Consider the following 50,918-nt stretch of genomic DNA (forward strand, 5'->3'; position numbering starts at 1 on the left):
TTTACGCTCGGAAATTTATACAGTGGATTTTTATCAATCGGCTATGCATCTTTAGGGTATTATAAACCAGCTGCTATTTTAGTACTAATCGGGATGATGTTAGATAGTCTTGATGGTCGGGTTGCTCGTTTATTGCGTGTTGATTCACAAATGGGAAAAGAACTTGATTCACTAGCAGATGTTGTAACATTCGGTGCTGCACCTGCGGTTTTAATGTACTACACTTCCTTTTCCAATTACGGAATTATCGGACTATACATAGCAGGCCTATTCCCTCTGTTCGGAGCATATCGCTTAGCAAGATTCAATGTAACGCCTTCCTCTACTTCTATGAAATATTTCACTGGCGTTCCTATTACTGCAGCAGGAGGACTTGTTGCCTTCTTAACATTGTTTTCGCATACCATTCCAAAAATTGTCCTCATTACAGTATTTGTAACGTTTGCATTTTTAATGGTAAGCCGTATTCGCATCCCAAGTTTAAAAGATGTGCCAATTCCACGATACAGTATCATTGTTACACTATTTTTAATCGGCAGTATTTATACAATGTATAAAACAAGTTTTGGCAACATTTCAGTATTTCTATTCATTGCTATTCCACTTTATATTTTGTTTATGTTATCTCAATTTATTAGACAAAGACCTTCTCATAAAAAACGAGCAAATAAAGAAAAGTAGAAAGAACCCTTCCAGTTGGAAGGGTTCTTTCTATTTTGTAACAAATTCCTTTTGGTTTACAGGTGTTAATGGTTCTTCTCCTTCTAATACAGCTAAAATGTTACGCACTGCCATTTCAGCCATAGCATCACGAGTTTCAAATGTTGCGTTTCCAACATGCGGAGTAAGGACAACATTTTTCAGTCCCTTTAATCTCTCTGTAATTTTCGGTTCAAACTCAAATACATCAAGAGCTGCCCCTTCAATTTCATTTGTCTCTAACGCATGAGCAAGCGCTAGTTCATTCATGATTGGACCACGTGCTGCATTTATAATATATGCTGTTTTCTTCATCATTTTAAATTGTTCTTCATTAATCATATGATGAAGACTTGGATTATACGCACAATTAATCGTAATAAAGTCTGCTGTTTGTAATAGTTCTTCTAATGTTACATATGTTGCTTCTAATTCACTTTCTGTCTCATACTTACGGTTTGGACCTGTATAAATCACATTCATTCCAAATGCTTTTGCACGTTTCGCAACTGCTTTTCCAATTTCACCAAGACCGATGATTCCAATTGTTTTCCCATATACTTCTCGACCGAGGAAAAAGAGTGGTGCCCAGCCATTAAATCCCACTGTACGACATAGTGTATCTCCTTCTGGAATTCGTCTTGCAGCCGCTAAAAGAATAGCAAATGTTAACTCTGCTGTTGCTTCTGTTGAAACTTTCGGTGTATTTGTAACTACAACTCCTTTTTCTGCTGCATACTTGTAAGCAATATTATCGTAACCTGCACCATAGTTGGCAATAATTTTCAAATCAGGTGCTGCATCAATCACTTCTTTTGTTACCTTTGTAGAAAGTAAACTTAACAGTGCATCTTTATCCTTAACTCGCTTTGCTAATTCTTCGGTACTGATTAACTCTTCTTTGTCATACATTTCTATTTCATGATTTTGTAATAACTGTAATCCGATTTCTGGAATATTTCCTGCTACTAATATTTTCGCCATTACTAAGCACCTCTTCTATTTAAAAATGAGAACTTCCTTACATTTTATTGTAAGAAATCTATGTCAAAAAAGCCAAGAAATTTGATTACAGTTTTGAAAATTGACACTTTTTCTCATAAGAAAAGGGGAGATGGATATCTCCCCTTTTACTCATTGTTCTTCACTAGATTGTTTTCCCAGCTTTGCATCAATCGTTCCCTCTGCTACCGTATCACTAATTTGTTCTTGTACTACAGAATCAACTTCTTCGTTCGTTTGGGAAGTATAACTTTGATTCGTCACTTTCATACTCTGTTTATTATTTTGTTTTACCATTTAAAACCCTCCTTTATCATTCTTTCTTATTTTGAGCAAAAAGAAAGGTTTTCATCACGAAATCATGTTTTACTTTGAAACAATTACCGATTCTTCTTCAAGCAGTTGCATCTTCCTCACCCGTTCTTCAAATGTAGCAACATGAGAAATACCATGATTACGTAATGTTTTCACGTTTTCTTGGACATAATTTCCTAAATCATTTGGGTAATGAGCATCTGATGAAAGAGTAATTGGTACTTTATATTTTGCCAACACTTGTAAATACAGTGGACTTGGACACATCTCTCGAACAGGATAACGATAATATAATCCGGCATTTACTTCCGTTGCTGTATTTGTTTCTATTAATGCCTTAGCAATTCTTTCGTAATATGGAATCTGTACATTTTCATCTAATCGATAATTAAATACTTTTATATTATCAAGATGCGCTACAATATCAAACATTCTCGAACGAACGSCCTTTTCAACTGTTGTGAAAAATACATCATACAATGTATTTAGCTGATGGTTTTCGAAATATTCTTTCGTATCTGGGTTATCAAATCCCCATCCATCAATAAAATGCACAGAACCAATTACGTAATCCCAATCTCCTAATGCCAATAATTTTTGTAATTCATCTTCCCCACCCATAAAATAATCAGCTTCAATCCCTAGACGCAGTACTACCCCTCTTTTTCTCCAGTGCTCCTTTGCCTCTTGGATTGCTTTTGTAAAATCAGAAATCGATGCTACTCGCACTTGATCTAGCCATTCTTTCTGCAGACGACCGAGCTTTGACTCACTAATGTCTACATATTTCTCATAATATTCCTTCGCCTCATAAAAACGATATAAGTGATCAACAATACCAACTTCTTTTATTCCTTTTCGCAGTGCTTCTTCTAAATAGAAATCAATCCAATCTATTGTAAATGGACCCTCTTGTACTCTTTTTTGCAAGCGTTCTTGTGTTTTCATAAGCCATTCAATCGAATGCCGCTCTTCTTCTAACGGTTGATAATATTCTATTGATTCATTTATTCTCGCCAACCACCCTAGCGAATACGGCCCCTCTTCTAAATGAAGGTGATAATCCACTTTCATAGTTTCTCCCCCTTATAACGTATCAATTTCTTTACGCTCTCCTGTTTTTGAGAGCTTTCCTTGTCTCTCTTTCACTTCTTCCAACACATCTTCTAATGGAATATTTTTTGCGGCTAGTAAAACAAAGCAGTGATAAATCACATCGACCATTTCTTTTATAAGTTCTTCTTTATCATCATTTTTTGCAGCGATTACCACTTCTGTACACTCTTCCCCTATTTTTTTTAAAATCTTATCTTCACCTTTTGTAAATAAATAATTTGTATATGATTCCGAAATTGGACTTTCTTTACGCCGCTCGATGGTTGCATATAAAGACTTCAGTACGTCTTCCATCCTCAGGTCCCCCTATATGATTTTATAATGAAAGCATGTTTTCTCTCCTGTATGACAAGCTGGTCCTACTTGCTTAACAATAATTACAATCGAATCTTGATCACAATCTAAATAAAGAGACTGAACATACTGCATGTGCCCAGACGTTTCTCCTTTGTTCCATAACGCTTGCCGCGAACGTGAATAAAACCATGTTTTCTTCGTTTCTAACGTTTTTTTATACGCTTCTTCATTCATATATGCTAGCATCAAAACTTCTTTTGTTTCTTCTTCTACCACAACAGCTGGCAACAATCCTTTGGAGAAATCAGGTGTCATATTCTCACCTCAATTTTCGCTTCTTGTAATTTCCGCTTCACCTCTTGCACTGTTGCCTCACCATAGTGAAAAATGGAGGCTGCTAATGCTGCATTTACCGATGTTTTTTGAAACACCTTTACAATATGCTCTGCGCTTCCACATCCTCCTGACGCAATAACTGGAATCGAAACAGCTTCTGAAATTGTTTCTGTTAAACGAATATCATAGCCATCCTTCGTCCCATCTGCATCCATACTCGTAAGTAAAATTTCGCCAGCTCCTAACTGTTCTATCTGTTTTGCCCATTGTACAGCATCGATTCCCGTATCAATCCGTCCACCGTTTACATATACATTCCATTTATTTTCTTTTACTTCCCTTGCATCAATTGCGACCACAATACATTGAGAACCGAAATGTCCGGCACCTTCCTCAATTAAATTTGGATTTCGTACTGCCGCTGAGTTAAGTGAAATTTTGTCCGCGCCTGCTCTTAGCAAGGCATACATATCTTGAACAGTTGCAATCCCGCCACCTACTGTAAGCGGAATAAACACTTTCGAAGCTGCTCTCTCTACAACATCTATAATTGTTTTTCTCCCCTCATGCGTCGCCGTAATATCTAAAAAAACAATTTCATCTGCACCTGCTTTATTATACAAAGCAGCTATTTCAACAGGATCACCAACATCTTGTAATCCTACAAAATTCACACCCTTTACAACGCGGCCGTCTTTCACATCTAAACATGGAATAATTCGCTTCGTTAACATATCTTTGTCACTTGCAATGCCTCTTCTAAATCAATTGTTTTTTCATATAGCGCTTTTCCAATAATAACGCCATATACATTCATATCGTTTAACTTCTGTACATCTTGCAATGAGCATACGCCGCCCGATGCAACTATACGGATTGCCACCGCCTTCTGTAGTAATTGTAATTGCTCAAAGTTCGGACCCTCTAACGTACCGTCTTTTGCAATATCTGTAAAAATGATTGTTTGTACGCCGACACTTTCCATTTTCTTCGCAAGGTCGATATAAGAAATTTCAGACACATCTAACCAACCTCTCGTTGCAACGTAACCGTTTTTCGCATCAATACCAACAATAATGTTTTCTCCATATGAACGAACTGCTTCTTCTAAAAAAGGACGATCATACAATGCTACCGTTCCTAAAATGACTTTTTCCACTCCTACTGACAGTAACATTTCAACCGTTTCGAGAGAACGTATTCCTCCGCCTACTTGAACGGGAATTCGAACTGCTTTACATATATCCTCAATTACGGAAAGATTCATTGATTGACCTGCAACCGCTCCATCTAGATCAACAATGTGCAATGTTCTTGCTCCTAATTTTTCAAACAATAATGCTTGAGCAACTGGATCTTCATTCATAACTGTTTCTTTATTAAATTCTCCTTGATAAAGCCTAACACATCGCCCTTGTTTTAAATCGATAGCTGGGAAGATTTCCATGATTCTACCACCCCTTTAAAATTTCTTAATATTTGTATTCCGATATCACCGCTTTTTTCAGGGTGAAACTGTGCCCCAAATATATTTCCTTTCGCAACAATCCCTGGAATATCAATCTTATAGTCACTACTGCCACATACAATCTCACTTGGACAATCTGCATAGTAGGAATGAACGTAATACACAAATGAACCATCTTCTACTTTATTCCACAACTTAATTTCTCGTTTCTTCTTTAATTGATTCCAGCCCATATGCGGGATTTTATAAGGAACTTTCAGCTTTCGAATTAGTCCTGGCAACAAACCTAACCCTTTTGTTCTCTCTATTTCTTCACTTTCTTCAAATAAAAGCTGCATCCCTAAACAAATACCAAGGAGTGGTTTTCCTTGCGCTCCAATTTCTTGAATCATTGAAACAAGATCTTTTTCCTGCAAAGCAATCATCGCTTTTGGAAAAGCTCCAACTCCTGGTAAGATCACACCGTCACTTTGTAATATCCTCTCTTTATCATCTGTTACAATATGCTCAGCCCCAATACGCGTTAACGCTTGTTCAACACTGCGAATATTCCCCATTCCATAATCTACAATTGCAATCAATTACAACAGTCCTTTCGTAGAGTTTACACCAACAATTTTGTCATTTTTGTCTACCGCTTCGCGCAGTGCACGCCCAAATGCTTTAAATAACGCTTCAATTTTGTGGTGGGTATTACTGCCATATAAAATGCGAGCATGTAGTGTTATATTCGCCGCATGAGCAACCGCTCTGAAAAACTCTTCTGTCAGTTCTGTATCAAAATCTCCTAACTTAGGGTTTTTCAATTCACCTTGAAAGACAAGATAAGATCGTCCACTTATATCAATCGCTACAAAACCTAATGCTTCATCCATTGGTACATATGCTGCTCCATAGCGGTTAATACCTTCTTTATTTTGCAATGCCTCTTTCAAACAGTTTCCAAGCACAATCCCAACATCTTCAACAGTATGATGAGCGTCAACAAACACATCACCTTCTGCTTCAATTTGCAAACCAAATCTACCATGCTTCGCAAACAAAGTTAGCATATGATCAAAGAATCCAACCCCTGTTTGAATTGAAACGTTTGTACTTTCATCTAGTTGTAAACTCAGTTTAATTTTTGTTTCTGTCGTTCCCCGTACTTGACTTGCCTCACGCATTATTTCTCCTCCTCAAATCGAATTTGAATCGCTCTCGCGTGCGCGTGTAATCCCTCTTTATCGGCGAGCGTTGTAATATGGTGTTGAACGTTTTGTAACGCTTCTTTTGTATATGATACAAAGCTCGATTTTTTCACAAAATCATCAACTGATAACGGCGAAAAGAAACGCGCTGTTCCGCTTGTTGGCAGTACATGATTCGGTCCTGCAAAATAGTCTCCAAGAGGCTCTGGGGCATAGGGTCCAATAAAAATCGAACCCGCATGCTGAATATATGCCAAGGCATTCATCGGCTCATTTATATGCAACTCTAAATGCTCCGGTGCTATTTCATTCGACAATTGAAACGCATGATTTAGCGAAGGAACAACGAGAATTGCTCCGTTTCTTTCTATCGATTCACGAGCTATTTCACTTCTTGGTAATACTCGAAGTTGTTGCTTTATTTCTCTTTCTATCTCTTTAGCAAGTTCTACACAAGTTGTAATACAAATCGCTGTTGCCCTCACATCATGCTCAGCTTGAGATAATAAGTCTGCTGCGATAAAAGACGCATTTCCAGTTTTGTCAGCAATTACAACGATTTCAGATGGCCCAGCAATCATATCGATATGAACAGCTCCAAATACCTCACGTTTTGCAAAAGCCACATATATATTCCCTGGACCGACAATTTTATCAACTTTCGGAATCGATTCCGTCCCATATGCTAATGCCGCTATAGCTTGTGCACCACCTACGGTATAAATTTCATCTACACCGGCAATTTCAGCAGCTGCTAAAATATGTGGATCTATTCCCTCTTTCCCTGGTGGTGTTACCATTACAACTTTCTGAACACCGGCAATTTTAGCAGGTAATACATTCATGAGTACAGATGACGGATAAGATGCAGTTCCTCCTGGTACATATACACCAACTGTTTGCAATGGTCTAATCAGTTGCCCACGAATCACACCTTCGTTTTCACAATCTAAAAAGGATTGCCTTTTTTGTTTTTCATGGTATGAGATGATATTTTTCTTTGCGCATTGCAATGCTTCTAGAAATGAAGATTCTACATATTCACTCGCTTTTTCAATTTCTTCTTTTGCAACACGTAACTTTTGTACTTCAATTCCATCAAAAGTTTTTGTATAAGAAAATAGTGCCTCATCTTTCCTTTCTCTCACCCGCTCAACAATTTCTCTTACGCGTATCTGTACAGTTTCTTCTATTATATTAGCCTGTTCTCTTAACTGTTTTATTCTCTTCAACGCTTCCGTGTAGTTTTCAGATATTACCTCCACCCAGAGTCCCTCCTTTATTTATCTGCAGTGATTACACACTCCATCTTATTGATAATATCGAATATTTCGTCTTTTTTTGTTTTTAAAGCAGCTTTATTTACAATCATGCGAGCTGATATTGAATACATTTCTTCAAATACAATCAATCCATTTTCTTGTAATGTTTTTCCCGTCTCTACAATATCAACAATCGCATCTGCTAATCCAAGAAGTGGAGCGATTTCTACCGAACCTTCTATTTTAATAATTTCTACATCTTCTCCCTTACCACGAAAATAAGTGGAAGTAATATGCGGATATTTTGTAGCAATTCTCTTTTTCCGATAGCCTTTCGGATTATATGTTGGGATAGAAGCGACACAAAACTTACAACATCCTACTTCTAAATCCACCATTTCATATATATCTTTCTCATATTCCATTAAAATATCTTTTCCAACAATACCAATGTCTGCAACACCATGTTCCACATAAGTTGCAACATCTACTGCTTTCACTAGAATGAATGAAACATTGCTACTAGCGCTTTGGAATACAAGCTTTCTTCCTTTATCCATCAGTTCCGAACAATCAATCCCAATCTTTTCAAACAGTGGAATGACATGTTTCTCAAGTCTCCCCTTTGTTAACGCAATTTGAATGTTACGCATGAAGTTTCCCCTTCTTTCTGTATCACCCATTTTTCTTTCCACACATATTCCACTAATGCTTTTCCAGTCGCTTCGATCACTTTTATAATCCCTTTCTTCTTCGCAAACTGAAATGTATCTTGCAAATTCTCAAACATAGATAATTCCACTTTCCACCCATCTTTCTGAAGTAAACCACATAGTCTTTCTGCTTCTGCTATCCTATCCAAAGAATAATGAATGATCATATCTAATTTTTTTCGTTTGAATTGTTTTTGCTGTTCTTGTAATGTCCGGACAATTTGATTTACTTGTACAGCCAAGCCGACTGCTGACATCGGTTCTCCAAAATTACCAAGCAATTCATCATATCTTCCGCCACGAACAATTTCTCCCCCAACATCATATATATAACCTCTAAAAATAACTCCCGTATAATAATGCAAATGTTGAATCATCCCAAGATCAATTGATATATACGAACCATATCCTAATTTTTCAATCGTTTTATAGATTTCTTTTACCCGCGCAATCGCTTGCTTCATCTCATAGTTTGAAGCAAGCTTTTCTGCTTCTTCAATTACTTCGAGTTTTCCGAATAATCTTGGTAATCTTTCAAGTAACTGTACAGTTTCATCACGTCGATCTAAATTCTTTTCTTGTAAAAAACGGGATAACTCTGCATAATTTTTACTTTCAATATACGTACGTAAGAGCGACTCCTCTTCTTCTCCAAATGACAGCTTTTTAACAATACATTTGTATAACTGAACTTGCCCTAATTCTATTGTAAAAGCCTGAATCCCTACAGCTTGAAGAGCATGAATTGCACTTACGATACATTCAATTTCAGCACGTATATTATCAATCCCGATTATTTCAATACCTGTTTGAATGATTTCATTGTATTTTCCAGATAGTGATTCATTCGCTCGAAACACATTCCCACTGTATGTTAATTTTACAGGCGCTTCCTCACCGTGGGTTCCTATTACTCTTGCAAGTGGAATTGTCATATCAGGCCTTAACACGATAATGCGTCCTTGTTGGTCAAAAAACTTATACATTTTCTCTTCATCTATCGGCCGATTCCGAAAAGAAAAGACATCATAAAATTCAATCGTAGGCGTTCGTATTTCCTCATAACCTCTTCCTAAAAAAGTACGTCGTAATTTTTGTTCAACTTCTTCTATTAATGTACACTCTTCAAATACATAATCTCTTGTTCCATCTGGATTTGCTCGTTTCCATTTTGTCATACCGCTTTACACTCCTTTCAATTCTGTTCACCAAACTTTCCCCTTCTAGTGTATGCACACTATAACAATCACGAACAAAATAAAAAGAGCCTTGTAGAAAAAATACCTACAAGGCCCTTTCATAGGGTGTAGGTACAACGGGAATAACCCTTGTACCTACACGTTGTTCACGCTAGGTTCAAGGGTTTATGTATGATGATGTAGTTGTGTAAGCATATTGATAGATTGTAATGTAAACATTATCCTTACTCCCTTTCTCCTCTTATTTTCACATAGTATATAACACGAAATTCAGAATGTAAACAAAATTCAAACGTTTTTGTATTTTTCATTACAGCTCGCTAAACAAATTAGCGAGCTGTTTCTCGTTCATATTCTTCAATTTTTTGTTCATATTGAAGCGTGATTCCGATTTCGTCTAAACCACTTAATAGCTTTTCTTTCCACATCTTTTCAATTGTAAAATGAAAACGATGTAGCGGAGTTGTAATTACTTCATTCTCTAAATCAACTTCTATCACATCTCGTGGATCCACAGCTGCTAGCTTTTCACGCATTTCCTTTTCCATCATGATAGGAAGCATACCATTTTTCGTACAATTCATATAAAAAATGTCTGCAAATCCCCCCGCGATAATAACACGGAATCCATAGTCAGCAAGTGCCCATGGCGCATGCTCTCTTGATGAACCACAGCCGAAATTTTCACCTGTAATTAGTATGCTTGCTCCTTTTCGTTCAGGTGCATTTAGTGGGAAATCTGGATTCTCTTTCCTGTCATCCTCATAACGCCATTCATCAAATAAAAATTCCCCAAAACCAGTTCGTTCAATCCTCTTTAAATATTGTTTTGGAATAATTTGATCTGTATCAATGTTATCGTTCAATAGTACAGCAACAGTACCTTTATGAATATGAAATGGCTCCATCATAACTCTCCTTTCTCACATCAACGAAATGACCATAAAGCGCTGCTGCGGCCGCCATCGCAGGGCTAACTAAATGTGTTCTCGCACCCTTCCCTTGTCGTCCTTCAAAATTCCGATTGGAAGTAGATGCACAATGCTCTCCCTCAGGCACTTGATCTGGATTCATTCCCAGGCACATAGAACACCCAGGCTCTCTCCATTCAAATCCAGCTTCTTCAAATATACGATGCAGTCCTTTTTCCATCGCTGCTTTTCGTACTCGTTTGGATCCTGGTACAACAAGTGCTCGCACTCCTTCTTTTACCTTCTTTCCTTTTACAACAGCTGCTGCAATTTCTAAATCTGATAAACGGGAATTTGTACAGGAACCAATAAATACATGCTGAACCGGAATTTCAAGTGCACTTTGTCCTGACTGAAGCCCCATATATGCAAAAGCTCGTTCATCATTTTTATCACGTGTTTCTGGTAACTGTTCATCAATACGCATACCCATACTCGGGTTTGTTCCCCATGTTACATATGGCGCTAGTTTAGCAACATCTACCAAAATATAAGTATCATATATTGCATCTGGCTCAGTATAGAATTCCCTCCAATTCGCCACTGCCAAGTCAAACTCTTCCGGCGCATACTCACGCCCTTTTACATAAGCAAATGTTTTCTCATCCGGCGCAATAATCCCTGCTTTTGCTCCACCTTCAATCGCCATATTACAAAGTGTCATGCGCTCTTCCATTTCCATATTTGTAATTGCTTCTCCGTAAAACTCCATCACATATCCAGTTCCAACTGCTACCCCATATGTAGCTAGAAGGTGTAAAATTATATCTTTTGCATATACTCCTTTAGGTAATTTCCCTTTTAATTCAATCCCCATCGCTTTCGGCTTGCTCTGCCACAATGTTTGAGTTGCTAATACATGCTCGACTTCACTTGTACCAATCCCAAACGCCAACGCTCCAAAGGCTCCATGTGTTGCCGTATGACTATCGCCACATACGATGGTCTTTCCTGGTTGTGTAAGTCCTAGCTCTGGACCAATAACATGAACAATCCCTTGATTTTCATCATCAATATCCGCCAACGGAATATTAAATTGCTTACAATTTTCACGAAGCGTATCTAATTGTTGCTTAGCAATACGATCTGTAATGTTCCAAACATCTTTTGTTGGAATATTATGATCCATCGTTGCAAATGTTAAATCCGGTCTCCGAACATTCCGATTTGCAAGCCGCAAGCCTTCAAAGGCTTGCGGTGATGTTACTTCATGCACGAGATGAAGGTCAATATATAATAGATCTAACCCATTTTCATTTGTTGTAACAACGTGTCTCTCCCACAGTTTATCTAGTAACCTTTTTGCCATTATCTCCCTCTCCCTACTAGCGCTTGTTCTTCCATTTCTTGTAGTACATATTTTGTAAAAGACGATGTTGTCTCATTTCCACCTATATCAGCTGTACATTTCCCCAATCGGAGAACCGCAGAAATTGCTTCTTCAATCGCTTCTCCTTCTCTTCTTAAATCAAAAGATTGCCCTAGCATCATTGCAACTGAACGCATCATTGCAATTGGATTCACTTTATTTTCCCCTGCAATATCTGGTGCTGATCCGTGAATTGGTTCATATAGCGAAGGTCCATTCTCTGCATGACTCGCCGATGGAAGCATCCCTAAAGACCCTGCTAATACAGAGGCTTCATCACTTAAAATATCACCAAATAAATTCTCTGTTACTATGACATCAAACCGGCCCGGATTACGAATCAACTCCATAGCAGCTGCGTCTACTAAAATATGTTCAAGTTCAATATTCGGATAGCGAAGTGCTACTTCTTCTGTTACTTCCCTCCAAAGTTTACTCGACTCTAAAACATTTGCTTTATCAATAGAAGTAACTTTTTTACGACGTTTACTTGCCAATTGAAAAGCGTAAGAAACAATGCGCTCAATTTCATGACGATGATAAGTAAGTGTATCTGTTGCTACCTCTTCTGTTTTTTCTTTTGGAAAGGAGAAATAAATCCCTCCCGTTAACTCACGAACGACAACAAAATCCACCTCATCAGCCGCCTTCAATGGGGATAAATGAGCAGTTGCTGCATCTACAGTGACAGGACGAACATTAGCAAATACACCAAGCCCTTTTCGAAGCGCCAGCAATCCTTTTTCCGGTCTTTCTTTCGCTTCGTCCCAGCGAGGTCCACCAACCGCGCCTAGTAATACAGCGTCACTCGCTAAACATGCTGCTAATGTTCTTGACGGCAATGGTTGCCCAAACGAATCAATCGCAGCGCCTCCAAATTGTTCATCTTGTAAATAAAAACGGTGACCATATAACCTTTCTACCATGTGTAAAACTTCCTTGGCACTCTCCATAATTTCTGGTCCAACACCATCACCCGCTAAACAAACAATACGTTTTTCCAATGATCAGCACCCCTTTTTTATAATTTAACTGATTATTCAGAATTCAATTGTGTGAAGTGGGGGCATCCCCCCACTTATCAAAACATTACTTTGCAAGGAATAACAAAGCCTTTAGTTTTCCCGCTGCATGTACATAAGCTCTAGCTGATGCTTCTAATACATCTTGCGCAACACCAAAACCTGCAACTTGATGTGTTCCTTCTTTCAATTCAACATGAACATGAGCAAGTGCATCCTGTCCCTGTGTAATGGATTGAATACGATAATCGGCTAACTCACACTCAAGTCCTAGAATTCTTTGAATTGCATTATAAATCGCTTCAATACTACCTGCTCCGGTTGCTGCATCTTCGTACACATTACCTGCCTCATCCTCCAGTGCAACTGTTGCACATTGTGTACTGTTGGATACAAAATGGACTTGTAATTGTTTAATGTTATACTGCTGTGTTGAAAATGCTGTTTCTCCTAGTACTAATGCACGTAAATCTTCTTCTGTAATCTCTTTTTTACGATCTGCTAATCTCTTAAATGCACTAAATGCTATATCTCGCTCTTCTTCCGTAAACTCATAACCGAGTTCTTTCATTTTTTCAGTAAAAGCGTGGCGACCAGAATGTTTTCCAAGTACAAATAAATTTTGTGATTCTCCAATTAGTTCTGGCTCAATAATTTCATATGTCGTTACTTCTTTTAATACACCATCTTGATGAATACCTGATTCATGCGCAAATGCATTCGCTCCAACAATCGCCTTATTTTTTGGAACTACCATACCCGTTAACCGACTTACTAATGTACTTGTTGCTTTAATCTCTTTTAGTGTTATAGAAGAATCGGCTTCATAATAGTCTTTTCTAATGTGCAAAGCAACTGCTACTTCTTCTAAAGCCGCATTACCTGCACGCTCTCCAATCCCATTTATAGTCCCTTCTATTTGCAGTGCACCACCTTCCATGGCCGCCAATGAATTTGCTACTGCCATACCAAGATCATCATGACAATGACAAGAGAAAATAGTTTTTTCATAAGAAGGAACATATTCTTGTAAATATTTAAAAAGAGAATAATATTCTTCTGGATTTGTATAACCTACTGTATCCGGAATATTAACAACATCCGCTCCAGCTCGAATCGCAACTTCCACAGCTTCTGCTAAAAAAGGGCGCGCCGTTCTCGTTGCATCTTCTGCCGAAAATTGCACTGTAGGAAATAAGGATTTCCCTAAAGTTACAGAGCGATGAATACTATCTAATACATCCTCCTTTGACATACAAAGCTTATATTTCATATGAATATCACTCGTTGCCAAAAAGACGTGTAACCGCGGAGATGCTGCACCTTTCAATGCTTCATACGCTCTCTGAATATCACTTTCCTTCGCCCTTGCTAGACTCATAACGGAAGCATTTCGAATCGTTTCCGCAATTCGTTTTACTGAGCGAAAATCACCTTCAGAAGCTGCTGCAAATCCTGCTTCCATCACATTAATCCCGAGTTTTTCTAACTGCCTGGCAATCTGTAACTTTTCTTGTTCATTTAAATTGACTCCGGGTGATTGTTCGCCATCACGAAGCGTCGTATCCATGAACAAAATCTGTTTCATATTATTTAACCCCCGCCTTTACTTTCGGTTGTACAAACGGCATCATTTCACGTAATTTACGCCCAACAACTTCAATTTGATGTTCATTTTCCTTAGCGTTCGTTGCATGGAAATGCGGTTTTCCTGCTTTATGCTCTGCAATCCACCCTCTTGCAAATGTGCCATCTTGAATTTCTTTTAACACTTCATCCATCGCTTTCTTCGTATGTTCTGTTACAACGCGTGGTCCTGATACAAAATCTCCCCACTGTGCTGTATCAGAAACGGAATATCTCATATTTTCAAGTCCGCCTTCATACATAAGATCAACAATGAGCTTTAGTTCATGTAAGCATTCAAAATAGGCAAGTTCCGGCTGATAACCAGCATCTACTAATGTTTCAAATCCCGCCTTTACAAGTGCAGTAACACCTCCGCAAAGTACAGCTTGTTCTCCAAATAGATCCGTTTCTGTTTCTTCTTTAAATGTAGTTTCTAATACTCCAGCCCTTGTTGCTCCAATTCCATCTGCATAGGATAATGCTTTTTCAATGGCTGTTCCTGTTGCGTCTTGATATACAGCAAATAACGCTGGAACCGCTCCGCCTTCAGCAAAAGTCCGACGTACTAAATGTCCAGGTCCTTTTGGCGCTACTAGAAATACGTCTACATCTTCTGGTGGTGTAACTTGATTAAAATGAACGTTAAATCCATGAGCAAACACAAGTGCATTTCCAGCTTGTAAATTCGGTTCAATTTCTGTTTCATACACTTCTGGCTGTAGTTCATCAGGCAAAAGAATCATTACTACATCCGCAGATTTTGCAGCTTCTGCCACTGAATATACAGAAAAACCATCCTCTTTCGCCTTTTCCCATGACTTTCCTTTCCGAAGTCCAACTACTACYTCAAAACCATTATCACGTAAGTTTTGTGCATGAGCGTGACCTTGTGATCCATATCCAACAATCGCTATTTTCTTCCCTTTTAATACATTTACCGCTACATCTTTCTCATAATAAACTTTTGTCATATTCTTTCTCCCCCTATATTAAAATGATTAATGAATTAACATAATTTGTTTATCTTGTTTTTTCATACTCCGCGTAAATGCAGTAACACCTGTTCTTGCAATTTCTTTTAAACCATATGGACGCATTAGCTCTATAAGAGCTTCTACTTTTTCTTGTGTACCCGTTACTTGTACGACGATGGAATCCTTTCCAACGTCTATTACAGCGGCTCGGAACGGTTCAATTAAACTATATAATTCTGCTCTCGATACACTTGTTGTCGCTACTTTAATAAGAGCCAACTCTCTTGCAATCATTGCTTCTTCTGTTATATCAGATACTTTTAACACATCAATTTGTTTATGAAGTTGCTTGATCAGTTGCTCCACTTGTTGCTCGTTTTCAACATGAACAACAAATGTCATCCGTGAAATATCAGACGACTCTGTATGTCCAACCGAAATACTTTCAATATTAAAATGCCTCCTGGTCATAACACCCGTAATCCGATTCAGGACCCCACTTTGATTTCGAACTGTCGCCGTAACAATCCTTTTCACTGTCCCTTCACCCCCTCCATTTGATGAACTCCTTTTCCAGGAGCAACCATCGGCATAACTTTTTCAGACTGTAGTACCCTGCAATCAATTACAACAGGCTCTTGCAAATCAATCGCTTCTTGCAACTGTCTCTTCGCAAGTAACGGATTTTCAATTCGCACCCCTTTTATGCCATATGCATGGGCAAGCGCTACGAAATCCGGTTGACAAGAGAGCAACGAGTGAGAATATCTTTGATTATAAAATTCGTCTTGCCACTGTCTTACCATCCCTAAAGCTTCATTATTTAAAATCAAAACTTTAACCGGTAAGGAATGTTCTTTCAATACACTAAGTTCTTGCAATGTCATTTGAAAACCCGCATCACCAACAATCGCTACAACTAATTCTTTTGGTCTAGCAATTTGTGCACCAATGGCAGCTGGAAATCCAAATCCCATTGTACCAAGCCCTCCTGATGTTACCCACTTATCTGGGTCTTCAAGTGGATAATATTGAGCAGCCCACATTTGATGCTGACCAACATCCGTCGTAACAATTGCTTTTCCTTTTGTAATTTCATATAACATATCAATTGCTGATTGTGGTTTAATCACTTCAGAATCTTGATCATAGAAAAATGGATATTGTTCTTTTCTGCTTTTTAAAAGCGATAGCCATGCACTATGATTTTCTTTTCCTCTTTTACAAGAGAGCAGTGCCTCCAAAGCATGTTTCGCGCTCGCCACAATCGGAATTTCTGTAGGAACGTTTTTTCCAATCTCTGCTGGATCAATATCGATATGTGCAACTGTAGCCTCTTTAGCAAAGTACTCTAAATTTCCTGTAAGACGATCGTCGAATCTTGCTCCGATATTTATGAGTAAATCGCACTCATACAAAGCCATATTCGCTGTATAAGAACCATGCATTCCTCCCATTCCAAGAAATAATTTATCATTTGGCGGAAATCCACCTAGTCCAAGAAGTGTATGAACAACAGGTATACGATACATTCGTGCAAAATCTGTTAATTCTTTTGCAGCTTTCGCATGAAGTACACCTGCTCCGGCTAAAATCAACGGTTTTTCAGCAGTATCAATCGCTTGTAATAATTTGTTGATTTGCAATGAATTCGCCTCATAATTTGGTTGATATCCTGGTAAATCCATTTGCACGTTACTACATCGCTCGCCTTTTTCTACTACCATATTTTTTGGAAGATCGATAACGACCGGTCCTGGTCGACCCGTTTTCGCAATATGAAATGCCTCTTTAATAATTCTTGGTAAATCTGATGCCTTGCGCACTTGATAATTATGTTTTGTTACCGGCATCGTAAGTCCCATAATGTCCGCTTCTTGAAAAGCGTCACTTCCAATCAACGTTGTAGCTACTTGACCTGTAAAAACAACAAGCGGTAAAGAATCAATCATTGCATCTGCAAGACCAGTAATCACATTTGTCGCACCTGGACCACTTGTTGCAATGACAACGCCAGGCTTTCCTGTAATTCGCGCGTACCCTTCTGCTGCATGAATCGCTCCTTGCTCATGTCTTGTTAAAATATGAGGAATTTCGCAATCATAAATTGCATCATAGAGCGGCAATACAGCACCACCTGGATAACCAAAAATAACTTCTACATCTTCCTTTTCTAACGCTTCTAACAACAGCTGTGCACCAGTTGCCATCTTTTCTTCCGTTTTTGAAGACATTGCTCTTACGAACCTCCTTTAAAATTGTTTTTTTACAATAAAAAAATCCTACGTCCACACTCCAGCTATGTGCTGAAGGGACGAAAGATTTCGCGGTACCACCCTTCTTCGCAAGAATACTTCTTGCCTCAGTGACTCGGGGATGAGTCTAGCTAATAACGGAGCTACCGTCTAAACCTAGGCAAATGCTTCAGTTTAGCACTCAAGGGCGATGTTCGTCGATGTGAACCATCGGTTTCCAGCAACCACCGACTCTCTGTGAGGCTTCACAATCAACTACTCCTCCCTATCAACGCTTTACAACTTTATAATGAGTTATCATCCAACTTTATTTTCTTCGTAAATTTTCTCTCCATCTTCTACAACTAATTTACGAAACTCTTCTAATAAACGATTTGTATGTGGACCCGTTTTCCCAAGCCCAATCGTTCTTCCATCAACTGTCGTAACTGCAATAACTTCAGCTGCAGTTCCTGTTAAAAACACCTCATCAGCTACATATACATCGTGTCTTGTAAATAATTCTTCTCTTACGTCATATCCAAGCTTTCCTCCAATTTCCAAAATAGCGTTTCTTGTAATGCCTTCTAATGCCCCTGCAGAACTTGGTGGTGTAATTAATTTATTTCCTTTTACAATGAACACATTATCGCCAGACCCTTCTGCAACATAACCTTGTTCATTTAACATAAGTGCTTCTTGCACACCAGCAAGCTTCGCTTCAATTCGAACTAAAATATTATTTAAATAGTTTAAAGACTTTACTTGTGGTGTTAGTACGTCTGGGCGATTACGACGTGTGGCAACTGTCACAACCGGTATGCCTTTTTCGTAATATTCCGACGGAAATAAAGATAACTGTTCCGCAATTACAACTACATTCGGTTTCGAACAAGAATCAGGATCTAGCCCAAGATTCCCAGCACCTCGTGATACCACTAAACGAATGTATCCGTTAGATAGCTTATTTTGACGAATCGTCTCAACAACAATATCTGTCACTTCTTCTAACGTATATGGAATTTCCAACATAATGGATTTTGCTGACTCGTATAAACGAATAAGATGTTCTTTGAGCCTGAAGACATTGCCACTGTAGATACGAATCCCTTCAAACACTCCATCGCCATATAAATAACCATGATCATATACCGAAACTTTTGCTTCGTCTTTTGGAACAAATTCTCCATTTAAGAAAATCCATTGCTCATTCACTTAAAAGCGCCCCCTATGTTCTGTGAATTTTTTATTGTTTCCTAGTTTACTCTCCTTTTTAAATAAATCAAGATAATTTTTAGAAAATTTATAATTTTTAATTTATATACATCCTTGTTTATATTGATTTATCAACATTGTTAACGTTTACAAAATGTCAAAAAATTTTTTTCGCCATTTTTCATCCTAAAAAACATTTGCTTAAAAGAAGGATTTTTGTCAAATGATGCGAATCTATTGTATTCAATAAACGAACGTCCGATTTCATATATTCGGGAATAAAAACGACTTTTGATTGAAAAGGAGGAAAATAAGCAAAATAACATTGTATAAAAATAACAATCATATTTTTCATGCAGCTTTCATAATCCTATTTTAAAAAACAAATTGTCAAATGAAGGAGGAAAATAATATGGCATGTGTACAAATTAAAGGAACGAGACAAGAGGTAGTAGAAATGTTACAACTATTTGATTTAATGGATACGAAAGGTTTGTGCAAATTTAACAATTACGTAGAGGTATCTCCAAATGAAGAACAGAATAACAACTTCACTGCCTCAATTGACATTCAATCAAATGATGAATCTGCTCAAGATCAATTAAATGATCAGTTTGTAAGTCAAATGCTCACAGGTGTATATAACGACTAATACATTACGTATTTTTTCTCCCCCTCTCTAATCGGGCTTTTCTGAGCAGCTATCCCCCACCTCTTTGTTTTAGGAGGGGGATTTCCCTGTTCGTAAATAGTAAATACATCAACATTTCTACCATATTTTCCTTAAAAACATAAATATTTCCTAAGAAATGGAGCATATTACTAGATGGTAGGAGGTGAAGAGTATGGCGAAAATTGGTGTTGAAAATTCTTTAACAGATGTTCAACAAGCTTTAGAACAACAAGGACATGAAGTAATTTCACTACGTTCTGAAAATGACGTGCAAGGGTGCGATTGTTGCGTCGTAACCGGACAAGATTCTAATGTAATGGGAATTAGTAATGCAGTAATAAAAGGGCCCGTTATTGAGGCAAGTGGCTTAACAACCGATGAAATTTGTCAACGAATTGAAAGTAGTTTATAAAAAAAGAAGCCTCCTTATAACAAGGAGACTTCTTTTTTTATATTCACCTAAACGGGAAAGTAACATATACTGGATGAAAGCCCTACCTCTCTCTCATCAACACGGTTCCTCTGACCGCTCCTGATACACTAGCATGTGTATAAGCTTACAAATACAACTTTTTGGGTCTATTCACAAAAGTTGTTGGTAAAATTACCCGATCTTTCGCAAATTTTTCATATTGCATTTACAAGAAATATCCAATATATACTAGCTGTAACCGAGACACGAAATATCATCATAACACTTAAAAATAAATCCGTCAATATTTATTTTAACAAATTAAAAACAGACATCACAATCTGTCTGTTTTAGAATGGAGCCTTTTCTTTTACTACATACACAACAAATCCGCTTACTAACATACATAAGCCGACAGCAAAATTCTTGATGTTAATCATAACTACCTCTCCCTTATTTCATAAATCATATATATTTACATTCCAATTATATTTGTCGTTTCTGAACACACTTTTTCTAATATATCATAATTCCTAAAAAATGCAAGTTTACTTTTTAAAGACCGTTTACAAACTTATCTATAGTACTTGGAACTGTACTCAAAGCCTTTTCAATCAAGTGTGTGCCACTATGTAAATGTAACACTTGTACACCGCCAGATCCTACTACTAGAAACGCAACAGGATCAATTGAAACTCCTGCACCACTTCCACCTCCAAACGGATGCCCTTGTTTCGCCTCTTTTTGTTGTCCTTGTCCTGCCAAACTTTTCCCTACAGACGTTTCCCCTTTAAAATCACTTCCTCCTACGCCAAAACCAAAGGCAACTTTTGAAACAGTTAAAACAACCTTTCCGTCCGCTGTTGAAACAGGGCTTCCGACAATTGTATTTACATCGACCATCTCTTTTAAATTTGTCATTGCCGTTTTCATTAAGTTTTCAATTGGATGTTCCATCATTTAAACCACCTTTTTCCTCTTAATTCTTTTTTATACTTTCCAAAATAGAGGAACTCATACCAAGTTTTACAATTCATGAAAAAACACTGTTCCATTATCAACTTTCTTCAGCTTAGAATCTAAAAACAATATACATATCCTTCACTTCAGTCTGATAAAGTGAAAATTTAATCAGCCCTCACTAATCAGACTTTTACGGGCAGTTTATCTCTCACCTAACTCCTGTGCTTTCACTGAATTTTGAGGTGGGAGTATTACCGCCTGCAAATAGCGAAATAAAGTAATGATATGACTGTCTATTTCCTGCCGGATAAAAAAGAAAAAGATATACATACTACTAATGAACCTTGTTATGAAAGGAGACATTACGTTGACTAATAAAATTAATGAACAACCTAGAACTGAAGAAGAGTACTATAAAGAAGAGTACGCAGCAGAGGTTGCTCCTCAGCGTATCAACTATAACGATAAAGACGATGTAAAATCAAAAACAGCGGGATCCACAGCAGGGTTTATCGCTCTTGCTCTTGCTGTATTATCACTCTTTACATTTCCCACACTCTTCGGACTTGTTTCTGTTTTACTAGGTATTTATGCCTATAATCGTGGAGCTACTGTAACCGGTGGCATCGCTGCTATTGTGGGCGGCATTGCTGCAATTGTTGCTCTGTTATTCCGCGCTGCAATCATCGGTTTATTGTTCTCACTTTTTTAAAGAAAAAAGGTATCTCGCGCTTTGCGAGATACCTTATCCTGTGAAAACATCTTCTGATGGGTATCGAATTTTTTGTTTAGCTGGTCGCGCTAGAGAGAATACAAGCGTTAACGGACCAATTAACCCACAAAACATAACAAACATAATGATACATTTTCCAATTACAGATAACTTAGCCGTAATTCCCATTGATAACCCCACTGTACCAAACGCTGAAATTGTTTCGAATAAAAGTTGAATAAAACTAAAGTTTTCTGTAAGCATTAATAAAAATACTGCTGTAAAAATAAGAATTTGACTGGCAACTACAATCGCTAACGCTCTCGTTACTGTTGACATTTTGATTGTACGATGAAATAAAACAAAGTCTTCCTTCTTTCTAAAAAAGGAAATAACCGATGTAATTAAAATAACAAATGTTGTTAACTTAATTCCGCCACCTGTCGACACACTTCCTGCACCGATAAACATTAAAATCATCGTAAACAATATTGATGATTCTTCCATTCCTCCATAATCAACCGTATTAAATCCTGCTGTACGCGGTGTAATCCCCTGGAAAAATGAAGCCCATATCTTTTCACCTAAAGATAGTGATCCTAATGTTTTCACATTATTATACTCCAATATAAAAATCACAATCATCGCAATAACATTAAGCGCTACTGTTCCAACAATCATAATTTTCGAATGAAGTGATAGTTTCTGAAAACTACGGCTATACCATATATCAATTAACACCGTAAAACCTAAACCACCTATAACAATTAAAGAACAAATTCCAATATTAATAATAGGATCTCCTACAAATCTGGTTAAATTATCTGGCCATAGTGCAAATCCCGCATTATTATAAGAGGCGATAACATGAAAAATACTATAATATAAACCTTTGCCGAAACCAAATTCCGGGATAAATCGAATGGATAAAAAAACAACTCCTACTAACTCAATACAAATAGAAAAAATAAAGACACGCTTCACTAATTTTACAAGACCACCAATATTCGTTTGGTTAAACGCTTCTCCAATTAATAATCGATGACGTAAACCAATTTTTTTTCCTAACACCCATACAATTAAAATTGCGATTGTCATTAATCCAAGACCACCTGTCTGAATTAACAACATAATGATAATTTGACCAAACATTGTAAACGTACTAGCAGTATCTACAACTCCTAAACCGGTTACTGTCGCTGCCGAGGTTGCTGTAAAAAACGCATCTACCCAACTAATTGATTCTTTTGTCGCGAATGGTAGTTTCAATAACATTCCCCCGACAACAATTAAACAAAAAAAGCCCATTGCTAAAATTTGCGGCGGACTTAATCGTATAAAACGATTATAAAATCCTTGTTTTTTTGTTGCTTCCATATCACTAACTCCCTTAATAAAGTAAAACCTCTTTCCATACACTAATCGTTCGTTTTGACCGGACCAAATCTTACGGAAAGTAATTTTCCACCTAACTTTTTTCAATTCCTCATACTTTTAGAGCAAACTCATTATTTTGGATAAATCTTTATAATCTCATAATATAGTTGAGCATAATCCTTTTTCCCATAGATTTCAACTGAAAAATCCCCATACCTTTCACTTCGAATTCACATTGAAGTCACACCTATCTTTTATATTATATCTATCGAAGCTGTTCCTCCCTAATAATGAGACATTCCCCAGTGTCTCGAACAGCTTTCCATCCCTAATTAAAATTGACATAAATTGTCCCCTTCCATGGCCATCTTGTATTAACGAGATGGTCTATTTTTTATCCACTATTCATTAGACTATGGGACCTCTAACTATGTTCTACCCTCCCTCTATTATTTAAAAAGAGGGAAATTTTTAAAATTCCCATACCTTTCACTTCAAGTTCACATTGAGGTCACATCTATCTTTTATATTATATCTATCGAAGCTGTTCCTCCCTAATAATGAGACATTCCCCAGTGTCTCGAACAGCTTTCCATCCCTAATTAAAATTGACATAAATTGTCCCCTTTCATGGCCATCTTGTATTAACAAGATGGTCTATTTTCTTATCTTAAAATACAATTCAAATTTCCTAACAAAAAAGGAGTGAATCTATTCACTCCTTTTTTGACTTACTTCCTTTGTTCGAACGATATTCTTTTCCCTTATTATCATTACCAGTTATAAACTCCGAACTAAACTCTTGTTGAAACTGCCCTGTTTTTGGTGAACCTTGATTTCCACTTCCTTGACTCCCGTTGCGATTCGTCATCTTTCTTCCTCCTTTCATCTTCCATCATTGTTAGTATGTCTTTCCTATCCCAATCATACACATCGCATTCTTCTATGTAACAAATTTCAATTTTTCATTTTAGTATGAATAAAAAAACCTTCCTAAAACAAGGAAGGATTCTCGATTAGCCATAGTTCATCTGGCTTTTTTTCTATATAAGTTTTTTCGAAATAGATATCATTAGATGCATTTCTTCTTCAGATAGGGCCGAAAACCTTTCTTTTAAATACTGTTTTTTTGCCAATTCCATTTTTGCAACTAACTCTTTTCCTTGTTCCGTAATTTCCAAATATACAACACGACGATCAGATGTAGAACGTGAACGCGTTACAAAACCTTTATTAATTAGCTTTTCTGTAACAGCTGTAATATGACTGTTTGATACATGTAGTTCATTTGCTACGCGAGAAACCATCTCTTTTTCATTACGATTTAATATACGGAGCACGAGAAATTCATTCCATGGTATGTAATCTCCAAAAATTTTTCCCATATCATTCCGCAATGAACGAAACATAGCAAAAACATTTGCAGATAGATCCTCCATTAATTGTTCGCGATTATGAGACACCGTTTACATCTCCCTTTTATTTCATATAGTTAAATAAAAACATTATGAATTATATTACCTTATATTTTACATTTTGTCATCTTTTTTTCCCATACAATCACTCATAATGTATTCACTTATTTGATAGATACACTCCCAAAACAAAACCCAATAGTAAAAAATCTCCGTTATTCACTAGAGCACGTATCATTTATTATCTATTTGGAAATAAATGATACAGGTTGCTTTTCTAACATGCTGAAACTCACATCAGCCACAAAAAAGGTGCGATTCGTCGCACCTTTTTTGTTTTCACTTCCCATCAAGTATTCATGATATAATAAAATATGAATTTTTTCCTTTTATCCCGTATTAACGGGCAGTCAGACCCCCACCTCCAAATTCAGCGAGAGCAAAGAAGTTAGGTGGGGTGGACTGCCCATAAAAGCTCGATTAATGAGGGCTAATAATCAGCGGGGGATAAAGCCCCCTACTGATTAAAGTTTCACTTTATAAGATGAACTTTTTGGGGGGATATCATGAATCCAGACGAAGAAAAGTTTTCAGATCTAAGTGGAAAAGATAAAGCGATTGTTATTAGTAGTATTACCCTTCTTATAATTATTGCTTTTGCACTCATTTTCTTTATGTATGTCGGAGTTTTTCGTCTCATTGGTGTAGAATATACATCACGAACTGCACTACTTCTCTTTTTTTTATTAGCCCTTATACTAGATGGAATTAGTAGTTTCTTGATTTTATTTTTCAAAGTACTTTTAACCCCTCTGCTCACGCACATGTCAAAATGGCTATCCTTTTTACTGCTTTCCCTCATAGAAATCTCGCTTGATTGGCTCGTTATTCATACTGCAGATGATTGGATAGAAAGTGTAACGATCTCCAATAAAGCTGAACTACTTATTGTCCTTTTCTTTTTTATCTTGGATAAGGTATGGCCTACTGATAACAAAAAGAAAGAGTAAGATTACAAGCATTTCACGATAAAAATTGATACAATAAAAACAAAAATATACCAAAGAGGTGTTACATATGACATTACAACAATGGGCCGATAAGGGTATGTCCTTTGATACATACGTAAATAACATGACTGTGAACCAGTATGAATTACTACATATTTATAATAACTTTTTAATTCCGAACGAATTGCTTCCTGTTTTAGAAGAACGTCAAAACGACGGATGGCGTGTTATTGTACTATCCGCTGATTGGTGCGGAGACGCTCTTCTTTGCGTACCTGTTATGAAACGTATTTGCGAAGTTTCCAATATTGAAATGAGATTACTCATCCGTGATGAAAATTTGGAGTTAATGGATCAATATTTAACAAATGGAACAGCCCGTGCCATTCCAATCTTTATTTTTATTGATAAGGATGGAAAAGAACAAGCGGTTTGGGGACCACGTGCTCCAAAAGTGCAAGAATTAGTAACTTCTATGCGTGCTACATTACCTGAAAAAGATGATCCACAATTTGAAGAAAAACAGAAAGACATGTATGCTAATTTCCGTGCTACATTAGCTGACGACACTTCACTTTGGGAACATGTGATGGAAAATATGATTGAAAAAATAGTAAAATAAAAAAACTGCCAAATGGCAGTTTTTTTATTACATAATGAAGAAATAATAGAACACCGCAGCTAAAATAAAACGATAATAAGCAAATGGTGTTAACTTTACACGAGCTAATAATTTTAAGAATGAAACAATCGCAAGCATTGCTACAAGGAAAGCCGTAATAAAACCAGTTGCAAATAATGTGATATCTGCTGAACTTAATACGTCCCAGCTTTTAATTAAATCTAACCCTGATGCTGCAACCATCATTGGTACCGCTAAAATAAATGTATATTCAGCAGCTGCTGTATGAGATACACGAGCTAATAATCCACCACTGATTGTAGATCCAGAACGTGAAAATCCTGGCCACAATGCTAAACATTGGAACATTCCAATTGTGAATGCTTGTTTATACGTAATCTCGTCCAATGTTTTCGCTGTACTTGGTCTTGAAAATTTCTCAGCAACAATCATTAAAATACCACCAACGATTAAACTGATAACAACGGGTCCTGGTCCAAATAAAACTTCTTTAATTTTACTATGGAATAAAACACCAAGTACTCCTGCTGGAATCATACCAATAATGATATGTAATAAATTTAAAGATGGTCCTTGTGTTACCTTGCCAATCCCAACTAATGACCATAAACGTTTCCAAAATACAACGACAACCGCTAAAATCGATCCCAATTGGATGACAACTTCAAATACTTTCGCTCTATCATCATCAAATCCAATTAAATGTCCTGTTAAAATCATATGTCCTGTTGATGAAACCGGTAAAAATTCCGTTAATCCTTCAACAGCTCCCATGATTAAACCAATTAACCAATCAGCCACGAGTAGTGCCTCCTTACCTTAATACCTTATATATACTTTTTTCACACCTTATCATAATACCTTATCCAATTTCAAAGTGCATCTCTTTTTTCATTCTTTCAAAATATAACAATACATTCACATATGTGTATTTCTTTTCTATTTTCTTATTAAATTGTATGATAGAAAGAGTTTGGTCCTACATAGAAAGGAGCTTTTATGARAGAAACCAATTCATTTTCACAAAAAATAAAACAATTTGTATTACTATTTTTCCCGATTTTTGTAACGCAAATGTCTTTATTTGCAATGAGTTTTTTTGATACAACAATGTCAGGGCATGCAAGTGCTACTGACTTAGCAGGGGTCGCAATTGGAACAAGTATATGGATTCCGATTAGTACGGGATTAACAGGAATCTTAATGGCTACCACGCCTATTATCGCTCAACTTGTTGGCTCAAAACAAAAAGAGGATGTTCCTCATATCGTGATACAAGCCGTGTATTTGGCAATCGGAGTTAGTTTACTTGTTATTCTCATTGGTTTCTTTGCCGTTTCACCAATTCTAAAAGGCATGCATTTAGAAGAGCAGGTCGAACACATTGCTTCTCAATTTTTAAGCATTATTGCAATTGGTATCATTCCTTTATTTGTCTATACTGTATTACGTGGGTTTATTGATGCATTAGGAAAAACACGTACAACAATGATTATTACATTACTTTCCTTACCTATTAACATCATTTTAAACTATGTATTTATTTTCGGTCATTTCGGCTTTCCGAAACTAGGAGGCGTTGGTGCAGCAATTGCTTCTACCGCAACATATTGGTGCATTTTATTTATTACGATTATTATTATCCGTACGAAAGAACCGTTTACATCTTTTGGTATCTTCAGGCGCTTATACCGACTTTCTATTTCAAGCTGGAAAGAATTATTAAAACTTGGGGTACCTATCGGATTCGCCATCTTTTTTGAAACGAGTATTTTCGCTGCCGTAACACTCATGATGAGTAATTTTAGCACAACAACAATCGCTGCACATCAAGCAGCAATGAACTTTGCTTCCCTTTTATATATGACACCTTTAAGTTTAGCAATGGCCATGACAATTGCAGTGGGTTTTGAAGTTGGAGCAAATCGCTGTGAAAACGCAAAACAATACAGTTTTATTGGAATTGGTTTGGCACTTGCTTTTGCCTTGTTATATTCTATCTTACTCTTTTTCTTTGACGATCCAATTGCATCTATTTATACAACAGATATTGCTGTTCATGATTTAGCAAAAGAGTTTCTCATTTTTGCGATTTTATTTCAAATTTCCGATGCAATTGCTACTCCAGTGCAAGGTGCACTCCGTGGTTATAAAGATGTGAATGTTACCTTGATTATGACACTTATTGCCTACTGGATCATTGGTCTACCTCTAGGTTATATATTAGCAACCTATACTTCTTGGGCAGCTAAAGGTTATTGGATTGGTCTTATTATAGGGCTAGCATTTGGAGCTACCTTTCTGCTCGTTCGTCTCTTGCAAGTACAACGTAAATATACATCACAAAAGAGTCGCTAATCATAGCGGCTTTTTTCATCATGCATAGTTCCTCTTTAAACGTGTAACATAATAAAAAAGAAAGGTGTAAATCTATGGATGAAAAGAAAAAACAGCAGCCCTACGATGAAGAGTTTGCTCCTGAAATCTCACCTGGATACAGGCAAGATATTCATAAACCGCCTCAATATAAAAATACTTCCTTTTTAGTTGGGATTGGTATTTTCGGGACAATATTACTTGTACTCATCATTTTCGTCTACTTTTAATGGGAAGGGAACTATATTATGACCAAACAATCCTCACTCTTTTCTAAAAGAGTTGTAAAAACACAAAAAGGTTATGCTGGTGATTCTATAAATGTGCATAAACAAGTCGAACAAGGCAATCTAGAAATTGCAAAAAAAGAAATTGGGCAACAAAACGAGAACCTGTGAATACAAAAGATGTCCCCACTTTTCGGGGACATTTTTATTCTACACGTTACCGTTGCTCAGCAATTTTAAACGTATTATCTTCTTTTATAATCTTCATTCTATAACTTAACTGCATTTCATTTAAACATTATGTCCCTCTCTTTTTTCGATATATTTATTCCATCTTATCACAGAGTTTAAAAATTCTGATAATATTAATGCATATATCCACAAAAAAGGAGAAAATCATATGACATCTTATATGCGAGATATCCAGCAATCACTACCCAATATTCCTATACACTCTTATGAACAAAACGATAATGGCTGGGATAATGTAGCCATTATTATTAACAATGAATGGCTCTTCCGTTTTCCACGTAAATCCCAGTATGCAAAACGAATACCTCGCGAAAAAGAACTATGCGAGATACTTTCTCATTCTTTACAAGGGATAGAAGTTCCCAAATATCACATCTTATATAAAAATGAATCCGATTTAATTCCATATTGTAGTTATTATAAACTCATTCATGGGGAGCCATTAACAGTACAAATAATAGAAAGATTAACTGTAAAAGAACGTGAAACAGTTATCTCGCAGCTTGCTATCTTTCTCGCTTCTTTACATACCGTCCCAATAGAACATGCTGTAAAATGGGGGTTTGATACTGAGAAACCTATCTCATATTGGCGACAGATTCAAACGAAATTACACGTTCATCTTACTTGCACACTTACATTGTTAGAAAAAAAAGCTTTTGATTGTTTATTCGAGGATTTTTTTGAACATATGTATGCATCTAATTTCCAAAAAACAATGATCCACGCTGACTTTACACATCATCACATTTTATTTGATGGGGAGAAAAGAAGCATTGCTGGTATTATCGATTTTGGTGATGCTCAAATTGGAGATCCTGCCTTTGACTTCGCTGGATTATATAACCATTTTGGTAGTGAATTTACAAATGCCATATATAAACGGTACTGTACTCTCACTTCCCATCATGATTTATCTTTCTTTAAGCGTGTCATTCAATTTTATCAGTATAGTCCATTACTCCATAACCTTGTTTATAACTTTGAAACAAATAACGACCAGGAGATACAGAAGAATCGAAAACATTTACAAACTATACTTCAGGGAAGGAATTAACTTCTTTCCCTATTCTTCTTTTCCTCATATATCATTAATTTTTTATCCATTTCTACAATTAATTTATACATTTGAAACGCCTGCAAAATTTGCAATTGGACCCAAAAAGGAGCCTGTTGTTCTTTTAACCATTGAAATACTTTCACTCCATTTCCCATTAAGTATTCCTCCCATCATAAGTTCCCCTACGTATATACCGTAAATGATGAAAAGCTTTTCATGTCAATACCAAAAAGAGATGCAAATTTGCACCCCTTAATGTAGTATAGTATTCTTCGCTATCAATGCATCTTGCATCTCGTCTACTTTGCATTCATTACGAAAAGCACATCCAATACATTCAGAACAAAATGTACGTTCTGTGTAATGTTCTAGTTGCTGTAACATTTCTTTCATTCTATATAAATCGTTCATTCCAGCCATAATATCTTGCTCTTTTGGAACAGATTCATACCTAGTTCCTTCCATTAAATTAACAACTTCAATTCTTTCGGGAAGAATCCCAAAAACTTTGTAGCTAAACACTGCCGTAAGCTTTTGAAAAAGAGCAAGCATTTCTTCATTTGCATCAACAACATACTTTTTAATTACAAACGATTGTGTAGACCATTCACCCACTTCAAACGTTAATGAAATGTGCACACCTAACTCGTCCATATATGTTTGTAACTTCTCATATAAAAATAAAGGTGGTGTTTTACTCGCATCATTTTTCACAAACTGTATTAGATGGTCCGTTAACTTTGCAAGAACAATATAATATTCTGCTTTAGAAGCGAACATTCCAATACGCACTTTATCCCAATGCTTCTCTAATCGTTTTAACAACAGCATTGTTGTTTGTTTTTCTACAGGTGATGTGTAATAGTCAATAATAATTTGATTTACAATCGATTGAACCATTTGTTGCCATTCAAACGAAGAAGGTTCTCTTCTTTTTATATAGCGAAAATAAAACTTATGTGGACAACGCATAAAATCATATAAATGATAATCTGTCATCGTTTTAATTGATATTTTCCCCTGCACCCATCTTCATCTCCCTCTCACCATTAAGAAAGGTGTTTTACAAATTCAGCACCAAACTGAAGACATTTCTCTACATCTTCATCTTCTGGCGTTAGTTCTACTTTTAGCCCTTCCATTACAACTTCAGCACCGCGCTCTTGTAACTTTTCTATTAAGATATCAACAGCTGCCCCGTATTTCGGATAAGCAGAATCACAAGATCCAAATACTGCTGCTTTTTTACCTGCTAAATGAATTTCTTCCATTTCGTCATAAAAATCTAAGAAATCATCAGGAAGCTCACCATCTCCCCACGTATACGCTCCTAAAATAATCCCATCATATTCTTCTAATATAGAAGCTTCTGGCGTCGTCATAATGTCAATCACTTCAATATCATTGCCTGTTTCACGAATCGCTCCAGCTATATGATCAGCCATCTCCTCTGTATTTCCACTCATACTTGCAAAAATCATTACAAATTTATTCAACTGAATCTCTCCCTTGATTATGTATCGCTTCTTCTTCCTTGTTTCCTTTCTTCTCATCTACATATTCAGCACGAATTACACGCCGTTGCTATTCTATATCTTTATTTTTAATTTCCCTTTGCCCAAGGCGAAATATCTTTTTCATCTCTCCCTCATCCATTCTGCACTTGTGAACACATTGATAATAATTATCAATTCCGACTATACTTTTAGATTAAATGAAAATGATTATCAAAGTCAATCACTATTTTCAAAAAAATAATGAAAAGGTACAAGCTTGTCCGCCAGTTATTCATATACTATAAATGAGCATAGTTCTTTCTCAGCCCTCTCTAACGGAAAGAAATAGAAGCAACTGCGATAAGCGCAGTTGCCTTTTTTTGTACTCTCTTAAGCTTTTAGTAAATTCATTGTCGCCTGTAAAAATAACTCTGCCCCATTAATTAAAGCTGATTCATCCACATCAAACTTTGGATGATGATGAGGATAACAAGTTTTGATTTTCTCATTTCCAGTTCCTAATTTAATAAAACAGCCTGGCGCTTTTTTTAAATATGCCGAGAAATCTTCCCCTCCCATCGAAGGAGCTAGCTTTACAATTCTCTCCTCTCCAAACAACTCTACCGCACTTTCTTCTACTATTTTTGTAATAAACGTATCATTGATAACCGGGTCATATCCATAGCGATATGTATACGTATACGCTGCACCATGTGCCTCTGCAATCCCCTTAGCAATTTGTTCAATCATCTCTTCCGATTCTTTCCTTAGTTTTTGATCAAAGGACCGGACTGTTCCCATTAAATATGCTGTATCAGGAATAATATTATCTGCTGTTCCCCCGTGAAATTGTGTTATGGAAACAACTCTTTGCATAAAAGCGCCTGTATTTCTAGATACAATATGTTGTAAGTTCGTAATGATTTGCGCACCAACTGCTATCGGATCTACTGTTTCTTCCGGCCTAGCAGCATGGCCACCTCTTCCTTTTACTTCAATCGTAAATACATCGGGAGCAGCCATCATAGGCCCATATACAACTCCAATCTTCCCAGTTCCTAATCCAGACATTACATGTAGGCCGATAATATAATCCACACCATCCATCACACCAGCTCTCACCATTTCCTGTCCACCACCAGGATACACTTCTTCAGCATGTTGAAATAAAAGGCGAATTTCTCCTTCCCAATCCTCATTCTTATTTGCTATCGCTTCTGCTGTACCTAATAAAATAGCGGTATGTGCATCATGCCCACATGCATGCATAACCCCTGAAATAACTGATGCATATGGTTTAGACGTTTCTTCCTGAATTGGCAGGGCATCCATATCTGCACGAATTGCTATTACTTTGCCTGCCTTCTTTCCTTTTTTCTTTGCCATCACACTATACCGCGTCGGTCTTGTCACCTCGAAAGCTGAAAATGAACATAATGTATCATATATAAATTGTGAAGTTTTTTCCTCGTGGAATGATAGTTCAGGAAATTGGTGAAAATGTCTCCGCCACTTTATAATATTTTCCTCTGACACATATGTCTGCCATACCTTTTTCAAACGCTCCATTCCTGACAACCTCCTTTTCATTCTTCACATTTCTTATTTCACTGTGATTATTTAATTTCCTTGTAAGATTTTCATTTTCAAAAAATCGATTTATACACTCACAACTCATTAAAAAAAGACAAACCCATTACAAATTCATATAGAATGTAATATAATTGCTAAGTTAGGGATTTTCTTTTTTAGTATTTAGTGCTACTATCAAAAAAGAGCCTTTTTGTCTTAATTTTACCTAAAATGTGGAATTTCGTTTTTTTCACAATGATGTAGGACATGATACCTACATATAGTTACTATTTCATAAGAGAGGGAAAGACATGGAAAGATTAAAAGAGATATGGTCTCGACCACTCACACAATGGTTTGCAAAAACTTTTTATTACCTTGCAATTTTATTTGCTTTGCTTTGGTTGTATGGTTTCCATGATACAAACACAAGCACATTTATTTACAATGAATTTTAGGGTGGGAACGTTATGAAGTTATTAGAACAAATCGAAAAGTGGGCGACAGAAACTCCTGATCAAACCGCTTTCGTTTGGCGAGATGCGAAAATTACGTACAAACAATTAAAGGAAGATTCTGATGCATTGGCGCACTGGATTTCTTCTGAGTATCCCGATGATCGTTCACCAATTATGGTTTATGGCCATATGCAACCTGAAATGATCATCAACTTTTTAGGGTGTGTGAAAGCTGGACATGCTTACATTCCTGTAGATTTATCTATTCCAGCTGATCGTGTACTACGTATTGCTGAAAGTTCTGGTGCGAAGTTACTTCTATCTCCGGTAGAAGTTGCTGTAACYGACTTACCAGTTCGCATCGTATGTGAAGACAACTTAAAAGACATTTTCTTTACTCATAAAGGGCAAACGCCAAACCCTGAGCATGCGGTAAAAGATGATGAGAACTTCTACATTATTTACACATCAGGGAGCACAGGTAACCCGAAAGGTGTGCAGATTACTTATAATTGCCTTGTTAGCTTTACAAAATGGGCGGTTGAAGATTTCAACTTACAAACAGGACAAGTATTCTTAAACCAAGCACCGTTCTCATTCGATTTATCTGTAATGGACATTTACCCATCGTTAGTAACAGGTGGTACACTTTGGGCAATCGATAAAGATATGATTGCACGTCCAAAAGACTTGTTTGCTTCTTTAGAGCAATCGGATATTCAAGTATGGACTTCCACACCATCTTTCGCAGAAATGTGTTTAATGGAAGCTTCTTTCTCTGAAAGTATGCTACCAAACATGAAAACATTCTTATTCTGCGGTGAAGTATTACCAAATGAAGTAGCTAGAAAATTAATTGAGCGCTTCCCGAAAGCAGCAATTATGAATACGTACGGTCCTACAGAAGCTACTGTTGCTGTAACAGGCATTCACGTTACACAAGAAGTTGTTGATAAATATAAATCTCTTCCTGTTGGCTACTGTAAATCAGACTGTCGCCTTCTTATTATGAAAGAAGATGGCACGATTGCACCAGATGGTGAAAAAGGTGAAATCGTAATTGTTGGTCCAAGCGTAAGCGTTGGTTATTTAGGAAGCCCTGAATTAACAGAAAAAGTATTCACAATGATTGATGGTGAGCGCGCCTACAAAACAGGTGATGCTGGCTATGTAGAAAATGGTCTTCTATTCTATAATGGTCGTCTTGATTTCCAAATTAAGCTTCACGGTTATCGAATGGAATTAGAAGAAATCGAACATCACCTTCGCGCGTGTGCTTACGTAGAAGGAGCAGTTGTTGTTCCAATTAAAAAAGGTGAAAAATACGATTATTTATTAGCGGTTGTTGTTCCTGGAGAGCATTCATTTGAAAAAGAATTCAAATTGACATCTGCAATCAAAAAAGAACTCAATGAGCGATTACCAAACTACATGATTCCACGTAAATTCATGTATCAATCTTCTATTCCAATGACACCAAATGGAAAGGTAGATCGCAAAAAATTATTGAGTGAGGTTACAGCATGACCGCATATGGATCATTTTATTTTTTCGCTATAGTGGGCATTTTATTAATACCTACTATCATAGCTGGATTAAAAGGTAAAATGTTGCGTAAATATAATGCCGTTCTAACGTTAGTAATGCTTGCACTTATTTTCTCTGACAAACCGAAGCAAGCAATGATGTTAGCAGTATTTATCATTTGGCAATACATCCTTATTAAAGGCTATTTATTATTAAGAAAACAAAATAATAATACGTCCATGTTTTACATGGCTGTTATTTTATCGATTTTGCCACTAATTCTGGCAAAAATCGCACCATTTGTACATGAATTAAAATTCATTGTATTTGCTGGTATGTCTTATGTAACATTCAGAGCAGTACAAATGGTATTTGAGATTCGTGACGGTTTAATTAAAGAATTCTCATTCTTTAATTTCTGGGAATTTGTTCTGTTCTTCCCAGCTATCTCGACTGGACCTATTGATCGTTATCGTAGGTTCCAAAAAGATATTCAAAAGCCACCAAGTGCTGAAGAATATCAAAAGTTACTCTATACAGGTATTAATCGTATTTTCCAAGGTTTCCTGTATAAGTTTATTATCGCTTATTTATTGCAGAAGCATTTTGTTGATGCAGTATTTGCGAATCAAGATACCATTTTCTCTAATGCGATTTATATGTATAGTTACAGTTTATACCTATTCTTCGACTTCGCAGGTTATAGTGCATTCGTAATTGGTGTCAGTTATATGATGGGTATTAAAACACCAGAAAACTTTAATAAACCATTTATTAGTCGTAACATTAAAGATTTCTGGAACCGTTGGCACATGACCTTATCATTCTGGTTCCGTGATTTTATTTATATGCGCTTTGTCTTTTTCGCAACAAAGAAAAAGCTACTTAAAAATCGCTACACGATTTCATATATCGGTGCATTTTTAAACTTTTTCATTATGGGCGTTTGGCATATTCTAGGTGAACATGTTTACCAGTACATTATTTACGGCCTTTACCATACTGTTTTGTTTATTTCGTTTGATATTTTCGAACGAAAAAACAAGAAACATAAATTTTGGCCAAACAATAAATTCATGCATGTTCTTGCAGTAGTAATTACGTTCCATTTCGTATGTTTCGGTTTCCTAATCTTCTCTGGTCACCTTAACAGATACTTTTAATGAATAGCTTCTTTTCTTACAGCTAAGAAGTTACACATAATATATTTCGGATATAAAGGAGATTTTAAAAATGGCAGAATTTAAAGATCAAGTATTAGATATTTTAGAAGAAGTTTGTGAAAATGATATTGTAAAAGAAAATCCAGATGTACAATTATTTGAAGAAGGTATCCTTGATTCTTTCGGTACAGTATCTTTATTAGTAGAATTCCAAGAACGTCTAGATATCGAAGTATCTATTTCTGATTTTGACCGCGATGAGTGGGCAACACCAAACATGATTATTAAGAAGTTGGAAGATATCCGATGAAAAAAGCAACTTTTGGTCCGATGCTCTTAGCATTGGCCCTTTTTGCTGTATTCTTACTTATCCCAACACGCTTCCTACTTCCACTTGTAAGTGACAAGAAAGTAGAACAAGCTGCAACTTCTCTAAAAGAAGAAAAAATACAAAGTATGATTTTACAGCAAAAAATGTTAGAAGATCCGAAATACCTTCCGATGTATGGTTCATCGGAATTTGCGAGAATGGATGCTTTTCATCCATCCAATTACTTTAAAGTAAAACCTGAAGGATTCACACCATTTCTTCTTGGTCGTGGTGGAACGCAAGACCTTATCCATGTGCTAAACTTTGCATCTACAATGGATCAATTAAAAGATAAAAAAATGGTCTTTGTTCTTTCACCACAATGGTTTGTACCACAAGGCATTGATGAAACACACTTTGCACCTAACTTTTCAAAACAACAAGGCTACCATTTCATTTTTAACAATGATTTAAAGCCTGAAATGAAAAAACAAATTGCAAAACGTTTATTGAACTTTGAAATTGTAAAAAAAGAGACGTTATTAAAAACATCTTTAGAAGGCATTGTCTATGATGATACTAAACATAAGATAAAAGCAATTGCAGCGAAACCATTTGCTTATCTTTACCGTAATATTTTAGATCGCAAAGACATATTTACAGTAATGTTCAATATTAAACCGCATAAAGAACAACTTGATCCAGCATTGAAACAAATGAACTGGAATGAAGCACGTAAACACGCGGATCAAACTGGTGAATTAGAATCAAAATCAAATCAGTATGGTATCGAAGATGATTACTTCAATAGCAAAATTAAAAAGAAATTGAAGCAACGCAAAGATTACTTAAAAAATGACGCTTATGATCACTCTCCAGAATATGAAGATTTACAAATTGCGCTCGATTTATTAAAACAATCTGGTGCAAAACCACTCTTCATTTCTGTTCCTGTAAAAGGTCCTTGGTATGATTATGCTGGATTCCCGAAAGAACGACGCGAATTATACTATAAGAAAGTTCATGAGCAAATTAAACAAGCTGGCTATCCAATTGCTGACTTTTCAAACCATGAGTATGACAAATACTTCTTAAAAGATCATATGCACTTAGGATGGAAAGGCTGGGTATACATCGACGAAGCCATCCAGCAATTTTATAAAGCAAACTAATAAAAAGACCACTTGAATTATTCAAGTGGTCTTTTTGTATATGCTTTGTAAATTTTCTACGGTTACCTTTACTTCTCCCAACACTCGTTCAACAATTTGCTGAGCTGATTCTTTTCTTGCTAATGAAGAAGCTTGTCCAGCCCAGAGTGACATATATTCCCCTTTGTTTTGTTTTGCAGCTTCTTGACGTATTTTAGCGGTTAATACATTTTGAACTGGATACATTGGGAGCATTTCTTCTTTTTCTTCATGTTGTTCTATAAATGTATTTCGAATCCCCCTTGCATATTTTCCAGAAAATGATCTCGTTACAGTTGTACTCGTATCTGTACTGTGCAGTACCGCTTTTTTATGTACATTATGTGTAATACTTTCTTCACTTGTTAAAAATGCTGTTCCCATTTGAATGCCTTCTGCACCTAGTGCCATTGCTGCAACAAGACCTTGTCCATTCATAATGCCTCCTGCCGCTACAATTGGGATATTTGATACTGCGGCTACCATTTGTGGAATTAATGCAAATGTACCGATCATAGAATCTTGTTCTTTCCCAATAAAAGTCCCGCGGTGTCCTCCAGCCTCGCTACCTTGTCCAACAATTACATCTACCTCTAATTCAGCAAGCACCTTCGCTTCTGCCACATTTGTAGCTGTTCCAATTATCTTTATGCCCTCTTTCTTCAACGATACAATTTCCTCTTGTTCTAACGTGTGAAATGCAAAGCTTATAACCGGAACTTTTTCTTCCTTTAACACGTGCAATTGTTCTTTATAACTTTTCGGAAGTTGTAATGATTGATTATACTCATCTATACTTAATTCTTTTCGTAGCGGCTCTAATAAATTTCTTGCTACTTGTACTTTTTCTTCCTCAATTTGTATTTCTTTCGTAAGTAACAAATTTACTGCAAACGGCTTATCTGTTAACTCTCTTATTTTATAAATAGATTGACGAATTTGTTCCGGACTCATATAACCAGCCCCGAGCGTCCCTAGGCCGCCGCTATTACACACAGCCGCAACAAGCTCTGGTGTCGTAATTGCACCTGCCATACCGGCCTGAATAATTGGATACTTTATTTGTAATACATCATTTACTCTGCTTGTAAACATCCTTCTTTCCCTCCCTATTCCCTCTTATATCTTCTCGACTCAACAAACTTTTCCCTTCTTTTAAAAGGATTGAACTGCTTATAAACGAATATATTGAAAACGAAGGAGGAGATTTAAATGATTCAGCCAAATGTCTTACAACAAGGCGATACGGTAATGATTATTGCTCCAGCAGGCCCTCCATTAATAGAACACGTCCTTGCAGGAAAAAAAGTATTAGAAACAATGGGCCTATCCGTAATAATTGGTCAAAGTGTTTACGAGAAATACGGCTATCTAGCTGGAAATGATGCAATCCGCCTTCAGGATTTACATGAATCTTTTTCCAATCCTGAAGTGCAAGCCGTTTTTTGCGCAAGAGGTGGATACGGAAGTGGTCGTCTCCTTCCTCATATTCAATATGAACTCATTCGAAACAACCCGAAGATTTTTTGGGGATATAGTGATATTACTGCTTTACATATTGCCTTTTCACAATATGCAGGACTCATTACATTCCATGGACCTATGATTGAAGAATTAGGAAAAGGAGTGAATTCTCTTTCTTTATCTTCTTTCAATCAACTATTCTATCCGTATTCAACTATTTTACCAGCAGCAGAATGCATTACCACTACATCTACTTGTACAGTTTCCGCACCATTAGTTGGAGGCAATTTAACCGTTTTAGTAAGTACACTGGGTACCCCCTATGAAATCTATACAGCGAATAAAATTGTATTACTTGAAGATATTGGAGAAGAACCGTATCGTATTGATCGCATGTTCAATCAATTACATTTAGCAGGAAAATTGAATGAATGTGCAGGAGTTGTCTTCACAAGCTGCCATGATTGTATAGCCTCAAAGCAGTCTCTATCATTACAAACCATATTGTATAACTATCTCGCTCCATACAATATTCCTGTATTACTCGGCCTTCCTATCGGGCATATACAGCCAAATGTCGGAATCCCACTCGGTGTTACTGTCACAATGGACACGGAAAGGAATACACTTTCTATTCCTTCCGGTGTGAATTTCATATCGAATTAAAAAGCAGTTTCCTATATACTTTTTCATTTACACAAAAAAGGAAAAGCATATATCGCTTTTCCTTTCTTTATGTTCCCTTATGCCGAGTTGACTATAAAGGGCTGACAACAATTTTTTACTGATAATAATTAAATATACGTCCAGAAGCTATATCTGCAATTTCTTCCGGAATAAATGTTTTGCTAAGCTCTGTGCCAACATTCAATACCGCTGTTGCTTCTTTATCTAGGTTTTCAAATAATTCTTTTCCACGTATCGTAATAAGGGGCGTTTCTTCCGGCAACACGTCTTTCACAAATTCTAATTGCGTAAAGAACGGTACGATCCATCTGCCTTCTCCTTGGAAATAACGTAACCGAAGTGTTCCTTCTGATGCAGAATCATCCGCCTCGATAGATCCAGCAACATAAAAATGAGTTGTTAATAGCAATTCATAAAATTCCTTTTGTTTTTGTTTATCCTCTTCTGCTAAAACGAGTACTGTTTCTATCTTCTTTACTGGAATTTGCTCCATATGCTGCCACCCCTGTTTTCAAAATGATTGTACTTTGATTATACAAAATATTCTTATTTTTTTCTACATAATTATTCAAATATTTTATTGAAATAGTATCAATCATTCATCGTTACAACTGAACAAATCTTACCTTCTCCAATATTCCCGATGTTGTAACGATGGTAGCGAATTCCTCATGAAGATTTACGAGGGTCATATTATGAATTTCTTCTGCACAGTATTGTACACCGTCTGGTCCCTTTCGATTAAATGTAGCCGTTGCATCACTTACTAAATACGTTGAAAACCCTAGATTTCCAGCCATCCGTGTCGTTGTTTCTACACAGTGGTTCGTCGTTAATCCAACGATAATAACTGAGTTACAGTTCTTCTCTTTTAGTAGCTTTTCTAAATCAGTTCCAATAAATGCACTGTTAACACACTTTTGAATGACTATTTCTCCCTGTAATGGTTGCACTTCTTCTTTGAATTTAACTGTTTCTGTATTTGGGTGAAACATTGACTCTACGTTTTCTTTATTCACATGTTGAATATGAATAATAGTTAATGCTCTTTTTCTCCACTCTTCTAATAAACTTTTCATATTCTCTTCTGCAAAAGGATTATTTCGCTCGCCCCAATAAGGTAGATTAAACGCTTTTTGTACATCAATAATAACAAGTGCTGCCTGTTTCAACATTATTCCTTCTCCTCTCCTGGCTGTAATTGAAATAAAAATCCAAGCTGTTGTGAAGCAGTAATAAAGCAAATATATACACAGAGCTCTACAATCTCTGCCTCACTCCAATACTGTTTCAACACATCAAACATCTTATCATCTATCGCTGAACGATTATGTACAAATACATGTGCAAAGGTTACAGCAGTACTAATCTCTTCTACCTTTTGCACATCATCTGGCTTTCCTTTTGCCATGCAATACAAACACTCATTTCCAAAAGCAAGTGTTCTACGTACTTGTTCTTTTAATTCTGCAGAAAGTGCCCCTTTTTCATATAATGTGTTTTCTAATACACTCCAAGCATGTAGTATATCTGGACAATGCCCTAATAATTTTTGAAACTTTGTTTCTCCTACATCTGATAATGAAATTCTCTCCATCATTTCTCCTCCTATTCCTTTCTGTTTTATTGTAAAATAAAGTATAGCCTTTTCACATTTCATATGAATCTTTATTTATATATTTTCTTTACAAAAATGATTAGTTTACTGGAGGTATATTTACATATGCAATTAGATCGTGTAGATCGTAAAATTTTAAATGAATTATATAATGATAGTCGCCTCTCTATGCGAGAATTATCAAAACGCGTAAACTTATCCGCGCCTTCTACTGCAGAACGTGTTCGTAAGTTAGAAAATGAAGGAGTCATTCAAAAATATACAATTGATATTGATTATAAAAAAGCTGGGCTCGTCTTAGATTGTATTTTAGAAATCACCTTAAAAAATGGTGATACAACGCGCATGCAACAATTTATTCAATCGTATCCATCGGCAAGCTTTTGCTATCGCGTAACTGGAAGTCTTTGTTATATCGTTAAAATTTCTGTTCCTTCATTAGTTGAACTTGAAGAGTTTATTAATGATGTTTCTTCATATGCAACAACTGTTTCTCATATCGTATTATCGGAAGTATCCCTTACTCCTGATATCGAACATATTTTTCCAGAAGAACAAAATTAATTTTTATTCAAAATATAATAAAAAACCCCTTACAAAAAGAATAAAAATGTTTTATTATGTATTAAAATACATAAAATTCGAGAAAGGGGCATTACATTGAAAATTTGGTTTTACGAAAAAACGATACAAGAAGATGATTTACTTGGCATTTGGGATAATGTTCCCACCATCCCTCGAATTGGGGAAAAGGTGGAAATTTTAAAAATGGTTCGTACAGTCACAGATATTAAATATGTAAAAAACGGAAACAACTTCCACGTTGAAATTGTTATCCATTAAAATAGCAGCTCTCCTCATTTATATTGGAGAGCTGCTATTTTTCGTTTCCTATACTCTTATCAATGTTCTGCTTTTGTTATAATAATTTTTTCATTCTCTACTACAACCTTTACATAATCATTCTGTTCTAATCTCAACTGATTCACAGCCTCATCTGGCAACTCTACAGCCATAAGTTGATCCGTTAAAATGACTTGACTATACATTTTATTTTGTTGTAATGGTACAACTGCCTTATCTTCATTGATAAAACGAAGAGGTGGTACCCCCACTTCTTTTACAGTTCGCCAATTTTTACGAATAAAAGGTGCCAACCATAATAAACTGATCAGAATTACAACGAGTCCAATCCATAAATTACTTTGTCCTTGTAATTCAGCAATCGAAATGACATCATCTGTTCCTTCACCACTCGTTAATTGGATGGTAGTTGCTATACAATTATTCAACGCATGAACAGCAATATTCGTCCATATATTTTTCGTTTTTATGTAAAGAAGACACATGACAACACCAAATACAAAAGCACCGACTACATCAAAATGTCCTAAACCAAAAATAAGAGAGGACACAATTACAGCACGTTTTATCCCCCACTTAAACGTCATACGCTGTAAAAAGAAACCTCGAAAGATAACTTCCTCCATAATAGGTGCAAAAACACATGCTGAAATAAAGCTAAAGATTTTTGTATATGTGCTACTCATATCAATTACACTATCATCACTTAATACACCCATTAAGAAATCTGGAACAAGATGTGCTAATATGTACAATTGAATAAAAGATACACCGAATGCAAAAATCATTCCCATTGCGGTTGCAACTATGATTATCTTCCAGTTTAACCGTGATGGTTTATCAAAGAAGCTAGTAAATATAACATTATTTTTTCGTGTTTTTAAATATAACCATAGTAGTGGAAATACAAAAAACACCGAAATTTGCACTGCAACATCCATGACATTTTCTGAAGCGCCTGCAAAGGATAGCGGTAGCACCATTACTACTATACCCAAAATCATCCATGCAAAAAAATTTCGAAGTCGTATACGTGAAAATGCGTACTGAATAAAAAACACCCCCAAGATGATATATTTATATTTTAATATGAATATCATTAAAATTCTTCCTATTTTTCTCAGTTCGCTTTTAAATACTATACCTATTAAAATATATAATAAGAAATCTATTTTGTAATTTCCTCTTTGCAAGACTTTCTGTTATAATGTTAAACGTCGCTTTTTATACCTATTTTTCCAAAACACATTATCATGATAAGAATAAGGAGGATTACGTACATGGATTTTTTTGAAAATGTCATTACTCCGATTCATAAGTTTATTACAACAACAAACGAATATTTATGGGGTTATATTTTAATTACATTGTTAATCACTGTAGGTTGTTATTTTACAATAAGAGCTGGATTTGTTCAGTTCCGTCACATTCGTGAAATGATCCGTTTGCTAGGCGATGGCGCAAGCCCTTCTACACGTAAAGCACAAAAAGAAAAGCATGGTGTTTCTTCATTCCAAGCGTTTTGCATGAGTACAGCATCACGTGTTGGAACAGGTAACTTAGCTGGTGTAGCAATTGCTATTTCTACGGGTGGACCAGGTGCTGTCTTTTGGATGTGGCTTATCGCTATGATTGGCGGCGCATCTGCTTTCGTTGAAAGTACACTTGCACAAATTTATAAAATTCAAGACGGTAAAACATTCCGTGGTGGACCAGCATACTACATGGAAAAAGGTTTAAACAAACGCTGGATGGGTATGATTTTCTCCGTTTTAATCACAGTTAGTTTCGGTTTAGTCTTTAACGCTGTACAAGCAAATACCGTAACATCTGCATTCGATGGTGCTTTTCATATCGATCCAAAAATAGTTGGAGTTTCATTAGCTGCCCTATTATCTGTTATTATTTTTGGTGGCGTAAAGCGAATCGCACGTGTTGTAGAAATGATTGTACCAGTTATGGCAATCATTTATGTTGCAGTTGCACTATTTGTTGTCGTGACAAATATTACATTGATTCCAGAAATGATAAAAGAAATTTTAGCACACGCATTTGGCATAAAAGAAATCGCGGGCGGTAGCTTTGGTGCAGCTGTTTTACTTGGTGTCAAACGTGGTTTATTCTCCAATGAAGCTGGTATGGGTAGTGCACCAAACGCAGCTGCGACTGCTAACGTAACACACCCTGTTAAACAAGGTTTTATTCAAACACTTGGTGTCTTTACAGATACATTATTAATATGCAGTTGTACTGCTTTTATTATCCTTTTATCGGACGTTCATACTGGAACAGATTTAAATGGTATTCAGTTAACACAAGAAGCGTTAAAAGCGCATATTGGTCCTTGGGCTCCAATCTTTGTCGCTGTAGCAATCTTCTTGTTTGCTTTCAGTTCTCTAATCGGAAATTACTATTATGGTGAGACAAATATCGAGTTCTTAAAAGGAAGCAAAACAACACTTATGATTTACCGCATCGCTGTAATTGGTATGGTATTCCTGGGTTCTGTTGCAACCATTCAAGTTGTATGGGATTTAGCTGACCTATTCATGGGCGTTATGGCAATTTTCAACTTAGTTACAATTATTTTCTTAAGCAAATATGCATTTGCAGCATTGAAAGACTATATGAAGCAAAAAGAGGCTGGACAAGACCCAGTCTTCTACGCTGACAGCATTCCTGGTTTAGAAAATACAGAATGCTGGGATCGTGAAAAAACAGAAGAAAAAGTTGGTTAAGGAAAATCCCCGCTTGCCGGGGATCTTTTTTATTTCATATATACATGTAAAGTCATATTACTAAAAATACAAATCGATTTGATTTAATAACACCTTTCTTTTTATACTCATTTAGTTCTTCATATATATTATTGTTTATATAAATATTTTATAATACATCACGCTTTTGGAATAATGCACTCGATGCAACAAGTAACACTACAAAATACACAATTACAAGTAATAGCGATGTTGTGAAATTAAATTCTGTAAATGGTGGTTCAACACCGCCACTAATTAATTTGTTGCTGTCGTACATACTTAAGTTCAAATGGAAAAACACAACAAATTTAGCAATACCTTTTGCAAACATCATAAGAGCTATATTAATTGCCCCTTGCAAGAAGAATAAGAACAATGTAATGATTAATGGTAATACTGATTTTCTAAAAACATTTGCCAAGAAAAAGGCAAGTGTTGYAAAGAAGAACGGTGCAAGAAGTTGATATAAGATTGACTTAAGCAATATGCTTAACGTTAAATCTGTTTTCCCTCCGTCCATTGCAATTGCACCGATAATCATTGCAATTAACATACCTGCAAAGACAACAAATAACATTGTTAGTAATACAGAAATGTATTTAGAAAATAAAATCATAATTCTTTTTCTCGGACGAATTAATAATTGCTTAATCGTTCCTTTTTGAAACTCCTCTGTAATCGTACGAGAAGCAATCGTAATACCGAAAATTGTTGCAAATAAAATAACTAAACTAATATCTGACTTCGTAAAATCTAAATATGTTCCATTAAAATCTTTAGCTTCACCCCATTTCAATATTGCGAGGACACCTAAAACTTCCAATGCAGCAATTACGCCTATCAATATATACATACCTTTTTTCGCATGTAGCTTTAGTAATTCATTTTGAATTAATTTAAACATTACGCTTTCACTCCCCCAGTAATCGCTAAGAACTCATCCTCTAACGTTTTATTTTGCACTGTCACACCATATACAAGTACATCAGCATGCACAAGTTGTTTTACAATTTGCGGAATCTTTTCTTTCGCTACAGATGTCTCAACTACGCTTCCTTGTGCCTTACCTTTAATAATTTCATTCGCTTTCTGAATTTGATCTACCTCAAATGCCACTACAACCGTTTCACCATGCTTTGCTTGCTCATGTAAGTTATACTCTTGCACAAACTGACCTTGCTTAATAATAACTACACGATCACACATAAGTTCAATTTCGCTTAATAAATGACTTGATACGATAACCGCAATGTTTTCTTCTTTCGCTAATCGTTGTAAATAATCACGAATTTGGCGAATACCCGCTGGATCTAATCCGTTTGTCGGTTCATCTAATATTAAAATTTTCGGATTATGTAAAAGTGCTTGCGCAATACCAAGACGTTGTTTCATTCCAAGTGAATATGTTTTCACTTTTTTATGAATGGCATGCTCTAATTCAACAAGCTTTACAATTTCAACGATACGCTCTTTACTAATTGGTGTAATTGCCATATTTGCAAAATGCCTTAAATTTTGCATTCCTGTCATATAGTCATAGAGTTCAGGATTCTCGACAATCGCTCCAATTTGTTCTAACGCCTTCTCACGTTCTGTACGAATGCTATGACCACAAATTGTGATATCGCCTTTTGTCATTGAAATCAGACCAGTCATCATCCGAATTGTCGTCGTTTTCCCGCTTCCATTCGGTCCAAGAAATCCATATACCTCCCCTTCACGAACTTCAAATGAAAGACCACGAATAATTTCATTTTTTCCTATTTTTTTATGGACGTTTTCTAATTTCACTACTACGTTTCCCAATGATTGTTCCTCCTTTAGACTTCTAGTTTTTTATCGATGATGCGACCTGTTATTAATACCAATAGAAAGATTAACAATAAACTAAAACTTAAATAAGAAATATTTGAACCATCATTAAAATAAAAAGATGTTTCGAAAAAACCATTTTTATCTATAAATCCAACATTCTTTACAGAAAATACATATCTATCTATTTTTGCTAACATATTAGTTATAAAAAACTGGATTCCACCGAAAACGACAAAGAAAAATATAAATAGCACCTTATTTAATGAGGATTTCACATTAAATAGTTTTATAACTACGATTATGAAATACACAGAAATTAATGTACTTATTAAATCTACAAGCCATAAAAAGATAGAGAACAGATGGTGTAATAAACCATAATTGTACAAACTATTAATGCCCTGTTGAACCTCTCCACTTGCCTTGTTCTCATATATATTTAAAGAAAGAAGATGTAAAAAAACAATGCCYATTAAAGACAACAGAGTAAACATTATTATAAAAAACAATAAATTCGCATATATATATTTCTTTGATGGAATTGCAGCATACCGAATCATAGATCCTCTCACTATTTTTCTGAAAGAAGAGATCGCCAGTAAGAAGATAGAAAATGCAGTCATACAAAATAATAATATAAATATAATTAATATTATATCTTGTCTATTTGAAACCCTTACCCCCGAAGATCCCTTCATATTAAATAATAGAATTAATGAAGTGGTAATAAATCCGAAATAAATTACCCATACCTTCTTTTTATTACAATTATATAAATATCTAAGGAGTTGACTCATTTCCCAAACACCTCCTTAAACAATTCAGTCACCGCTTTCCCTCTTTGAAAACGCAGTTCTTCTACATTTTCATGCAGTACAATCTCTCCATCCTTCAAAAAGGTGACTTCATCAAATATATTTTCAATCTCTCCAATTAAATGAGTCGAAATTAAAATCGTACTGTCTTCACGATAAAACTGTAAAATGAGTTCTAGCACATGTTCACGTGAAACGGGATCAATTCCGCCAAGCGGTTCATCTAATATGTAGAGTTTTGCTTTTCTTGAAAATGTTAAAATCAACTGTAATTTTTCAATCATTCCCTTTGACAATACTTTAATTTTTTCTTCTAATGGTATTTTAAATTCAGTGATTGCATCTACTGCCTTTTGGATCTCAAAGTCTTGATAAAAATCACGATAGAAAAATATAGCATCTTTTACAGTCATCCACTCATCAAATACAGGTCGATCCGGCATAAATGAAACAATCTTTTTTGTTTCTAAACCCACCTTCTTACCTGCAATTGTGACATTTCCTTCCGAAGGGTGCTGCAAACCTGCAATCATTTTCAATAATGTTGTTTTTCCACTACCGTTATCTCCAACAAGGCCAATAATCTTTCCTTCTGTAATCTCTAGGTTTAGCTCACGAATCACTGCCTTTAAACCATATCGCTTCCATAAGTTCTCTATTTTTAATAGCCCTGTCATCAGCTCTCCTCCCTTTTCTCTTCCAATGAGGAACGGAGGATTGAGAGAATTTCCTCTTCTGTAAAACCTAAATTGTCCATTCCGTTTATAAAAGAATGAAGCAACTCTTTTGCCATATCTTTGCGCAGCTCCATAATTTTCTCTCCCTCGCTTGTTACATATCTTCCCATCCCTCTACGTGTTACAACAATACCATCTCGCTCTAGCTCTTGAAATGTACGCTGGATCGTATTTGGATTTACTTGTAACTCGCTTGCTAATTCACGTACAGAGGGAATTTTGTCGCCAGGTGATAGATGACCTGTTACAATTTCTTTTTTTATGTATTCCATCACCTGAATATAAATCGGTGTGTTAGGAGAAAATTCTATTTTCATTTCTTCCCTCCTTTTGTCTTAGTGTACTAGTTAAATAGTACACTAAGACAAAAGGGATGTAAATACTTGTAAATTAAAAATATAAAAAAAAGGTAGTGCAACCTTCGTTGCACTACCTTCCTATTTTATTTCGTTACCATTTCTGCCTCACTTTCTTCAAAAGGCCACTTCGGTAACATATTACGGAGTTCCTTATCAGAACGATAGCCAAGTGCATATTCTGCCTGCATAATGGTATGAATCTCACGTGTTCCTTCGTAAATAACTGGAGCTTTTGCATTTCGCAAATATCGTTCTACTGGAAATTCATTTGAATATCCATATGCCCCGTGCACCTGCACTGCATCATTTGCCGCTTCAAATGCAGCGTCACAAGCGATCCATTTCGCTAAAGACGTTTCACGTGTATTACGTTTCCCTTCATTTTTTAGCCATCCTGCTTTATAAACCAATAAACGTGATATTTCAAGATTCGCAGACATTTTCGCAATCATTTGCTGTACAAGCTGATGTTTTCCAATTTCTTTACCAAATGTCTTTCTCTCTTCACAATACTTTACACTCGCTTCTAAGCTTGCTTGAATGAGTCCGCATGCGCCTGCTGCTACTGTGAAACGTCCATTATCTAATGAAGCCATTGCAATTTTAAACCCTTCACCTTCTTCTCCAAGAAGGTTTTCCACTGGTACTTTTACATCATCTAAAAATACTTCACCTGTATTTCCAGCTCGAATACCAAGCTTTCCTTTTATCGCTTTTGTCGATACTCCTGGAAATGTTCGTTCTACGATAAAACAAGAAATACCTCGGTGCTTTAATTCTGGATTTGTTTTCGCAAATATTAAGAAGTGATCTGCAACATCACATAACGAAATCCATGTTTTAGATCCATTTAATACATAGTGATCACCTTGTTTCACTGCTGTTGTTTGCATAGCAACAACATCTGACCCTGCATTTGGTTCTGTTAAACCGAAAGCCCCAATTTTTTCACCTTTCGCTTGTGAAACAAGGTACTTTTGTTTTTGTTCTTCTGTTCCCCATTGCAGAAGTGTCATACTATTTAACCCTGTATGTACAGATACAGCTGTACGGAAAGCTGTGTCACCGCGTTCCAATTCCTCGCAAATGATAGCCAGCGTATTATAATCCATACCCACGCCGCCATATTGCTCTGGAATACAAACGCCCATAAATTGCAATTCTGCTAAACGCTTCAAGATTTTTTCTTCAAAATGCCCTTTTTCATCCCATTCTTTAATGTATGGGATAATTTCATTATCTACGAATGATCTCACTACTTTTCTAACACTTTGTTGTTCTTCTGATAAAGAAAAATTCATTTGTACTGCCTCCTTATATCCATTGGTTTTTTTTCATTTCCCTAATACTTTCCTGAGAATACCCCAAATTTTTCAAAATCTGTTCTGTATGTTCTCCATGGAGTGGCGGATGTTTCTGCATTCGCACCGGTGTCTTTGCAAGTTTTAATGGTGAACCTACAAGTTTAAGATTCTCAATTGTTGGATGCTCCATATGAACTGTCATCTCTCGCGCCCCTGCTTGCTCTGTTTCTAGCGCTTCTTTCACATTGAGAATTGGTCCATTTGGAATACCTGCTTCATCCAACAATTGTTTCCATTCCTCTTTCTTTTTCTTCTTCATTTCTTTTGCAATTATGTCTATGAGCTCTTCCTTATACAAAAGGCGATTTGCATTTGTTGTATAACGATCTAAACGAGATAAATCTTGTCTACCAAGCAATACACAAAACCTATGGAACTGTTCATCGTTTCCGACCGCAACAACAAGGTCTCCATCCTTCGCCTTAAACACTTGATACGGAACAATATTCGGATGCTGATTCCCAAGTCTCTCTGGCAATTCTCCTGTACACAAATAATTACTCGCTACATTTACTAATGCTGCTAATTGGGAATCAAATAAAGAAATATCAATTTCTTGCCCTTCTCCCGTTCTATTCCGGTGCTGCAG

The 50,918-nt window shown here is 36.2% G+C and carries 61 protein-coding genes and 1 other annotated feature (1 of these 62 only partly in view); of the genes, 19 read left to right on the top strand and 42 right to left on the bottom strand.

Translation table 11 applies throughout. The features are described from left to right. Positions 1 to 681 carry the 3' portion of a CDP-diacylglycerol--serine O-phosphatidyltransferase gene (gene pssA, locus AC1DIT_RS03100; RefSeq protein WP_026008425.1) on the top strand. Its footprint begins 27 nt before the window's first position, so 681 of the gene's 708 nt are visible here — the last part of the coding sequence; its start codon lies beyond the left edge, outside the window; the stop codon is at positions 679 to 681. 30 nt (positions 682 to 711) lie between these two features. Here the strand turns inward: pssA and AC1DIT_RS03105 are convergent, their stop codons facing one another. The 20 genes from AC1DIT_RS03105 to ilvE form a co-directional block, all read right to left on the bottom strand. Beyond that, positions 712 to 1,683 carry a 2-hydroxyacid dehydrogenase family protein gene (locus AC1DIT_RS03105; RefSeq protein ID WP_016114009.1) on the bottom strand — a complete coding sequence of 324 codons (972 nt, stop codon included), beginning with the start codon at positions 1,681 to 1,683 and terminating at the stop codon, positions 712 to 714. 150 nt (positions 1,684 to 1,833) lie between these two features. Continuing rightward, positions 1,834 to 1,998 carry a DUF4025 domain-containing protein gene (locus tag AC1DIT_RS03110; protein ID WP_003196190.1) on the bottom strand — a complete coding sequence of 55 codons (165 nt, stop codon included), beginning with the start codon at positions 1,996 to 1,998 and terminating at the stop codon, positions 1,834 to 1,836. Positions 1,999 to 2,067: 69 nt separating this feature from the next. Continuing rightward, the gene (locus AC1DIT_RS03115; protein ID WP_476998053.1) at positions 2,068 to 3,090 is read right to left on the bottom strand and encodes a histidinol phosphate phosphatase domain-containing protein; all 1,023 of its coding nucleotides are present in this window, start codon (positions 3,088 to 3,090) and stop codon (positions 2,068 to 2,070) included. Positions 3,091 to 3,102: 12 nt separating this feature from the next. Beyond that, positions 3,103 to 3,426 (bottom strand): phosphoribosyl-ATP diphosphatase, encoded by a 324-nt coding sequence (gene hisE, locus AC1DIT_RS03120; protein WP_016114007.1) that lies wholly within the window; start codon positions 3,424 to 3,426, stop codon positions 3,103 to 3,105. A 12-nt stretch (positions 3,427 to 3,438) separates the two neighbouring features. Next, positions 3,439 to 3,744: a phosphoribosyl-AMP cyclohydrolase gene (hisI, locus tag AC1DIT_RS03125; protein ID WP_016114006.1), complete on the bottom strand. Its 306-nt coding sequence runs from the start codon at positions 3,742 to 3,744 to the stop codon at positions 3,439 to 3,441. Then, entirely contained in the window at positions 3,741 to 4,499 is a 759-nt protein-coding gene (gene hisF, locus AC1DIT_RS03130) for an imidazole glycerol phosphate synthase subunit HisF (protein WP_016114005.1), read from the bottom strand. Before hisF ends, hisI begins: the two co-directional genes overlap by 4 nt. After that, positions 4,493 to 5,212, bottom strand: coding sequence for a 1-(5-phosphoribosyl)-5-[(5-phosphoribosylamino)methylideneamino]imidazole-4-carboxamide isomerase (gene hisA, locus AC1DIT_RS03135; RefSeq protein WP_016114004.1), 720 nt, complete (start codon positions 5,210 to 5,212; stop codon positions 4,493 to 4,495). The genes hisF and hisA overlap by 7 nt, the downstream gene beginning before the upstream one ends. Beyond that, on the bottom strand, positions 5,185 to 5,814 hold the full coding sequence (gene hisH / locus AC1DIT_RS03140) for an imidazole glycerol phosphate synthase subunit HisH (RefSeq protein WP_016114003.1): 630 nt from the start codon (positions 5,812 to 5,814) through the stop codon (positions 5,185 to 5,187). The genes hisA and hisH overlap by 28 nt, the downstream gene beginning before the upstream one ends. Then, a complete protein-coding gene (hisB, locus tag AC1DIT_RS03145; RefSeq protein ID WP_016114002.1) occupies positions 5,815 to 6,399 on the bottom strand; it encodes an imidazoleglycerol-phosphate dehydratase HisB in 585 nt (194 codons plus the stop codon). Beyond that, the gene (gene hisD / locus AC1DIT_RS03150; RefSeq protein ID WP_016114001.1) at positions 6,399 to 7,688 is read right to left on the bottom strand and encodes a histidinol dehydrogenase; all 1,290 of its coding nucleotides are present in this window, start codon (positions 7,686 to 7,688) and stop codon (positions 6,399 to 6,401) included. The genes hisB and hisD overlap by 1 nt, the downstream gene beginning before the upstream one ends. 14 nt (positions 7,689 to 7,702) lie before the next feature. Next, positions 7,703 to 8,338, bottom strand: coding sequence for an ATP phosphoribosyltransferase (gene hisG, locus AC1DIT_RS03155; RefSeq protein ID WP_016114000.1), 636 nt, complete (start codon positions 8,336 to 8,338; stop codon positions 7,703 to 7,705). Further along, positions 8,314 to 9,576: an ATP phosphoribosyltransferase regulatory subunit gene (gene hisZ, locus AC1DIT_RS03160; RefSeq protein ID WP_016113999.1), complete on the bottom strand. Its 1,263-nt coding sequence runs from the start codon at positions 9,574 to 9,576 to the stop codon at positions 8,314 to 8,316. Before hisZ ends, hisG begins: the two co-directional genes overlap by 25 nt. A gap of 350 nt (positions 9,577 to 9,926) precedes the next feature. Beyond that, positions 9,927 to 10,505 (bottom strand): 3-isopropylmalate dehydratase small subunit, encoded by a 579-nt coding sequence (gene leuD, locus AC1DIT_RS03165; protein ID WP_016113998.1) that lies wholly within the window; start codon positions 10,503 to 10,505, stop codon positions 9,927 to 9,929. Continuing rightward, positions 10,483 to 11,877, bottom strand: coding sequence for a 3-isopropylmalate dehydratase large subunit (gene leuC / locus AC1DIT_RS03170; protein WP_016113997.1), 1,395 nt, complete (start codon positions 11,875 to 11,877; stop codon positions 10,483 to 10,485). Before leuC ends, leuD begins: the two co-directional genes overlap by 23 nt. After that, a complete protein-coding gene (gene leuB / locus AC1DIT_RS03175; protein ID WP_016113996.1) occupies positions 11,877 to 12,941 on the bottom strand; it encodes a 3-isopropylmalate dehydrogenase in 1,065 nt (354 codons plus the stop codon). The genes leuC and leuB overlap by 1 nt, the downstream gene beginning before the upstream one ends. Positions 12,942 to 13,026: 85 nt before the next feature. After that, on the bottom strand, positions 13,027 to 14,547 hold the full coding sequence (locus AC1DIT_RS03180; protein ID WP_016113995.1) for a 2-isopropylmalate synthase: 1,521 nt from the start codon (positions 14,545 to 14,547) through the stop codon (positions 13,027 to 13,029). A 1-nt stretch (position 14,548) separates the two neighbouring features. Further along, a complete protein-coding gene (ilvC, locus tag AC1DIT_RS03185) occupies positions 14,549 to 15,559 on the bottom strand; it encodes a ketol-acid reductoisomerase (protein ID WP_006094145.1) in 1,011 nt (336 codons plus the stop codon). Positions 15,560 to 15,586: 27 nt separating this feature from the next. After that, positions 15,587 to 16,099: an acetolactate synthase small subunit gene (gene ilvN / locus AC1DIT_RS03190; protein ID WP_016113993.1), complete on the bottom strand. Its 513-nt coding sequence runs from the start codon at positions 16,097 to 16,099 to the stop codon at positions 15,587 to 15,589. Beyond that, positions 16,096 to 17,796 (bottom strand): acetolactate synthase large subunit, encoded by a 1,701-nt coding sequence (gene ilvB / locus AC1DIT_RS03195; protein ID WP_016132634.1) that lies wholly within the window; start codon positions 17,794 to 17,796, stop codon positions 16,096 to 16,098. Before ilvB ends, ilvN begins: the two co-directional genes overlap by 4 nt. Positions 17,797 to 17,869: 73 nt before the next feature. After that, positions 17,870 to 18,098: a binding site (T-box leader), on the bottom strand. Between the two features lie 16 nt (positions 18,099 to 18,114). Further along, positions 18,115 to 19,011, bottom strand: coding sequence for a branched-chain-amino-acid transaminase (gene ilvE / locus AC1DIT_RS03200; protein WP_016113991.1), 897 nt, complete (start codon positions 19,009 to 19,011; stop codon positions 18,115 to 18,117). A 412-nt stretch (positions 19,012 to 19,423) separates the two neighbouring features. On the opposite strand from ilvE, the gene AC1DIT_RS03205 reads away from it, so the two are divergent. Next, positions 19,424 to 19,663 carry a DUF3911 family protein gene (locus AC1DIT_RS03205; protein ID WP_016113990.1) on the top strand — a complete coding sequence of 80 codons (240 nt, stop codon included), beginning with the start codon at positions 19,424 to 19,426 and terminating at the stop codon, positions 19,661 to 19,663. A gap of 193 nt (positions 19,664 to 19,856) precedes the next feature. Continuing rightward, positions 19,857 to 20,096 carry a YkuS family protein gene (locus tag AC1DIT_RS03210; RefSeq protein ID WP_003196153.1) on the top strand — a complete coding sequence of 80 codons (240 nt, stop codon included), beginning with the start codon at positions 19,857 to 19,859 and terminating at the stop codon, positions 20,094 to 20,096. A gap of 350 nt (positions 20,097 to 20,446) precedes the next feature. Here the strand turns inward: AC1DIT_RS03210 and AC1DIT_RS03215 are convergent, their stop codons facing one another. Together AC1DIT_RS03215 and ytfJ are read right to left on the bottom strand one after the other, a co-directional pair. Continuing rightward, complete coding sequence (locus tag AC1DIT_RS03215) at positions 20,447 to 20,536, bottom strand: hypothetical protein (protein WP_016113989.1); 90 nt, start codon at positions 20,534 to 20,536, stop codon at positions 20,447 to 20,449. Positions 20,537 to 20,651: 115 nt separating this feature from the next. Beyond that, the gene (ytfJ, locus tag AC1DIT_RS03220) at positions 20,652 to 21,053 is read right to left on the bottom strand and encodes a GerW family sporulation protein (protein WP_033671028.1); all 402 of its coding nucleotides are present in this window, start codon (positions 21,051 to 21,053) and stop codon (positions 20,652 to 20,654) included. Positions 21,054 to 21,408: 355 nt separating this feature from the next. Between ytfJ and AC1DIT_RS03225 the strand changes: the two genes are divergently transcribed. Continuing rightward, on the top strand, positions 21,409 to 21,771 hold the full coding sequence (locus tag AC1DIT_RS03225) for an imidazole glycerol phosphate synthase (protein ID WP_098116843.1): 363 nt from the start codon (positions 21,409 to 21,411) through the stop codon (positions 21,769 to 21,771). A 33-nt stretch (positions 21,772 to 21,804) separates the two neighbouring features. On the opposite strand, the gene AC1DIT_RS03230 is transcribed toward AC1DIT_RS03225, so the two are convergent. The 3 genes from AC1DIT_RS03230 to AC1DIT_RS03240 form a co-directional block, all read right to left on the bottom strand. Next, on the bottom strand, positions 21,805 to 23,148 hold the full coding sequence (locus AC1DIT_RS03230; RefSeq protein WP_016113986.1) for a TrkH family potassium uptake protein: 1,344 nt from the start codon (positions 23,146 to 23,148) through the stop codon (positions 21,805 to 21,807). A gap of 715 nt (positions 23,149 to 23,863) precedes the next feature. Continuing rightward, complete coding sequence (locus AC1DIT_RS03235; RefSeq protein WP_016113985.1) at positions 23,864 to 24,019, bottom strand: hypothetical protein; 156 nt, start codon at positions 24,017 to 24,019, stop codon at positions 23,864 to 23,866. Positions 24,020 to 24,191: 172 nt separating this feature from the next. After that, entirely contained in the window at positions 24,192 to 24,611 is a 420-nt protein-coding gene (locus AC1DIT_RS03240) for a MarR family winged helix-turn-helix transcriptional regulator (RefSeq protein ID WP_003206336.1), read from the bottom strand. 518 nt (positions 24,612 to 25,129) lie between these two features. Between AC1DIT_RS03240 and AC1DIT_RS03245 the strand changes: the two genes are divergently transcribed. Together AC1DIT_RS03245 and AC1DIT_RS03250 are read left to right on the top strand one after the other, a co-directional pair. Continuing rightward, positions 25,130 to 25,573 carry a YrvL family regulatory protein gene (locus AC1DIT_RS03245; protein ID WP_016113984.1) on the top strand — a complete coding sequence of 148 codons (444 nt, stop codon included), beginning with the start codon at positions 25,130 to 25,132 and terminating at the stop codon, positions 25,571 to 25,573. A 67-nt stretch (positions 25,574 to 25,640) separates the two neighbouring features. Further along, a complete protein-coding gene (locus AC1DIT_RS03250) occupies positions 25,641 to 26,195 on the top strand; it encodes a thioredoxin family protein (protein ID WP_016113983.1) in 555 nt (184 codons plus the stop codon). Positions 26,196 to 26,222: 27 nt separating this feature from the next. Here the strand turns inward: AC1DIT_RS03250 and bacA are convergent, their stop codons facing one another. After that, the gene (gene bacA, locus AC1DIT_RS03255) at positions 26,223 to 27,017 is read right to left on the bottom strand and encodes an undecaprenyl-diphosphate phosphatase (RefSeq protein WP_003196138.1); all 795 of its coding nucleotides are present in this window, start codon (positions 27,015 to 27,017) and stop codon (positions 26,223 to 26,225) included. A gap of 198 nt (positions 27,018 to 27,215) precedes the next feature. Between bacA and AC1DIT_RS03260 the strand changes: the two genes are divergently transcribed. The 4 genes from AC1DIT_RS03260 (at position 27,216) to AC1DIT_RS03275 (ending at position 30,128) form a co-directional block, all read left to right on the top strand. Then, the gene (locus AC1DIT_RS03260) at positions 27,216 to 28,574 is read left to right on the top strand and encodes an MATE family efflux transporter (protein WP_476998054.1); all 1,359 of its coding nucleotides are present in this window, start codon (positions 27,216 to 27,218) and stop codon (positions 28,572 to 28,574) included. A gap of 74 nt (positions 28,575 to 28,648) precedes the next feature. Then, a complete protein-coding gene (locus AC1DIT_RS03265) occupies positions 28,649 to 28,822 on the top strand; it encodes a hypothetical protein (protein WP_016113981.1) in 174 nt (57 codons plus the stop codon). An 18-nt stretch (positions 28,823 to 28,840) separates the two neighbouring features. Beyond that, on the top strand, positions 28,841 to 28,990 hold the full coding sequence (locus AC1DIT_RS03270; protein WP_003196135.1) for a hypothetical protein: 150 nt from the start codon (positions 28,841 to 28,843) through the stop codon (positions 28,988 to 28,990). 229 nt (positions 28,991 to 29,219) lie between these two features. Further along, a complete protein-coding gene (locus tag AC1DIT_RS03275; protein ID WP_016113980.1) occupies positions 29,220 to 30,128 on the top strand; it encodes an aminoglycoside phosphotransferase family protein in 909 nt (302 codons plus the stop codon). Here the strand turns inward: AC1DIT_RS03275 and AC1DIT_RS03280 are convergent. From AC1DIT_RS03280 to AC1DIT_RS03295, 4 genes are all read right to left on the bottom strand, one after another. Beyond that, positions 30,125 to 30,286 (bottom strand): hypothetical protein, encoded by a 162-nt coding sequence (locus tag AC1DIT_RS03280; RefSeq protein ID WP_016113979.1) that lies wholly within the window; start codon positions 30,284 to 30,286, stop codon positions 30,125 to 30,127. The two genes, AC1DIT_RS03275 and AC1DIT_RS03280, sit on opposite strands and share 4 nt — an antisense overlap. 97 nt (positions 30,287 to 30,383) lie before the next feature. Beyond that, positions 30,384 to 31,157, bottom strand: coding sequence for a hypothetical protein (locus AC1DIT_RS03285; protein ID WP_016131273.1), 774 nt, complete (start codon positions 31,155 to 31,157; stop codon positions 30,384 to 30,386). A 23-nt stretch (positions 31,158 to 31,180) separates the two neighbouring features. Further along, positions 31,181 to 31,627, bottom strand: coding sequence for a flavodoxin (locus tag AC1DIT_RS03290; protein ID WP_016113977.1), 447 nt, complete (start codon positions 31,625 to 31,627; stop codon positions 31,181 to 31,183). A gap of 390 nt (positions 31,628 to 32,017) precedes the next feature. Further along, positions 32,018 to 33,196 carry a M20 metallopeptidase family protein gene (locus AC1DIT_RS03295; RefSeq protein ID WP_016113976.1) on the bottom strand — a complete coding sequence of 393 codons (1,179 nt, stop codon included), beginning with the start codon at positions 33,194 to 33,196 and terminating at the stop codon, positions 32,018 to 32,020. A 314-nt stretch (positions 33,197 to 33,510) separates the two neighbouring features. On the opposite strand from AC1DIT_RS03295, the gene AC1DIT_RS03300 reads away from it, so the two are divergent. The 5 genes from AC1DIT_RS03300 to dltD all read left to right on the top strand — a co-directional run bounded on the left by AC1DIT_RS03300 (position 33,511) and on the right by dltD (position 37,829). Continuing rightward, a complete protein-coding gene (locus AC1DIT_RS03300; RefSeq protein WP_003206349.1) occupies positions 33,511 to 33,657 on the top strand; it encodes a teichoic acid D-Ala incorporation-associated protein DltX in 147 nt (48 codons plus the stop codon). Between the two features lie 12 nt (positions 33,658 to 33,669). Further along, positions 33,670 to 35,184 carry a D-alanine--poly(phosphoribitol) ligase subunit DltA gene (dltA, locus tag AC1DIT_RS03305; RefSeq protein WP_016113975.1) on the top strand — a complete coding sequence of 505 codons (1,515 nt, stop codon included), beginning with the start codon at positions 33,670 to 33,672 and terminating at the stop codon, positions 35,182 to 35,184. Continuing rightward, the gene (dltB, locus tag AC1DIT_RS03310; protein ID WP_016113974.1) at positions 35,181 to 36,347 is read left to right on the top strand and encodes a D-alanyl-lipoteichoic acid biosynthesis protein DltB; all 1,167 of its coding nucleotides are present in this window, start codon (positions 35,181 to 35,183) and stop codon (positions 36,345 to 36,347) included. The genes dltA and dltB overlap by 4 nt, the downstream gene beginning before the upstream one ends. Positions 36,348 to 36,417: 70 nt before the next feature. Beyond that, the gene (dltC, locus tag AC1DIT_RS03315) at positions 36,418 to 36,657 is read left to right on the top strand and encodes a D-alanine--poly(phosphoribitol) ligase subunit DltC (protein ID WP_016113973.1); all 240 of its coding nucleotides are present in this window, start codon (positions 36,418 to 36,420) and stop codon (positions 36,655 to 36,657) included. Next, entirely contained in the window at positions 36,654 to 37,829 is a 1,176-nt protein-coding gene (gene dltD, locus AC1DIT_RS03320; protein WP_016113972.1) for a D-alanyl-lipoteichoic acid biosynthesis protein DltD, read from the top strand. Before dltC ends, dltD begins: the two co-directional genes overlap by 4 nt. Before the next feature lie 21 nt (positions 37,830 to 37,850). Here dltD and AC1DIT_RS03325 read toward each other — a convergent pair whose 3' ends face one another. Next, positions 37,851 to 38,942, bottom strand: a complete 1,092-nt coding sequence (locus tag AC1DIT_RS03325; RefSeq protein WP_016113971.1) for an NAD(P)H-dependent flavin oxidoreductase — start codon at positions 38,940 to 38,942, stop codon at positions 37,851 to 37,853. A 117-nt stretch (positions 38,943 to 39,059) separates the two neighbouring features. Between AC1DIT_RS03325 and AC1DIT_RS03330 the strand changes: the two genes are divergently transcribed. Beyond that, positions 39,060 to 39,977 carry a S66 peptidase family protein gene (locus AC1DIT_RS03330; RefSeq protein ID WP_016113970.1) on the top strand — a complete coding sequence of 306 codons (918 nt, stop codon included), beginning with the start codon at positions 39,060 to 39,062 and terminating at the stop codon, positions 39,975 to 39,977. Between the two features lie 115 nt (positions 39,978 to 40,092). Here AC1DIT_RS03330 and AC1DIT_RS03335 read toward each other — a convergent pair whose 3' ends face one another. The 3 genes from AC1DIT_RS03335 to AC1DIT_RS03345 all read right to left on the bottom strand — a co-directional run bounded on the left by AC1DIT_RS03335 (position 40,093) and on the right by AC1DIT_RS03345 (position 41,595). Further along, positions 40,093 to 40,491, bottom strand: coding sequence for an SseB family protein (locus AC1DIT_RS03335; RefSeq protein ID WP_016113969.1), 399 nt, complete (start codon positions 40,489 to 40,491; stop codon positions 40,093 to 40,095). A 112-nt stretch (positions 40,492 to 40,603) separates the two neighbouring features. After that, positions 40,604 to 41,173 carry a cysteine hydrolase family protein gene (locus AC1DIT_RS03340; protein WP_016113968.1) on the bottom strand — a complete coding sequence of 190 codons (570 nt, stop codon included), beginning with the start codon at positions 41,171 to 41,173 and terminating at the stop codon, positions 40,604 to 40,606. Continuing rightward, complete coding sequence (locus AC1DIT_RS03345) at positions 41,173 to 41,595, bottom strand: carboxymuconolactone decarboxylase family protein (protein ID WP_016132632.1); 423 nt, start codon at positions 41,593 to 41,595, stop codon at positions 41,173 to 41,175. The genes AC1DIT_RS03340 and AC1DIT_RS03345 overlap by 1 nt, the downstream gene beginning before the upstream one ends. A gap of 126 nt (positions 41,596 to 41,721) precedes the next feature. On the opposite strand from AC1DIT_RS03345, the gene AC1DIT_RS03350 reads away from it, so the two are divergent. After that, a complete protein-coding gene (locus tag AC1DIT_RS03350; RefSeq protein WP_003196118.1) occupies positions 41,722 to 42,180 on the top strand; it encodes an Lrp/AsnC family transcriptional regulator in 459 nt (152 codons plus the stop codon). A gap of 96 nt (positions 42,181 to 42,276) precedes the next feature. Continuing rightward, the gene (locus tag AC1DIT_RS03355; RefSeq protein ID WP_003196117.1) at positions 42,277 to 42,459 is read left to right on the top strand and encodes a DUF3913 family protein; all 183 of its coding nucleotides are present in this window, start codon (positions 42,277 to 42,279) and stop codon (positions 42,457 to 42,459) included. 59 nt (positions 42,460 to 42,518) lie between these two features. On the opposite strand, the gene AC1DIT_RS03360 is transcribed toward AC1DIT_RS03355, so the two are convergent. Continuing rightward, positions 42,519 to 43,532: a CPBP family glutamic-type intramembrane protease gene (locus AC1DIT_RS03360; protein WP_476998058.1), complete on the bottom strand. Its 1,014-nt coding sequence runs from the start codon at positions 43,530 to 43,532 to the stop codon at positions 42,519 to 42,521. Positions 43,533 to 43,760: 228 nt separating this feature from the next. Here AC1DIT_RS03360 and AC1DIT_RS03365 point away from each other — a divergent pair, with 228 nt between their 5' ends. Beyond that, positions 43,761 to 45,218 carry an alanine/glycine:cation symporter family protein gene (locus AC1DIT_RS03365; protein WP_016132630.1) on the top strand — a complete coding sequence of 486 codons (1,458 nt, stop codon included), beginning with the start codon at positions 43,761 to 43,763 and terminating at the stop codon, positions 45,216 to 45,218. A 148-nt stretch (positions 45,219 to 45,366) separates the two neighbouring features. Here AC1DIT_RS03365 and AC1DIT_RS03370 read toward each other — a convergent pair whose 3' ends face one another. The 7 genes from AC1DIT_RS03370 to AC1DIT_RS03400 all read right to left on the bottom strand — a co-directional run. Next, complete coding sequence (locus AC1DIT_RS03370) at positions 45,367 to 46,143, bottom strand: ABC transporter permease (protein ID WP_476998055.1); 777 nt, start codon at positions 46,141 to 46,143, stop codon at positions 45,367 to 45,369. Further along, a complete protein-coding gene (locus tag AC1DIT_RS03375) occupies positions 46,143 to 47,045 on the bottom strand; it encodes an ABC transporter ATP-binding protein (protein ID WP_016131270.1) in 903 nt (300 codons plus the stop codon). The genes AC1DIT_RS03370 and AC1DIT_RS03375 overlap by 1 nt, the downstream gene beginning before the upstream one ends. A 14-nt stretch (positions 47,046 to 47,059) precedes the next feature. Next, positions 47,060 to 47,851, bottom strand: a complete 792-nt coding sequence (locus AC1DIT_RS03380) for an ABC transporter permease (RefSeq protein WP_476998056.1) — start codon at positions 47,849 to 47,851, stop codon at positions 47,060 to 47,062. Further along, complete coding sequence (locus AC1DIT_RS03385) at positions 47,848 to 48,546, bottom strand: ABC transporter ATP-binding protein (protein ID WP_016113960.1); 699 nt, start codon at positions 48,544 to 48,546, stop codon at positions 47,848 to 47,850. The genes AC1DIT_RS03380 and AC1DIT_RS03385 overlap by 4 nt, the downstream gene beginning before the upstream one ends. Then, positions 48,546 to 48,923 (bottom strand): GntR family transcriptional regulator, encoded by a 378-nt coding sequence (locus tag AC1DIT_RS03390; RefSeq protein WP_016113959.1) that lies wholly within the window; start codon positions 48,921 to 48,923, stop codon positions 48,546 to 48,548. The genes AC1DIT_RS03385 and AC1DIT_RS03390 overlap by 1 nt, the downstream gene beginning before the upstream one ends. Positions 48,924 to 49,048: 125 nt before the next feature. Next, entirely contained in the window at positions 49,049 to 50,266 is a 1,218-nt protein-coding gene (locus AC1DIT_RS03395; RefSeq protein ID WP_016132629.1) for an acyl-CoA dehydrogenase family protein, read from the bottom strand. Between the two features lie 13 nt (positions 50,267 to 50,279). After that, the coding region (locus tag AC1DIT_RS03400; RefSeq protein WP_476998057.1) for a CaiB/BaiF CoA transferase family protein at positions 50,280 to 50,918 on the bottom strand (639 nt) is incomplete at its 5' end.

Source organism: Bacillus sp. 05T22 (assembly GCF_056396765.1).

What these genes read in the sequence shown, in the direction of transcription:
- AC1DIT_RS03105 (WP_016114009.1), bottom strand. Translation starts at nt 1,683, where the DNA reads ATGGCGAAAATATTAGTAGCAGGAAATATTCCAGAAATCGGATTACAG.
- AC1DIT_RS03110 (WP_003196190.1), bottom strand. Translation starts at nt 1,998, where the DNA reads ATGGTAAAACAAAATAATAAACAGAGTATGAAAGTGACGAATCAAAGT.
- hisE (WP_016114007.1), bottom strand. Translation starts at nt 3,426, where the DNA reads ATGGAAGACGTACTGAAGTCTTTATATGCAACCATCGAGCGGCGTAAA.
- hisI (WP_016114006.1), bottom strand. Translation starts at nt 3,744, where the DNA reads ATGACACCTGATTTCTCCAAAGGATTGTTGCCAGCTGTTGTGGTAGAA.
- hisF (WP_016114005.1), bottom strand. Translation starts at nt 4,499, where the DNA reads ATGTTAACGAAGCGAATTATTCCATGTTTAGATGTGAAAGACGGCCGC.
- hisA (WP_016114004.1), bottom strand. Translation starts at nt 5,212, where the DNA reads ATGGAAATCTTCCCAGCTATCGATTTAAAACAAGGGCGATGTGTTAGG.
- hisB (WP_016114002.1), bottom strand. Translation starts at nt 6,399, where the DNA reads ATGCGTGAGGCAAGTCAAGTACGGGGAACGACAGAAACAAAAATTAAA.
- hisG (WP_016114000.1), bottom strand. Translation starts at nt 8,338, where the DNA reads ATGCGTAACATTCAAATTGCGTTAACAAAGGGGAGACTTGAGAAACAT.
- hisZ (WP_016113999.1), bottom strand. Translation starts at nt 9,576, where the DNA reads ATGACAAAATGGAAACGAGCAAATCCAGATGGAACAAGAGATTATGTA.
- leuD (WP_016113998.1), bottom strand. Translation starts at nt 10,505, where the DNA reads ATGGAGCCATTTCATATTCATAAAGGTACTGTTGCTGTACTATTGAAC.
- leuC (WP_016113997.1), bottom strand. Translation starts at nt 11,877, where the DNA reads ATGGCAAAAAGGTTACTAGATAAACTGTGGGAGAGACACGTTGTTACA.
- AC1DIT_RS03180 (WP_016113995.1), bottom strand. Translation starts at nt 14,547, where the DNA reads ATGAAACAGATTTTGTTCATGGATACGACGCTTCGTGATGGCGAACAA.
- ilvB (WP_016132634.1), bottom strand. Translation starts at nt 17,796, where the DNA reads ATGTCTTCAAAAACGGAAGAAAAGATGGCAACTGGTGCACAGCTGTTG.
- AC1DIT_RS03205 (WP_016113990.1), top strand. Translation starts at nt 19,424, where the DNA reads ATGGCATGTGTACAAATTAAAGGAACGAGACAAGAGGTAGTAGAAATG.
- AC1DIT_RS03210 (WP_003196153.1), top strand. Translation starts at nt 19,857, where the DNA reads ATGGCGAAAATTGGTGTTGAAAATTCTTTAACAGATGTTCAACAAGCT.
- AC1DIT_RS03215 (WP_016113989.1), bottom strand. Translation starts at nt 20,536, where the DNA reads ATGATTAACATCAAGAATTTTGCTGTCGGCTTATGTATGTTAGTAAGC.
- ytfJ (WP_033671028.1), bottom strand. Translation starts at nt 21,053, where the DNA reads ATGGAACATCCAATTGAAAACTTAATGAAAACGGCAATGACAAATTTA.
- AC1DIT_RS03225 (WP_098116843.1), top strand. Translation starts at nt 21,409, where the DNA reads ATGAAAGGAGACATTACGTTGACTAATAAAATTAATGAACAACCTAGA.
- AC1DIT_RS03230 (WP_016113986.1), bottom strand. Translation starts at nt 23,148, where the DNA reads ATGGAAGCAACAAAAAAACAAGGATTTTATAATCGTTTTATACGATTA.
- AC1DIT_RS03235 (WP_016113985.1), bottom strand. Translation starts at nt 24,019, where the DNA reads ATGACGAATCGCAACGGGAGTCAAGGAAGTGGAAATCAAGGTTCACCA.
- AC1DIT_RS03245 (WP_016113984.1), top strand. Translation starts at nt 25,130, where the DNA reads ATGAATCCAGACGAAGAAAAGTTTTCAGATCTAAGTGGAAAAGATAAA.
- AC1DIT_RS03250 (WP_016113983.1), top strand. Translation starts at nt 25,641, where the DNA reads ATGACATTACAACAATGGGCCGATAAGGGTATGTCCTTTGATACATAC.
- AC1DIT_RS03265 (WP_016113981.1), top strand. Translation starts at nt 28,649, where the DNA reads ATGGATGAAAAGAAAAAACAGCAGCCCTACGATGAAGAGTTTGCTCCT.
- AC1DIT_RS03270 (WP_003196135.1), top strand. Translation starts at nt 28,841, where the DNA reads ATGACCAAACAATCCTCACTCTTTTCTAAAAGAGTTGTAAAAACACAA.
- AC1DIT_RS03275 (WP_016113980.1), top strand. Translation starts at nt 29,220, where the DNA reads ATGACATCTTATATGCGAGATATCCAGCAATCACTACCCAATATTCCT.
- AC1DIT_RS03280 (WP_016113979.1), bottom strand. Translation starts at nt 30,286, where the DNA reads ATGGGAAATGGAGTGAAAGTATTTCAATGGTTAAAAGAACAACAGGCT.
- AC1DIT_RS03295 (WP_016113976.1), bottom strand. Translation starts at nt 33,196, where the DNA reads ATGGAGCGTTTGAAAAAGGTATGGCAGACATATGTGTCAGAGGAAAAT.
- AC1DIT_RS03300 (WP_003206349.1), top strand. Translation starts at nt 33,511, where the DNA reads ATGGAAAGATTAAAAGAGATATGGTCTCGACCACTCACACAATGGTTT.
- dltB (WP_016113974.1), top strand. Translation starts at nt 35,181, where the DNA reads ATGACCGCATATGGATCATTTTATTTTTTCGCTATAGTGGGCATTTTA.
- dltC (WP_016113973.1), top strand. Translation starts at nt 36,418, where the DNA reads ATGGCAGAATTTAAAGATCAAGTATTAGATATTTTAGAAGAAGTTTGT.
- dltD (WP_016113972.1), top strand. Translation starts at nt 36,654, where the DNA reads ATGAAAAAAGCAACTTTTGGTCCGATGCTCTTAGCATTGGCCCTTTTT.
- AC1DIT_RS03325 (WP_016113971.1), bottom strand. Translation starts at nt 38,942, where the DNA reads ATGTTTACAAGCAGAGTAAATGATGTATTACAAATAAAGTATCCAATT.
- AC1DIT_RS03330 (WP_016113970.1), top strand. Translation starts at nt 39,060, where the DNA reads ATGATTCAGCCAAATGTCTTACAACAAGGCGATACGGTAATGATTATT.
- AC1DIT_RS03335 (WP_016113969.1), bottom strand. Translation starts at nt 40,491, where the DNA reads ATGGAGCAAATTCCAGTAAAGAAGATAGAAACAGTACTCGTTTTAGCA.
- AC1DIT_RS03340 (WP_016113968.1), bottom strand. Translation starts at nt 41,173, where the DNA reads ATGTTGAAACAGGCAGCACTTGTTATTATTGATGTACAAAAAGCGTTT.
- AC1DIT_RS03345 (WP_016132632.1), bottom strand. Translation starts at nt 41,595, where the DNA reads ATGGAGAGAATTTCATTATCAGATGTAGGAGAAACAAAGTTTCAAAAA.
- AC1DIT_RS03350 (WP_003196118.1), top strand. Translation starts at nt 41,722, where the DNA reads ATGCAATTAGATCGTGTAGATCGTAAAATTTTAAATGAATTATATAAT.
- AC1DIT_RS03365 (WP_016132630.1), top strand. Translation starts at nt 43,761, where the DNA reads ATGGATTTTTTTGAAAATGTCATTACTCCGATTCATAAGTTTATTACA.
- AC1DIT_RS03385 (WP_016113960.1), bottom strand. Translation starts at nt 48,546, where the DNA reads ATGACAGGGCTATTAAAAATAGAGAACTTATGGAAGCGATATGGTTTA.
- AC1DIT_RS03390 (WP_016113959.1), bottom strand. Translation starts at nt 48,923, where the DNA reads ATGAAAATAGAATTTTCTCCTAACACACCGATTTATATTCAGGTGATG.
- AC1DIT_RS03395 (WP_016132629.1), bottom strand. Translation starts at nt 50,266, where the DNA reads ATGAATTTTTCTTTATCAGAAGAACAACAAAGTGTTAGAAAAGTAGTG.